Here is a 57,671-nt window from a genome sequence, read left to right on the forward strand (position 1 = left end):
CCCTGGGTGGCCGGCTCCTCGGCGGGGGCCAACACCACATCGGAGACCACGAGTTCCTCGCCGCCTTCCTGCAGGTCCAACTCCACTGCGTTGCCCGCGGCGAGCAGATCGCCCAGTCCGGCCCTGACCTGGTCCAGGATCACTGCGGGGCCGCGGACGACCCCTGAAAGCACCTGGGTGCGCTGTTTGACCTTGGCCTCGGATTTGGACTTGCGGATCCCGCCCAAGGCGTCACCGACCGTGGGCAGCACGGCGGTGTCCGCGCCTTCCACCGCGCCGGTCAGGTGGGTGTTCGTCGGCCAGGCCGACTGGTGGACCGAGCCGGTCCGCCACCAGCTCCAGACCTCTTCGGTAGCGAAGGGCAGGAACGGTGCGAACAGGCGCAACACGGCATCCAAGGTGGTGGCCAGGGCCGCCAGCACCGAGGCCTGTTCGGCCTCGCCGCGGGCCCCGTAGGCCCGGTCCTTGATCAGTTCGACGTAGTCGTCGGTGAACGACCAGAAGAACGTCTCCACGATGTCCAGGGCCCGGGCGTAGTCGTAGATCCCGAAGGCGCGTTCGGCCTCCTCGATGACCTCCGAGAGGCGGGCCAGCAGCGACCGGTCCAGACCATTGATGATCAGGTGGGCATCACCGTCCAGGACGTTGGCCTGGGTGGCCCCGAGATTCAACACGAACTTGGAGGCGTTGAGGATCTTGATCGACAGCCTGCGGCCGATCTTCATCTGCGCGACCTCGTAGGCGGTATCGGCGCCCAGCTTCGCCGATGCGGCCCAATAGCGCACGGCGTCGGCCCCGAAGTCGTTCAGGACATCGGTGGGGACCACGACGTTGCCCTTGGACTTGGACATCTTCTTGCGGTCCGGGTCCAGGATCCACCCGGAGATCGCCGCATGCTTCCACGGGGCGCAATCGTGCAGGGCATCGCCGCGCACCGCGGTGGAGAAGAGCCAGGTACGGATGATGTCGTGGGCCTGGGGACGCAGGTCGAAGGGGAAGACCTTGGCGAAGAATTCATCGTCGCGGCTCCACCGGCCCACGATCTGCGGGGTCAGCGAAGAGGTCGCCCAGGTGTCGAGGACATCCGCATCCCCGGTGAAGCCGCCGGGGACGTCCCGCTGGTCCGCCGTATAGCCCGGAGCCGTTTCGGCCACCGGGTCCACCGGCAACTGGGCATCGTCGGGGACGAGCGGATGCTCGTAGTCCGGGTTGCCCTGGGCATCCAACGGGTACCAGACGGGGATCGGCACACCGAAGAAGCGCTGCCGGGAGACCAGCCAGTCGCCGTTGAGCCCATTGACCCAGTTCGTGTAGCGCGAGCGCATGAATTCCGGGTGGAACTCGATCTCCTGGCCGCGGGCGATCATGCGTTCGCGACGCTCCGCATCCCGTCCGCCATTGCGGATGTACCACTGGCGCGAGCTGACGACCTCGAGGGGCTTATCGCCCTTTTCGAAGAAGTTCACCGGATGGGTGATCTTGCGGGGTTCGCCGTCGAGCAGATCTGCATCGACCAGCATCGACGCCACGGCTTCCTTCGCGGAGAACACGGTCTTGCCGGCCAGCAGGGAGAAGGCCTCGCGCCCGGCCTCGGAGGTGATCCACTCGGGGGCCTGGCCCTGGATGCGGCCATCCCGGCCGATGATGGCGCGGGTGGGCAACTGCAGTTCGCGCCACCAGGTGACGTCGGTCAGGTCGCCGAAGGTGCAGACCATGGCAATGCCCGAGCCCTTGTCGGCCTTGGCCAAATGGTGCGGATGCACCTCGACTTCGACGCCGAAGAGCGGGGAGGTGACCTTCTTGCCGAACAGTGGCTGGTAGCGCTCGTCATCGGGGTTGGCCACTAGCGCGGCACAGGCGGCCAGCAATTCGGGACGGGTCGTCTCGATGTGGATCTCGGTGCCGTCCTCGGCGAAGAACGGGAACCGGTAGTAGGCTCCGTCGACTTCGCGGTCCTCGAGTTCGGCCTGGGCCACGGCGGTGCGGAAGGTGACGTCCCATAGCGTCGGTGCCTCGGCCATGTAGGCGTCGCCATCGGTCAGGTTGCGCAGGAAGGCCCGCTGGGACACGGCACGCGAGGTGTCGTCGATGGTGCGGTAGGTCAGGTTCCAGTCCACCGACAGGCCGAGGGTGCTGAAGAGGTGCTCGAAGACCTTCTCGTCCTGGACGGCCAGCTCCTCGCACAGCTCGATGAACGTCCGTCGGGAGACGACGTCCCAATCACGCTGGTTCTTCGCCGGCTTTTCCGGGGGACGGTAGGCCGGGTCGTAGGCGGTCTTGGGATCGCAGCGCACCCCGTAGAAGTTCTGCACGCGGCGTTCGGTCGGCAAGCCGTTGTCGTCCCACCCCATGGGGTAGAAGACGTTCTTGCCTCGCATGCGCTGGTACCGGGCCAACACGTCGGTCTGCGTGTAGGAGAACATGTGTCCCACGTGCAGGGAGCCCGACGCCGTGGGCGGGGGAGTGTCGATGGAGTAGACCTGATCGCGGGTGGTCTCGGGGTTGAAGGCGTAGGTTCCCTCGTCACGCCAGCGCTGTCCGAGCCTGGCTTCCAGGCCCTCCAGTGCCGGTTTGTCGGGGACGCTTACGGTCGCGGGCGTGTCTGTGCCCAAGTTCTGTTCAGCCATGGGACCAGTATTCCATGTCGGCAGGTCAGCCCCGATTCCATTCCCCTGCCTCCTGGTCATCCACAAGGTCCGGAGGCGACGAGCAGCACGGAAGGATTCGGCCTACCATCGAGTCATGGGCAAGATCAGAATGCAGCGGGCCTACTCGGCCCCGGACGGCGGCTACAGGATCCTGATTGATCGGCTGTGGCCCCGAGGCATCGCCAAGGAGGACGCCGAGCTCGACGAATGGGCCAAGGAAGTCGCCCCCTCGGCGGAACTGCGGGCCTGGTTCAACCACCGCGAGCACCGGTTCGAGGAATTCCGTGAACAGTACATCGCCGAACTCGAGGACGGTCCGGCCACCGAGGAGGCCGAACGCCTGCTGGAGCTGGTCAAGGACAAGGACGACGTCGTCCTCGTCTATGCCACCAAGGACGAGGAACATAATAATGCCGTGGTCCTGTTGGAGTTCCTGGACGAAAACCTCTGAGCAGCCGCAGCCCCCAGGGGGTACTCACGCCCCGGGTGGCGGCTCATCCTCCGGGGCCCGGGCCGGGCTCCACGGCTGGTCGGGTCGGGGCATGAACGCGCTCCAGGCCATTCGGCGCCGGCGGCGCGGATCATTCTCCACGTGGTCGGTGCTTTCGATGATCAGGGTCGACCTCGTCGCCTCGTCGTAGGGCGGCCACGTCGCAGAGGTGGTGCCCGATTCGGCGAACCTGAGCCACCGCCCGCGCATCCGCTGCCCGGCGCGGGCATAGGCCTCCCGGCCTCCCAGCGAGGTGATCATCCGCGCCAAGGGCACGTCGGTGCGGTCGAAGAGGGCGAACATCTCCACCCCGTGGGTGGCGTCCAGACCGACGATCTTCAGCAGCCGCGGGGCGAAGTCGAAGCGGTAGACGTGGACCGGTGCGAAGCGCGAGTGCAGGTCGGCCACCCGGGTGGAGGGATACCAGAACCCGTAATCCCCACCGAAGTCCGCCGCCGTTCTGGATTCGGGAAGTCCGGGATAGGCGGCGTGCATCTGGGACCAGGTCTCCCGGGGGGAGCGGGAAAGGACCCCCGCGATGCGCGAGGGGGAACCGGGCAGGATATCCCAGCGGCCACGAAAGACCGATCCCTCTCGATCGTTGGTCCCGATGATCAGCGGCACCCGGGCCGCCCGGCCACTGCCGATCGCGTCGATCGGGTGTTCGGGGACGTAGCGTCCGTCGATGACCGGGGCGAAACAAAAACCTCCCGGATAGGCCTCCGGGGTGTGCACCTGCAGGATCCTGGCGGCGGCGAGCAGATCGGGGACCGAACCGTTGAGCAGCAGATCCCTCACCGGGTCCGTAGCAGGCCCCGGCCGGGAGCTGGCAGGGTGTTGGTCCCCGAGGATCGACAGGAATTCTTCCGCCCACCGTGCGGTGAGCCCCGGAGGGTAGACGGCGTCGGCCGGAGCGCTTTGGGCGATGGCGCGGGCGAACAACCCCCGGGCCTGCGGTGTGGCCATGAGGGTGGTCACCGCATTCCCTCCCGCCGATTCCCCGAACACCGTCACCCGGTCCGGGTCGCCCCCGAACGCCCTGATGTTCTGCTGGACCCATTCCAGGGCGGCCACCTGGTCGCGCAGACCCAGGTTGGACTCGATGGGACGCTCGGCGGTGGAGTACCTGCTGAAATCCAGATATCCCAAGGGGCCCAGACGGTAGTTGAAAGTGACGTAGACGGCCCGCCCCGTCCCGACGAAGCCTTCCCCCTGCCCCGAGAAGTCGCGCGAAGAGCCCTGGAAGTATCCTCCGCCGTGGATGAAGACCATGACGGGCAGGGAATCCGCATCCGCCAGGGCCGGCACCGGGGCCTGGACGTTCAGGCTCAAGCAGTCCTCGCTGGACCAGTCCGGGGCCCCGGCCCGGCTGTGATGGGCCCTGGTGGGTTGCGGAGCCGTCGGCCCGAACCGGGAGCCGTCCCTGACCCCGGTCCAGCCGGACGGCGGGGCCGGGGCCCGGAACCTCAGTGGCCCCACCGGCGGCGCCGCATACGGGATGCCGCGCCAGGAAAGCACGTTGCCTTCCCGCACGCCGCGGACCACTCCGCCGAACACCTGGACATCCAGCAGGCCGGTTGCTCCCGGGGCCGGGGAACGTCGGGCCCCGTCATGCCGGGGAATCAGATGCCGGTGGTGCCTCACGGTCGCCCGCTTTCGTCGGGGTGGCAACGCCCTCCGGCGTCGGCAGTCCTCCAACTGGAGGTTTGTCCCTCCAGAGTTGCACCGTTGACGCGGGAGGTCCACAGCTGCCGGGGCAGGGTTCCGGCCCGGGCCTCGCTAGGCTGGAGGCATGACCTCAATGACCCAGCAGTCCATGAAAAGAGCAGTTGTCACCGGTGCCAGCAGCGGGATCGGCGAGGCCACGGCCCGTCGGCTCGCGGCCGAGGGCTGGACGGTCTATGCGGTGGCCCGCCGGGCGGAACGGCTCGAGGCCCTGGCCCGGGACACGGGGATCACCCCGGTCGTCGCCGATGTCACCGACGCGGACGACGTCGCGGCCCTGCTGGCCGTGGTCGCCGGATCCGGAGGGATCGACACCCTGATCAACATCGCCGGCGGCGCCCGGGGGGTCGACCGGATCGGTACGGCTAAGAGCGCCGACTGGGACTGGATGTACCGGGTCAACGTGGTGGGCACCATGAACATGATCCGGGCGTTCCTGCCCATGCTCCGGGCCGACGGCGAGGGGACGATCCTGAACCTGACCTCCACGGCGGCTCTGGGCGGCTACGAGGGTGGGGGCGGATACAACGCCGCGAAGTTCGCCCAACAGGGGCTGACCCAGGCGCTGCGGCTCGAGGAGGCCGAAAACAACATCCGGGTGATCGAGGTCGTGCCCGGTCTGGTGCACACCGAGGAATTCGCGCTCAACCGGCTGGGAGGGGACCAGCAGGCGGCCGACCAGGTCTATGCCGGGGTGGAGAAACCGCTGACCGGAGAGGATGTCGCCGACGTCGTGCTGTATTCGGTGGCCCTGCCGCATCACATCAACCTCGACCAGATCGTTGTCCGTCCCGTGGCCCAGGCCGCCAACCACAAGATGATCCGCACCACGTGATGCGCCGCCCACTGCACGTGATCGCCTGCGCCCACGGCACCGATGATCCCCGCGGGCGCCAGCTCATCGACCAGCTCCGGGCCCAGGTCGCAGGACTGGTGGACGACCAGCACGCCGAGGATGGCTGGTCGGTGCAGGTCCATGAGGCCTACGTCGACGTCCAGGACCCGGACCTGCCCAGGGTCCTGGGACAGCTCCCCGACGGGGAGGCGGCGGTGGTGCTGCCGCTGCTGCTCTCGCTGGGAATCCACACCGGCGTCGACGTGGCCGAGGCCGTCGCCTCCAGGACGAACACCATCGCAGCGGAGCCCATCGGGGCCGATCCCCGGCTGGCCGGGGTGATGGCCCGCCGCCTGGCCGAGGCCGGATGGGGCCCCGACGACGCCGTGGTGCTCGCCTCGGCAGGGACCCGCGTGCCTTCGGGCCAACAGCAGGCCCGGGACAGCGCCGGGACCCTGGCAGCGGCCCTGGGGGCCCCGGTCCAGGCCGCGTTCTGCTCGGCGGCCGACCCCCGGGTGGAGGATGCGGTGGAGCAGGCGGGACGGCAAACCCCCGGAGTCCGGGTCGGCGTCGTGTCCTATCTGTTGGCGCCGGGATTCTTCCAGGAACGCCTCGGCGGCGCCGGGGCAAATTATGTGACCGCACCATTGCTCCCGGACGTCACGATCGCCGAATGTGTCGCCGCAAGACTTCACAGTGCCCTGTCGGAGGCTGATTTCGAGGCCGGCTGAGGTCACGAAAAGCAACGTGTCGGCTGATGACCGGCGGGCGCGACAGCGGTGAAAACCCCGCCCTAGGCTCGCAGCCATGACTCAGGCAACCGATACCCAGCCAACCCCCGGGCCCTCCAGGTCCCGCCCACCGACCAGGCCCCAGGGCCAATGGAAAGTCGACGGGACCACCCCGCTGAACCCCAACGAGGAATGGAAGCAGCACGACGACGGGCTCAACGTCCGCGAACGGATCGAGACCATCTACGCCCGGGAGGGTTTCGACTCGATCGACCCCGAGGACCTGCACGGCCGATTCCGCTGGTGGGGTCTCTACACCCAACGCAAACCCGGGATCGACGGCGGGAAGACCGCCACCCTTGAACCGCACGAACTCGAGGACCGCTACTTCATGATGCGGGTACGCATCGACGGCGGCGCCCTGAGCACCGAACAACTGCGCGTCATCGGTTCCATCTCCACCGAATTCGCCCGCGACACCGCCGATGTCACCGACCGGCAGAACATCCAACTGCACTGGGTCGATGTTCGTGACGTCCCCGAAATCTGGAGGCGACTGGAATCCGTCGGCCTGCACACCACCGAAGCCTGCGGCGACGTCCCCCGTGTCATCCTCGGCTCCCCGGTGGCCGGGATCGCCGCCGACGAGATCCTGGACCCCACCCCGGCCATCGAGGAGATCGCCGAACGCTACATCGGCAACCCGCTGTATTCGAACCTGCCACGGAAGTTCAAGACCGCGATCACCGGACACCCTTCCCTGGACGTCGTCCACGAGATCAACGACATCTCCCTGGTCGGGGTCCGCCACCCCGGACTCGGGGCCGGCTACGACCTGTGGGTCGGCGGCGGACTGTCCACCAACGGACGGCTGGCCGAACGACTCGGGGCCTTCGTCGCCCCCGACCAGGCCGCCGCCGTCTGGGAAGGCGTCGTGGGGATCTTCCGTGACTACGGATACCGCCGGCTCCGGAACAAGGCGAGGCTGAAATACCTCATGGCCGATTGGGGCCCTGCGAAGTTCCGCGAGGTGCTCGAACGCGAGTACCTCGGCCATGCGCTGCCCGACGGTCCGGCCCCCGAACCCACCAACGTGCCCGGGGACCACAGCGGGGTGCACCGGCAGAAGGACGGACTCTTCTACCTCGGGGCCACCACCAGCATGGGCCGGCTCTCCGGAACCCGGCTGACCGGGCTGGCCGGACTGCTGGAACGCCACGGATCCGCCCGTCTGCGCACCACCCCCCACCAGAAGATCGTCGTCCTGGACATCCAGGAGGACGACGTCGAAGCGGTGATCACCGGGCTGCGGGAGCTCGGACTCGAAACCCGGCCCTCCGTGGTGCGCCGGTCCGCGATCGCCTGCACCGGCATCGAATTCTGCAAGCTGGCCATCGTGGACACCAAGGACACGGCGGCGGCCGCCGTGGACAGCCTGGAGGAACGACTGGCGGATCTTGAAGGGAAGATGCCGCGCAAACTCAGCCTCCACGTCAACGGCTGCCCCAACTCCTGCGCCCGCGTCCAGACCGCCGACATCGGGCTCAAGGGCCAGCTCCTGCCCGACGGGGAGGGCGGCCAGAAGGCTGGTTTCCAGGTCCACCTGGGCGGCGGCCTGGCGGATGAGACCCGGGAGGAAGCCGGTCTGGGCCGCACCGTTCGCGGGCTCAAGGTCGCCGCCGACGACCTGCCCGGGTATGTCGAACGGCTCGTGCGCACCTATGCCGACGAATCCGCCACGGGGGAGACCTTCGCGGCCTGGGCCCATCGGGCCGACGACGGGAGCCTGCGATGAGCGGGCCGTCCACGGGCACCGCAGCGTTGCGCGAGCTGGCCAGCAGCGGAGCGGCCGAACTCGGCTTCGACGCCGCCAGCGAGGACGTCCTGGCCTGGGTGGCCCGGCACTTCTCCACCGCCGAAGCCGCCGTCGCCTGTTCCATGGCCGACGCCGTGCTGCCGCATCTGGTCTCCGGAACGCTTCCCGGGATCGACGTCCTGTTCCTGGACACCGGCTACCACTTCGCCCAGACGCTGGACACCCGGGACGAGGTCGCCCGCTCACTCGAGGTGAACGTCGTGGACGTCAGGCCCGAACAGGGCGTCGCCGACCAGGACGCCACCGAAGGACGGGACCTCTTCGCCACCGATCCGGGCCGATGCTGCGCCCTGCGCAAGGTGGACCCGTTGAACCGTGCCCTGGCCGGCTACCGGCTCTGGTTCACCGGGGTGCGGCGCGATGAGGCCCCCACCCGCACGAACACCCCGTTGGTCGACTTCGATGAAGCCCACTCGTTGGTGAAGGTGAACCCCCTGGCCGGATGGAGCGCCAAGGAACTGAACGACTACTCCACCCGAAACCGGCTCCCACGCAATGTGCTGTTGGACCAGGGGTACCCCTCGATCGGATGCCGGCCCTGCACCGGCAAGGTCGCCCCCGGCGAGGACCCGCGGGCGGGCCGCTGGTCGGGACAAACCAAAACCGAATGCGGCATCCATGTCTGACCCCGGCCCCCACCCGGCCAGCCCCCACGAACCCTTCGACTCCCCAGGGAGGAACACCCCATGACCATCACCCAGGACGTGGCCCATCCGCGGGACGCCGGCGCCTCGGTCCCCGCGGACGGCCCGGCAGGCCCCCGACAGGTCCTCGACGCCCTCGAGGCCGAATCCATCCACATCATCCGCGAGGTCGTCGCCGAATTCGACCGCCCGGCCATGCTCTTCTCCGGCGGCAAGGACTCCGTGGTCATGCTCCACCTCGCGGCGAAGGCCTTCTGGCCCGGCCGGGTGCCCTTCCCGCTGCTGCACGTGGACACCGGCCACAACTTCGCGGAGGTCCTGGCGTTCCGGGACCGCACCGTCATCCAGCGGGGACTGAGGCTGGAGGTCGCCAGCGTGCAGGAGTACATCGACTCCGGTGAGCTGGTCGAACGCGCCGACGGCACCCGCAATCCGCTGCAGACCACCCCGCTGCTGGACGCCATTGCCGGGCACCGGTTCGACGCCGTCTTCGGCGGCGGACGCCGTGACGAGGACAAGGCCCGCGCCAAGGAACGCATCCTGTCCCTGCGGGACGAGTTCGGCCAGTGGGACCCCCGCAACCAGCGGCCCGAACTGTGGAACCTGTACAACGGCCGGCACCGCCCCGGACACCATGTGCGGGCCTTCCCGATCAGCAACTGGACCGAACTGGACATCTGGCGCTACATCGAACGTGAAGGCATCGAACTGCCGGGCATCTACTACGCCCACGAACGCGAGGTGTACCACCGCGAGGGCATGTGGCGGGCCGTCGGCGAATTCTCCCCGGCCCGCCAGGGCGAGGACATCGTCCGCCGCACGGTCAGGTACCGGACGGTGGGGGACATGTCCTGCACCGGGGCGGTGCTCTCCGACGCCGCCACCGTCGCCGCGGTGGTGGCCGAAGTGGCCGCCTCCACGCTCACCGAACGCGGGGCCACCCGCGCCGACGACAGGATCTCCGAAGCGGCCATGGAAGACCGCAAGAAGGACGGGTATTTCTAATGAGCACCACCCTGATCGAAGAAGGCCCCGGCGAGTCCGCAGCGACCGGGACCCTGTTCCGTTTCGCCACCGCCGGCTCCGTCGACGACGGCAAATCAACCCTGGTGGGCCGGCTGCTCCATGACGCGAAGGCCATCCTGGCCGACCAGCTCGAGGCGGTGGCCCGCACCTCCACCGAACGCGGTTTCGGCGGCGCCGACGGCGGACTGGACCTGGCCCTGCTGACCGACGGGCTCCGTGCCGAACGCGAGCAGGGGATCACCATCGATGTCGCCTACCGCTACTTCGCCACCGACCGGCGCAGCTTCATCCTTGCCGACTGCCCCGGACACGTGCAGTACACCCGCAACACGGTCACCGGGGCCTCCACCGCGGACGCCGTCGTCGTCCTCATCGACGCCCGCAAGGGGGTGCTGGAACAAACCCGACGGCATCTGAGCGTGCTGGCGCTGCTGCGCACGGCGCACGTGATCGTGGCGGTGAACAAGATCGACCTGGTCGACTACTCCCGGGAGGTCTTCGAGGACATCGAACGCGAGGTTCTGGCCGTCTCCGAACGGCTGGGGATCACCGGGGCACGGGCCGTTCCGGTGTCTGCCCTGCTCGGCGACAACATCGCGGTGCCCTCCGAACTCACCGACTGGTACACCGGTCCGACCCTGCTCGGACTGCTGGAAACCCTCCCCACCCAGGACGAAGTCACCGAGCTCGGCCTGCCCTTCAGGTTCCCCGTGCAAACCGTGCTGCGACCGCAGGGAGCCTTGGCCCCCGGGCTCGCCGCGGAGGACTACCGCGACTACCGGGCCTATGCCGGACAAGTGAGTTCCGGCAGCATCGGCCTCGGGGACAGCGTGAGCGTCCTGTCCTCCGGCCAACCACCGCGCAACACCACGATCGAAGGCATCGACACCGCCGACGGCCCCCGTCAGGCGGCGGCCGCCCCGGCATCGGTGGCGCTGCGACTGGGTGACGACGTGGACATCAGCCGCGGGGACACCATCGTCTCCGGCCCCGTGGCCACGCCCCGCCGGGAGTTCGCGGCCCGGCTGTGCTGGCTCGGCCAGGAACCGCTTGCCCCCGGGGCCAAGGTGCTGATCAAGCACGGCACCGCCACCGTCCGCGGCCTGGTCACCAGCGTCGAGGGGCTCCTGGATCTGGAAACCTCCGCCCTCGTTCCCGCCGACACGCTCGAACTCAACGACATCGGCAGCGTGGGCCTCAGTGTCGCCGCCGAACTGCCGGTGGAGGACTACGCGGCCAATCGTCGGGCCGGGTCCCTGCTGGTCATCGATCCGCAGACCGGCAACACCGTGGCCGCCGGACTGGTGATCTCCTCGTGAACGCCGGTGGCCCCGGGCCTCGCCGTGCCCGACGGCGGATGATCGGCTCCACCGTGGCCCTGGCCCTGCTGGTCGGCGCCGCCCTGGCCACACTCTGGGTTCCCGCCCCCTTCGGTCCGGCGGCCGCCGCCGAGCCGGCCGGGGGAGGCCCGGGCGGGGAGGGAAACCCCGCCTCGCAGCTGCGGCTGGGATATTTCGGCAACGTCACCCACGCCCCGGCCTTGGTGGGCATCCAGCGCGGATTCCTGGCCCGGGAACTGGCGGCGGACGGGACCGGGCTTCGCACCCAGGTCTTCAACGCCGGCCCGGCGGCGGTGGAGGCCCTGAACGCCGGGGCCATCGACGCCGCCTACCTGGGACCCACCCCGGCCATCGGCTCCTACACCTCCAGTGCCGGACGGTCACTGAAGGTCGTGGCCGGGGCCACCTCCGGGGGCGCCCAACTGGTGGTGCGCCAGGACATCACCTCACCGGCCCGGCTGCGGGGAACGGTCCTGGCCAGCCCGCAACTCGGGGGCACACAGGACGTCGCCCTACGCAGCTGGTTGGCTGACCAGGGATATGTGGTGGCCGCCGACGGGTCGGGGGACGTGGACATCAACCCCACCGACAACAGCCGGGCCCTCGCCCTGTTCAAGGCCGGCCGGATCGACGGGGCGTGGCTGCCCGAACCATGGGCCTCGCGTCTGGTGCTCGAAGCCGGGGCCCGGGTCCTGGTCGACGAACGTGATCTGCGGGACGGGTCCCCGACCGCACGCCCTGGCCACTTCCCCAGCACGGTCCTGGTGGTCGACGCCGACTTCGCCGCCAAGCACCCGGACACGGTCACCGCACTCGTGGCAGGAAACGCCGAGGCCGTTTCCTGGCTGCAGGAGGCGGACGCGGCCGAACGGGCCGAAACGATCAACGCAGGGATCGAAGACGCCGCGGGGGCCCGGCTGCCCGATGAGGTGCTGGCCCGGGCCCTGGACACCACCGACTTCACCACCGACCCGTTCCCGGGCGCCTTCGACCGGCTCCTGGAGCAGGGGGTCGCCGCCGGAGTGACCCGGGACGGATCCTTGGACGGCCTCTTCGACCCGGACACCACCCCACCGAAAGGAACGAGACGATGACCACCAGCGTCCTGGATGAAGACCCCGGCACCGGCACCGAACCGTCGGCCCCGGCCGGCCCACCGGCGTCCGTGGTGCTCGACGGGCTCGGCACGTCCTACGCCGCGGGGCCAACGGTCCTGGACGGGATCAGCACCACGATCGCCCGCGGCGAGTTCGTCTGCCTGCTGGGCGCCTCGGGCTGCGGGAAGTCCACGCTGCTGCAGATCCTGGCCGGTCTCCAGCTCCCCACCGCAGGAACGGTCCAGGTCCCCTCCGACGGGGCGGCCTTCATGTTCCAGGACGCCTCCCTGCTGCCCTGGCTCAGTGCCCGGGCCAATGTGGAACTGGCGCTGCGGCTGCGCGGGGTTCCCCGGGCCGAACGCCGGGCACTGGCGGACGCCCTGTTGGAACTGGTCCACCTGGCAGGGGTGGGCGAACGGCGCCCCCACCAGCTCTCCGGCGGGATGCGCCAACGCACCGCGCTGGCCAGGGCCCTGGCCCAGGACCGCGAACTGCTGCTGATGGATGAGCCCTTCGGCGCGTTGGATGCCATCACCCGTGACCTGCTGCATGAGGAACTCGATCGCGTGTGGACCTCCACCGGCCGGACCATCGTCTTCGTGACCCACAACGTCCGAGAGGCCGTCCGGCTGGGCCAACGCGTCATCCTGCTCTCCTGCCGGCCAGGCCGGATCGCCCGGCAATGGCAGGTGGGACCAGAGGTACGCAGGAACCCGGCGGCGACCGCCGCACTGACCGAAGAAATCACCCGGCAGCTACGACAGGAGATCAGCGGCCATGCCCACCCCTGACACCGTGGAACGTCCCGCCACAGGGCCTGATCCCACGGAACCCGCCGGCCCGGAGGCAGGTCCGGACCGGCTGCCGATGCCAGCACCAGCCACCCGACGCGACCTCGGGACCGTTCTGCTTCCGGCGGCGGCCCTGCTCGTGCTCATCTGCCTCTGGCAGATCCTGTCCTGGAGCGGCCTCAAACGCCCCGACCTGTTCCCCGGACCGGGAGCCGTCGCTGCGGGCATGGGCGATGCCCTCCTGGATGGCACCCTCCAAAATGCGGTGGCCACCTCGCTGGGCCGGGGCGTGACGGGTTTTGCCATCAGCGTGGCCATCGCCACCCCACTGGCCCTGCTGCTCGCCCAGTCGGCCACGTTGCGTGCCGCCCTGGGGCCCCTGGTCTCCGGGCTCCAGGTCCTGCCGTCGGTCGCCTGGGTGCCGGCAGCCATCATCTGGTTCGGGCTCACCGACGCGACCGTGTACTTCGTGGTCCTCATGGGCGCGACGCCCTCGATCGTGAACGGGCTGCTCTCGGGAATCGACCAGATCCCCCCGCACTACGGATCGGTGGGCACCGTACTCGGCGCCACCCGGCGCCAACAGACCCTGCTGATCACCCTGCCCGCGGCGCTGCCTGCCTATCTGGGTGGGCTGAAACAAGGCTGGGCCTTCTCCTGGCGTTCGCTCATGGCCGCCGAGATCATCGCCGTGGGCGGGAGCATCGGCTTCGGCCTGGGCTCGATGCTCCAACAAGGCCGTGATCTGTCCAGCATGGCGCTGGTGATGGCCGCGATCCTGGTCATCCTCAGCGTGGGCATCATCGTCGAACTGCTCGTCTTCTCACCCATCCAACGCCGTCTGCTCCAACGCCGCGGCCTATTGACCTCAGGAGCGAAATGAACGACCTGTATCCCACTTCTCTGCGCCTGCTCGGACGCCGCGTCCTGCTCGTCGGTGCCGGCCCCGTGAGCGAACGACGCCTCAAGGCACTGCTCGATGCCGGGGCCCGGGTCACCGTGGTCGCCCCCGACGCGGTGGAGGGGATCCGCCGGCTTCATGCCGCCGGGCTCCTCGACTGGCACCCCCGGCCCTACCGCGCCACCGACCTGAAGGACACCTGGTTCGTCCACACCGCCACGGGAGACCCTGCGGTGGACTCCGCGGTGGCTTCCGATGCCGAGAAGGCACGCCTCTGGTGCGTCAACGCCTCGAACCATCGCACCTCGACGGTCTTCACGCCTGCGGTGGCCCGGATCGACGAGGTCGTGGTGGCCGTGAACACCGATGGTGATCCGCGGCGGGCCGGACGAATCCGCACTGCGATCCGGGTGGCCGCCCAGACAGGACTCCTGCCATGGCGACGCTTCCGCCCCCGCGCTGCACAGGAACAGGGCACGACGCCGGCCGGTCGGGTGGCGCTGGTCGGCGGCGGACCGGGGGAGAGCGGGCTGATCACCGTGCGCGGACGCCAGCTGCTGGCCGAGGCGGACGTCGTGGTCGCCGATCGGCTGGGTCCACGCGCCCTGCTCGAGGAACTGGGCCCGGACGTCCGGGTCATCGAGGTCGGCAAGGCCCCCGGCGCCCATACCGCCACCCAGGACCAGATCAACGACCTGCTGGTGGGCCAGGCCCGGGCCGGGAACCTCGTGGTCCGGCTCAAGGGCGGGGACCCCTTCGTCTTCGGGCGCGGGGGAGAGGAGGCAGAGCACTGCCGGGGCCACGGGCTCGCAGTGGAGGTCGTTCCCGGGGTGACCAGTGCCCTGTCGGTCCCGGCAGCCGCCGGGATCCCGGTGACCCATCGGGGGGTCGCCGCAGGATTCACCGTGGCCACCGGACACGATGAACTGGCTGATCTGCCGGCCCGCAGCGACCACACGCTCGTGCTGCTGATGGGGGTCCGCCGGCTCGCCGAGTCCGTAGCCACCCTGGGCCGGCGCGGGCTGGGGCCCGACACCCCGGTGGCCATCATCGAAAGCGGCTGGACCGTCGACCAACGCGTGACCATCGGCACCCTGGCCACGATCACCGACCAGGCCGCCGCACGCCGCGTGGCCAACCCGGCGGTCATCGTCATCGGAGACGTCGTGAACCTGAGTACCTACACCCCCGACACAGTTGCCGTTCCTGCCCCCGCGGCCAGCCTGGCCGTCTGAACCACCCAAGGAGAACCATGACCACTGAAGACCATCCCCGTCCCACACCGTCCCCGCCCCACCCGTTGGATGCCAGCCAGTTACGGGTCGCGATCATCGGCGCCGGCCCGGCCGGCGTCTACGCCGCCGATCTGCTGACCAAAAGCGGCCCGGTGAGCTCCGGGGCCTTGACCGTATCCATCGACCTCTTCGACCGGTACCCGGCACCCTATGGGCTGATCCGCTACGGGGTGGCCCCTGACCATCCGCGGATCAAGGGCATCGTGAAGGCACTGCATAAGGTCCTGGACCGGGGGGACATCCGTTTCTTCGGGAACGTGGAGTACGGCACCGATCTGAGCCTGACGGACCTGGAAACCCACTACGACGCGGTCATCTTCGCCACCGGGGCGATCAAGGACGCCGACCTGAACATCCCGGGCATGGACCTCGAGGGCGCCTACGGGGCCGCGGACTTCGTGTCCTGGTACGACGGGCACCCCGATGTGCCGCGGACCTGGCCCCTGGACGCGCAGCAGATCGCGGTCATCGGCAACGGCAACGTCGCCCTGGACGTCGCCCGGATGCTCTCCAAGCATCCCGAGGACCTGCTGGTCACCGAGATCCCGGACAACGTCCATGCGGGCCTGGCCGCCTCACCGGTGACCGACGTGCATATCTTCGGCCGGCGGGGCCCCGCCCAGGTGAAGTTCACCCCGTTGGAGTTGCGCGAACTCTCACATTCGAGGGATGTGGACATCGTCCTCTACCCGGAGGACTTCGAATTCGACGATGCCTCCGATGAGGCGATCAAGACGAACAACCAGGCCAAGACGATGGTCAATACACTCACCAACTGGTTGGTCGAGCAAGAGGACCGGGAGGAGGCCGAGGACGCCGGGACTCGGACCCCGGCCTCGCGGCGGTTGCATCTGCACTTCCTGCACGCCCCGGTGGAGATCACCGGGTCCAACGGGTCCGTGGAAGCCATCCGGTTCGAACGCCAGGAACTGGACGGGACCGGCAACGTGCGCGGGACCGGGGAAATCGTGGACTACGGGGTCCAGGCCGTCTACCGGGCCATCGGCTACTTCGGCTCGGCCCTGCCCGAACTGGCCTACGACGGGAGCCACGGGGTCATCCCCAATGCCGGCGGACGGGTCCTGGACGAGGCCGGAGACCACGTGGTGGGGCTATATGCCACCGGGTGGATCAAGCGCGGTCCGGTGGGCCTGATCGGCCATACCAAGGGCGATGCCCTGGAGACCATCACGCTCCTGCTCGAGGACCTGGCCAACCTTCCGGCCGCCGTCGTCCCCGACCCCGCGGCGGTGCCCCGACTGCTGGCCGCCCGAGGGGTGGAGTTCACCGGCTGGGAAGGATGGGTCGCCCTTGATCGCCATGAACGGGCCCTGGGGGAGGCCGCCGGACCAGTGGCCACCGCCGCGGGGCCGGTGGCCCGTGAACGCATCAAGGTCGTCGACCGGGAGGCCATGGTGGAGGCCTCCACCATCGACGGCGAGCGCCGCCGCGCGGAGGTGGGTGCCTTGGCCTGAAGCCGTTCAGCTAGGAGGCGGCGGGATGGAGCCGGGGCGTGGGATTGGCCAGGATGAACTCGAAGCCGATGTCTGCCGGATACCCGAAGTCGGCATTGGCCACCACGACCCGCTCCATCGACACTTCCCGGATGCTGACCTTGACCCGTTCAGGATGGTCGTCGATATCGAGCCACCAGTCCTCCGCCAGATACTGCAGCCCCGGCTCCTCGAGGCGGGCTTCGGCCGCGGTCAGTTCCATGGCCGCGTCGAGTTCGTTCCACAACAGGTCGATGGGTACGAACCCTTCCTCCGTCATCTTCAGGTAGCCCAATTTCTCGTTGTCGCCATCCCGGGTATGCGGAAACACCACGTCTTCACTCATGCAGCCACCCTATCGGGGCGTTGGGCGGGAGAAGGGGGCCGTGGTGGAAAGCCTGCCCTGCGGCGCGGCCCCACGGCAGGCATCGCGGGGGAGAAGTAGCCTCGAGGGATGACCGCCGAAAACCCGAAGCCGCCCCTCGACGAGTCACGGCCGGCAGAGATCGCCCACCGGTACGCAGGAAGCGTCGCCCCCGCCGCCGCCGGTGGATTCGTCTTTCTGGTCCTGCGGATCTTCGCGGTGTCCGGCTACGACTGGAACACGGCCTTCGCGGTCAGTACGACGCTGGGGTTGAGTGACGGCCTGGCCCTGCTGTTCGGTTCGCTGATGGCCGGACACCTGCTGGTCACCTACCTGATGATCGTGATCCTGCCACTGCTGTTGGCCACCTACGTGTGGTCCCCGTTGGGCCGACGCCCGGTGGTGCTGTTGGCCACCACGCTGGCCCTGGTGACCCTGGCCGCGCTGACGGTGTCCTTCAAGATCTGGTGGCTTCCCGTCGCGGTGGCTGCGGTCTTCGGACTCTTCGCCCTGATCCGGATACTTTCCCCGCAGAACCCGGTGCGCCGCGCGTTCGCCAAGGCCATGGCCAGCGTGGGCTGGGTGTCGGGGCTCTCCCTGCTGCTGGTCGCCGCATTCGTCCAGACCCCCTGGGTTCCGCAGGAACATATTGAAACCACCGACGGGCCGCTGACCGCCTACGTCCTCAGCGTCGATTCCGGTTACCTGAACCTGCTGACCCAGGACCATGAATTCGTCATCATCAACAGCGGGGACGTCATCTCACGTAAATAGTGCGCCCTCCGCGGCCGGGGCCGGTGCCTGCTACCGCTCCGGTTCGTCCGGGACGTGGCCCTGGATCCACTCCATATACCTGGACAGTGAGGCTTCCACCAACGGTTTGGCCCCCTGCTCGATGACGGCGAAGGCGCTGTAGAGCCGGTCATAGTCATAGACCGCGGTGGCCTCAAGGATCCGGCGGATGGAACGGGCCGGCAACGGAATGTTGTTGGGATAGCTGCGCATGGCGCTCACCGAGGCCCGGTCGGCACCGATCTGGATCGTGTCCCCGCTGAGCATGGCTCCCTTCCCACCCGCCCCGGCGTCCCAGTGCACCACCGCACTGCCCGCAAAATGGCCGCCGCACTGGATCATCGTCAATCCCGGCAACACCTCATGCACTCCGGCCCAGAGCTCGATGACCGGATCGGGGCGGCGGATCCAGGCCCGGTCGGCAGAGGCCACCCACACCGGGGCCCGGTCGAAGGCATGGCTCCATTGGATGCAGGCCCCGGTCAGATGGGGATGGCTGGCGGAGATCGCCGCCACCCCTCCCAGCGCCTCGACGGCAGCCAGGGTCTCCTCGTCGAGATATCCCGGAGGCTCCCATAAGAGGTTCCCTGCCGGGGTGCACACCAGCAGCCCCCGCTGGCCGATCGCAAACCGGGGGACCACCGACAACCCGTGCAACCCCGGTTCGAGGGGCTCGATCCGCATCCGGTGGCCGTCGGCCGAGAGTTCTCGCTGATGGGTCCACCGCTGCCCGGTGGCCGGAACATATTGCCTCTCGTCCAGGCAGATGGCGCAGGACGACGGCGGGGCCCCGGTATCGGGGTGCCCGATACCGCAGGTCGCACAGATCCAGATGGTCATGGACCCATTCTTCGGTGCTCAACCGGTGACACGTCAAGGGCTCGCCGGGCCGAAGCCGGGCGGGTCTATCATCGGGGACATGTCTGAAGCCACTGATTCGCAGGCCACCCACCAGCACGCCGACCTGTTCTTCTCCGGCGGGACGATCCTGACCATGGACGCGCAGAGGCCGCGGGCCGAAGCGGTGGCAGTGGGGCATGGGCGCATCCTGGCCGTGGGCTCCATCGAGGAACTCTCTTCGCTGATCGGGGCAGGGACCGAACAGGTCGATCTCGAGGGCAGGGCGTTGCTGCCGGGGTTGATCGACCCGCATATGCATTCCTCCATGGTCCAGTTGGCCGACTGGGCCGATGTGAGCCCCATGACCTGTCCCACCGCGGACGACGTTTTTATCGCACTGCGCGAGGCCATCCCGGCGTCGACCGGTTGGGTGTTGGCCCAGCAATTCGACCCGAGCATCACCGCCGGCCACCCGATGCTGGACCGCCATGAACTGGACCGACTCGTTCCGCATGCTCCGGCGCTGGTGTTGGAAAGCAACGGGCATATCGCCTACGCCAACTCCGCGGCCCTCGCCCGGGCCGGTATCGACCGCAACACCGCGGATCCACCGGCGGGCCGCTATACCCGCGACGCCCAGGGTGAGCCGACCGGCCGGCTGGAGGAATCCTCTGCCCTGGCCGCGTTCGGGGCAGGGCTTCCCTTTGCCACCGGCGAGGCACTGGCCGGGCGGATCCGCGATCTGCTTTGGCAGGCTGCCAGCCAAGGGGTCACCCTGCTGCACGACTGCGGTATCGGCTCCATCGACGGAACGTCGGATCTGGACGTGCTGCGTACGGTGCTCGACGACGACTCCCCGGTCAGATACCGGGGGATGTTGGTCTCGAGCTGCTATGACGACTGGATGGCGAAGGGGATCCGCCCGGGGGACGGGGACGATCTGTTCCGGGTCGACGGCATCAAGGCGTGGTCGGATGGGTCCAACCAGGCGGGTACCGGATTCCAACGCAAACCCTATCTGGGCCAGACCAGCCGCGGGGCCCTGAACCATTCGCCGGCGGAACTGGCGGCTGTGGTGTCCCGGGCCCATCGGGACGGTTGGCAGATCGGTGTCCATGCCAATGGTGATGCAGCCATCGACACGACCCTGGAGGCCTTCGAGCAGGCGTTGGCCTCCGACCCGCGCCCCGACCACCGGCACCGGATCGAACACTGCAGTCTCACCCGTCCCGAACACATCGCCCGCATGGCAGCTGCCGGGATTTCGCCGTCGTTCCTGATCGGCCACGTCAGATGGTGGGGCCGGGCGTTCCGTGAACGGTTGCTGGGCCCCGAACGCGCCGACTTCTACGACCCCTGCGCCTCGGCGCTGGCTGGTGGCCTGCGCATCTCGCTGCACAGCGACTGGAACGTCACCCCGTTGGAACCGCTGCGCTACGTCCAGGATGCGGTCACCCGCATCATGGCCGAAGGCGGGGAAGTGTTGAACCCCGGCGAGCGCATCAGCGTCGAAGCGGCCTTGCGGGCCGTGACCATCGACGCCGCCTGGCAGTGCCGGGCCGATGACGTCACCGGTTCGATCGAGGTCGGAAAATATGCGGACCTGGTGGTGCTGGATCAGGATCCGACGGCGGTGGATCCCACCCGCATCCAGGACATCGCCGTGGTCCAGACCCGTCTGGCCGGGGCGGTGCGTTTCGGCTAGTGGGTCCCGCTGCCTCTGGTTCGGGGGCGGTCTGTTCGGGATACTGTCATCATGATGAAGAAACCCGGGAGCAGCGGGACCTGGACCCGGCGCCCCGGCTTCTCGTTCGAGTCCTCCGTATATGGGCTCATCGTGGTCTCCGCGATGCTCATTGTCATGGGCAGGTACGGCGACACCTCGGCGGAGAATTTCTTCAAGGTGCTCGGCACGGTGGTCGTCTTTTGGGCGGCCCACCTCTTCGCCGTCTGCGTGGCGCACCTGAACCAGAGCGAACCGGGCCAGGCCAGCTTTCGAGGCGAACTCAGCCATGCCTGGCGCCACTCGGCGGGGTTGCTCCTGGCCGCCGTCATTCCCCTGGGCGTCCTGCTGCTGGGGGTCCTGGGGGTCATCAGCGACGAGGTGGCGCTGTGGACGGCATTGTGGGTCAACGTCGTTCTACTCGGGGTGGTGGGATATCTTTCGTCCCTGCGCTGGGCCCCGACGGTCCGGGTGCGTCTGGTGGTCTCCGGCGGCACGGCACTGTTGGGGCTGCTGATCGTGGGCTTGAAGGTCTTCCTCCATTGAAACCGACCAGCTCAGGTCAAGGAGGATCCGTGCGCCACGACCAGATTCCGATCGACGTTCCCACTGCCCAGGCCTTGATCCGCCAACAATTTCCACACCTGAGGAGCGAACCCATCAGGTTTCTTCCCAGCACGGGAACCGTCAATGCCATCTTCCGCGTCGGCGACCTGCTGGCCGCCCGCTTCCCGCTCCACGAATCCGACCCGGCCGAACTGGCCGAATCCCTGAGTACCGATGCCGATGCCATGGGCGAACTCGCGGGGCGCAGCCCCGTGCCGACACCGACCTGCGTCGGTCTGGGCCGGCCCGACAAGTCCTACCCCCTGCCGTTCACGCTCCAGACCTGGATACCCGGACACGTCGCCACCCCCACGATGGTCTCGGACTCCCCGAAGTTCGCCGCCGACCTCGTCCGGTTCATCCAGGCCCTCCGGGCGACCGACCTGGACGGCCGGAGCTTCAATGGACGTGGACGTGGGGGAGCCCTGCCTGATCACGACGAATGGATGGAGCACTGCTTCACCCGGAGTGCCGGCCTGCTTGACGTTCCCCGGCTGCGCTGGATGTGGGCCGGTTTCCGCGGACTTCCGGCCGGAGGCAACGACACGATGAGCCATGGCGACCTGACCCCGGCCAACCTCCTCGTGGACGGGGGGCGCCTGGCCGGAGTCCTGGACGGCGGAGGGTTCGCCCCCGCCGATCCGTCCCTCGATCTGGTTGCCGCCTGGCACCTGCTGGGACGGCCGGCACGGACGACCTTCAAGGAGGGCCTGGGAAGCAGCGACGTCGAATGGCAGCGCGGGGCAGCCTGGGCCTTCCAGCAGGCCATGGGGCTGGTCTGGTACTACCAACGGTCCAACCCGGCGATGGCTGGGTTGGGCCACAGCACGGTGGAACGCCTCTTGGACGATCCCGAGGTTGGGGCACGCTGAAGGCCCGCACGGATCAGGTGGCCATGATTCCGCCGTCGGCAATGAATTCGACGCCCGTCGAGTAGCTGGCCCGGTCGGAGGCGACGAAGGCCACCAGATTGGAGACCTCCTCGGAGTCGCTGATGCGCTTCATCGGGATCTTCTCCATGAAGTCCTCGATGACCTTCTTGATGTTCTCCGGTTCGATGCCGGGGGTCTTGATGGCCCCGGGATGGACCGTGTTCACGCGGATCCCGAATTCGGCATACTCCTAGGCGACGGCCTTGGTCAGCCCGGTCACGGCGAACTTGGAGGCGCTGTAGACGGCATTGCCGGCGGTGGGACGCAGGCCTTCGTCGGAGGAGATGTTCACGATCGAACCTCCCCCTGCCTTCTGCATCGAGGGGAGGATCTTCTGCATGCCATGGAACTGGCTGAAGAAATTCACCTCGAACATCTTCTGGACGTCCGCTTCGGTGAAGTCCACGAATTTCTTCATCACGTCGATCCCGGCATTATTGACCAGGATGTCCACCGGCCCGAACGTCGATTCCGTCCGGGCAATCACCTGGTCCCAGGCAGCTGCCTGGGTCACATCGAGTTCGACGAAGGCGGCGACGTCGCCGAGCTCGTCGGCCAGCGACTGGCCCTTTTCGACCAGGATGTCGGCAATGACGACCCGCGCACCTTCCTCGACGAATTTGCGCACATGCGAGGCACCCATGCCTTGTGCGCCTCCGGTGATCAACGCGACCTTGTGATCCAGCAAACCCATCTCGTGCTCCTTCGATAGAGGGGGAGGACTGATTGGGACCCGGTCGGGAAGGCCAGTGCCTTCCCTGGGGTCCTGGCCTCATTCCACTCCTGTCCCCCCGGCGACGCAAACCGGTACGGGTGCGTGGGGACGGGCGCAGGGTGGAATGAGCTGGTGGTCAGGGGTTTTGTGTCATCCCCTTCTGTTGCGTCGGCGGGTCAGGCGCCAGAGGTGGGCCCCGAGGGCGAAGGCGAGCAGGGTGATGACCAGTGGTACGACGAGCCATGCGAGTCCGCTGCTCCAGCCGATCCCCACGCCGGCTTCGGTGTCGAAGGCGGTGACCGGGACCAGGAAGAGGAACGCGGAATGGGCTTGCTGGGCTCCGGCATCATCGACTGCAGCGAGCATGCCCCAGACGTAGGAGAGGAAGAGGGCCCAGTAGACCAGGAGGGCGGCGCCTGCGGTGATGATGCCGATGGACCAGAGGGGTCGTTTCATTCCTTCGTCACCGTAGCGGGCCGCCAGGCCGGAGGCGGGGCCGAGGTCGCGCAACGCCGCGCCGGTGCTGCGTGGCTCGACCAGCAGGTCATCGCGGAGGGACCGGATCACGTTCTTGCGGCCGGCTCCGGGCAGGCCGCCTTCCAAATGCCAGTCCAGCCGCATCAGATAGAGATCGATGCGTAGCCGGTCCATCATGGAGCGACGCGCAGTGGTGTCGGTGTCGTGGAGATCGTTCATCGCAGCTCTCCTGTCGAGGTGAGCGCGTCCTGGACCGCTCGTTGGAGGTGTTTCCATTGCTGGTGGGAATCGTTGCGTTGGTGTTCTCCCGCAGCGGTCAGCCCGAAGTACTTCCGTGGAGGCCCCTGGCTGGAGGCGGCGGTGTATGCGGCCAGGAGCCCATCGCGTTCCATCCTGCTCAACGCGGGATAGACCAGTCCGGTACCTGCCTGCAGGCCCAAGGCGCTCAGACGCTCGACGAGTTCATAGCCGTAGGACTCCCGCTCGGAGAGCAAGGTGAGGATCAATAAGGGCAGAGCCCCGCGCAGGAGCTGCCCGTCTCGTTGCGCATCTGTTCTACTCATACTAGTAGTGAATCATGAATAGTGGCCTGAGGGAACGTCCGAACCAGGATGCTTCTCCTGGTGCACGGGGCGAGCGCCACCGCCGTGGTATCCGCTAGACTGGTCCCACCAGCAACGACCCGGCCATCACCGGTGAGCTTCCGGAAGAACGGTCCGCCCCGTGCGGACCCAGTAGAACCGGGCGGTTGGGCGCGTGAAAGCCCAGTGCGAGCGGTTCGCGCAGTCCTCTCTCCGGAGGGCCCGCGGACAAGCGGGGTGGTACCGCGAGAACCGGCAACCGAATGCCGGGAATCGTCCCCGCATCGAGAACACCAGGCGTTGTGACCCGACGCCGAACCGATGCCAGGACTGCCGCTGATGAGTTTGTACCCCAAGGCCTCCACCGATCCGCAGAACGTCACGCCCGCCTCGCCGCGGTTCCCCGAGATCGAGGAACGCGTACTGAAGTACTGGGACGAGGACCACACCTTCCAGGCCTCCATCGACGCCCGACCCGCCGGCACCGACGGGTCCAATGAATTCGTCTTCTATGACGGTCCCCCCTTTGCCAACGGACTTCCGCACTACGGCCACCTGCTCACCGGCTATGTGAAGGACCTCGTTGCGCGCTACCAGACCCAGCGTGGCAAACGCGTGGAGCGCCGCTTCGGCTGGGATACCCACGGACTGCCCGCCGAACTGGAGGCGATGAAGCAGCTGGGCATGACCGATAAGCAGCAGATCGAGGCCATGGGCATCGACAAGTTCAACGACGCCTGCCGTTCCTCGGTCATGAAGTATGCCGGCGAATGGCAGGAATACGTCACCCGCCAGGCCCGCTGGGTGGACTTCGACAACGACTACAAGACGCTGAACGTCGACTACATGGAATCGGTCCTCTGGGCCTTCAAGCAGCTGCACACCCAGGGCCTGACCTATAACGGCTACCGGGTGCTGCCGTATTGCTGGAAGGACGAAACCCCGCTGTCCAACCACGAGCTGCGCATGGACGAGGACGTCTACAAGGACCGCCAGGACCAGACCGTCACGGTCACCTTCGGCATCTTGGCCGGAGAGAGCGAGATCTCCCGGCAGCTGGCGGGAACCCAGGCAATCGCCTGGACCACCACCCCCTGGACCCTGCCCACCAACCAGGCCCTCGCCGTGGGACCCGAGGTCTACTACGTCGTGGTGCCCGCAGGACCTGCCGGAACCAGTGCGGCGGGGGAGTCCTTCATGCTGGCCTCGGATCTGCTCGGGGCCTACGCCAAGGACCTGGGGTACGAGGACGCGGCGTCCGCCGCCGAAGCAGTCACCGCCACCTACCGCGGCTCCGAATTGGAGGGGCTGGAATACGAGCGGCTCTGGGATTACTTCGCCGACGACGAGACCTACGGCACCGCGAAGTCCTGGCGGATCCTGGTCGCCGACTACGTCACCACCACCGACGGCACCGGCATCGTCCACCAGGCTCCCGCCTACGGCGAGGAGGACCAGAAGATCTGCGAGGCCAACGGGATCCCCGTGGTCCTCTCGGTCGATGAGGGCGCCAAGTTCCTGCCGCTCTTCGCCGGAGGCCCGTTGGCCGATATCGCCGGCGTCCAGGTCTTCGACGCGAATAAGGCCATCATCGCTGACCTGAAGTCCTCGGCCCGGCTGGTCCGCCAGGCCAGCTACGTGCACTCCTACCCGCATTGCTGGCGCTGCCGCACCCCGCTGATCTACCGGGCCATCTCCTCCTGGTACGTCGAGGTGACCCAGTTCAAGGAGCGGATGAGCGAACTGAACCAGCAGATCAACTGGATCCCCTCCAACGTGAAGGACGGACAGTTCGGCAAGTGGCTGGAAAACGCCCGTGACTGGTCCATCTCCCGCAACCGCTACTGGGGCAGCCCGATCCCCGTCTGGGTCTCGGACAACCCCGATTACCCGCGCACCGACGTCTACGGTTCGCTGGCCGAAATGGAAGAGGCCTTCGGCCGGCTGCCGGTGAACCACGAGGGCGAGGTCGATCTGCACCGTCCGTTCATCGACGAACTGACCCGGCCCAACCCGGACGACCCCACCGGCGGATCCACCATGCGCCGGGTCGAGGACGTGCTGGACGTCTGGTTCGACTCCGGATCCATGCCCTACGGGCAGGTGCACTACCCGTTCGAGAACAAGGACTGGTTCTCCACCCACAGCCCGGCGGATTTCATCGTCGAATACATCGGACAGACGCGCGGCTGGTTCTACATGCTCCACGTGTTGTCCACGGCGTTGTTCGACCGCCCGGCCTTCCGCAACGTGATCAGCCACGGGATCGTGCTGGGCTCGGACGGACAGAAGATGTCCAAGTCACTGCATAACTTCCCCGACGTCAACGAGGTCCTGGACCGTGACGGCTCCGATGCGATGCGCTGGTTCCTGATGTCCAGCCCGATCCTGCGCGGCGGGAACCTGGTGGTCACCGAACAAGGGATCCGCGACGGGGTCCGCCAGGTCATCCTGCCGTTGTGGAACGTCTACAGCTTCTTCACCCTCTACACCAACTCCGCGAACTCCGGGGCCGGCTACGAGGCGAAGCTGCGGTATGACGGGTACACCGACACGCTGGACCAGTACCTGCTGGCCAACACGGGTCAGCTGGTGGCGGAGATCGGCGCCCATATGGACGCCTACGACGTCTCCGGGGCCTGCGACGGGCTGCGGCACTACCTGGACATGCTCACCAACTGGTACGTCAGGCGCAGCCGCGACCGCTTCTTCGCCGAGGACACCGATGCCTTCGACGCCCTGTACACGGCGCTGGAAGCCCTCTGCCGGGTCGCCGCACCGCTGCTGCCGCTGATCACCGAAGAGATCTGGCGTGGTCTGACCGGCGGGCGTTCGGTCCACCTGACCGACTGGCCCGAAACCGGCACCTTCGCCGCGGATCCGGAGCTGGTGGCCCGCATGGACAGGATCCGGCAGGTCTGCTCGACGGGCTCCAGCCTGCGCAAGGCCGCCAAGCTACGGGTGCGGTTGCCGCTGCAGGAGCTCACCGTCGTCGTTCCCGCCTCCTCCGAATTGGAATCCGGAACCGAGGTCATCGCCGATGAACTGAACCTGCGCCACGTCCGGCTGGTCGACGCCGCCGACGCCTCCCCGGAGGAATTCGGGATCGAGCAGAAGCTGGTCGTCAACGCCCGGGCCGCGGGACCCCGGCTGGGCAAGAACGTCCAGGTCGCCATCAAGGGCTCCAAAACGGGCCACTGGTCACTGACCGACGGGGTCGTCACCTCGGGCGGACTGGAGCTGCAAGACGGCGAATACACCCTGGAGACGGTGGTCGCCGACGGGGACGACAACGGGTCCACCGCCGTCTCGATGCTCCCCGGGGGAGGCTTCGTGGTCCTGAACACCGAGGTCACCGCCGAACTCGAGGCCGAAGGCACCGCCCGGGACATGGTCCGGTCGATCCAGCAGGCCCGCAAGGACGCCGATCTGCACGTCAGTGATCGGATCCTCACCACCATCAATGCCCCGCAGGACATCATCGACGCCCTGCACGCCAACGCCGAGCTGGTCAAGCACGAAACCCTGACCCTCGATCTGGAACTGATCCCCGGCGATGTCGACACCACCATCTCGGTAGAACGGACGGTTGCCTGAATGAGCCCCGACCACGACGAGTTCTCGGTCCAAAGCGTCTACGCCGAACTATTGGGCCGCGCGCCCGAGAACAAGATGGAGCCGCGCATGGCCCCGATGTTCCGGGCCATGGAGGTCCTCGGCGAGCCCAACAGGGCGATGCCGATCATCCATGTGACCGGAACCAACGGCAAGACCTCCACCGCACGGATCATCGAACAACTGGTCCTGGCCCACGACCTGCGGGTCGGCCGGTACACCAGCCCGCATCTGTCCAGCGTGACCGAACGCATCAGCATCGACGGGGAACCGGTCTCCGACGAGGACTTCGTGCGCAACTGGGATGAGATCCGGCCGTTCCTGGGAATCGTCGACGCCGAACTGGAGGAGGCCGGTCAGAACCCGCTGACCTACTTCGAGGCCCTGACGATCCTGTGCTTCGCGGTCTTCGCCGACGCCCCCGTGGACGTCGCCGTCATCGAGGTCGGCCTGGGCGGGATCACCGATGCCACCAACGTGGCCGACGGGCAGGTCTCGGTCATCACCCCGATCTCCCTGGACCACACCGACCTGCTCGGGGACACCGTGCACGAGATCGCCCTGGAAAAGGCGGGCATCATCAAGGCCGGAGGATTCCTGATCTCCTCGGCCCAGGAGCCCGAAGCGGCCCAGGTCCTCCTGGAGGCCGCCCGCGACACCGGGGTCCCCTTCCGCTTCGAAGGCGTGGAGTTCGGCGTGGAGTCCCGCCAGCTGGCCGTCGGCGGGCAGTCGCTGACGATCCAGGGCATTGCCGGACGCTATGAGGATCTGGCGCTGCCGTTGCACGGGGCCCACCAGGGGCAGAACGCCGCCGTCGCCGTGGCTGCGATGGAGGCCTTCCTCGGGGGCGGGGAGAAGGCACTGGAAGAGGATCTGGTCCAGCTGGCCTTCGGGAACGTCTCCAGCCCGGGACGGCTGGAACTGGTGCGTTCGGCCCCGACCGTCCTGGTCGACGCCGGACACAACCCCGCGGGCCTGGCCGTCTCGGCGCAGGCGGTGAAGGAGGCCTTCGACTTCAGCGCCCTGGTGCTGGTGGTGGGGATCCTGGCCGAAAAGGATGCCCCGGCGATGCTCGACGAGCTGTATCTGCAATACGGGGAACTCGTCCAGGACATCTGCCTGACCCAGTCCACCTCCCCCCGGTCCATCCCGGCCGAAGAACTGGGGGAGCTGGCCCTGAAGGCCGGGTTCAGCGATGCCGGCATCCACGTCACCGATCGTCTCGACGACGCCCTGGAATGGGCGATCGGGCGCTCCGAATCCAGCGAGGAACTCACCGGTGGCGTCCTGATCACCGGATCGATTACCGTCGTTGGCGAAGCACGCACCCTGTTAGGAAAGTAAGCACCCCATGGCACGCATGACCAAAGCCCAGCGCGAGTGGCGCCCCGGGATGAAGAAGAAGCGCCGCTCCACCCGGGTGCTCTTCGCCTCCACGGTCCTGGTGCTCGAAGCCGGTGTCGCGTTGTTCGCCACCTTGGCGGTCTTCGGGCTCTACCGGGACACGATCGACCCGCTGCTGATCTTCTTGACCGGCGGATGGATCATGGCCGTGTGCATCATCGCCTGCGCCTTCCTGACCAAACCCCTGGGCTACTGGATCGGCTGGATCGTCCAGATCCTGCTGATCCTGCTCGGATTCGTGGACACCTCGATGTTCGTCATCGGGGTCCTGTTCGCCTTGTGCTGGTGGTACGCCGTCACCAAGGGCCGGACCATCGATCTGGAGAACGCCGAACGGGACCGGCGCCAGGCCGAATGGGAAGCCGCGAACCCCGAGCCCGAAACCGACCACTAGACTGGTCACCGACCCCACGCAGCATAGAAGGAGCACCACCGTGTCCACAGAACGCACCCTTGTCCTGGTCAAGCCCGATGGCGTGAAGCGCCAGCTCACCGGCACCATCCTGTCCCGCGTCGAGGCCAAGGGCTACCGCCTGGTCGAACTCAAGCAGGTCCAGGCCACCCGCGGGATACTCGAGGCGCACTACGAGGAGCACGTCGGCAAGCCGTTCTACGAGCCGCTCGTGGAATTCATGCTCTCCGGTCCGGTCGTGGCCGCCATCTTCGAAGGCGAACGCGTCATCGAAGGCTTCCGCTCCCTGGCAGGGGCCACCGAGCCGACGGCTGCCGCCCCCGGCACCATCCGCGGTGACCTCGGCCGCGACTGGGGCGTGAAGGTCCAGCAGAACCTGGTGCACGGTTCCGACTCCGTCGAGTCGGCCGAACGCGAGATCGGGATCTGGTTCTCCTAGCACCTTCCACCCTCCCACGACGTCGGCCGCCGCACCCCTGCCGGGGGAGCGGCGGCCGACGTCGTCCGGCCAGGGCGGCGGCGCTCTATCCGAAGAACACCTTGGCGAACGTGACCAGGATCGACCCGGCACACAACAAGACGATCAACGCGGCGATCACCCAGTGCCATTCGGCCAGGAACCGGCGCAGCCCGGCGGGTGCGGGAACGACCCCGTGGCTGATGTTCCTGACGGTGGTGTAGGTGAACAGGACGATCATCATGGCCCAGACGACCATGCAGTACGGGCAGAGGATCCCGATGACGTAGAGGGCCTGGAACCACAGCCACCCGATCATCGCCATGGCCAGGGTGACCCCGACCTGCAGACCCACGTAATACCAGCGGGGCAGCCGGGCCCCGGCGATGAGCGTGATGCCGATCGTGGTGACCACCGCGAAGCCGGCGACGCCGATCAGCGGGTTGGGGAAGCCGAACAGTGCCGCCTGGGCCGTCCGCATGACGCTGCCGCAGGAGACGAAGGGATTCATGTCGCAGGAGGTGACGTAGTCCGGGTCCTTGTAGATCTCCAGCCGTTCGAGCGTCAGCGCCGAGGACGCGATCCAGGACACGAAACCGGTGATGGCCAGGATCCACCCGAACACCGGTTCCCGGGCGTAACCGGGAAGGGCCCCCTCGGCCGCGGGGCTCACGGCGGGGACCGGTTCGTTCCTGTTCGGGGCATGCTGGGCCACGCGGGGCTCCTCGGGTCGATCGGGGCGGCGGCGGTTGCCGCCATCCACTTCGATTCTAGGCCCGGGGCCCGGGGCATGGACGGTAGACTTGTCTGGTTCGCCAACGTGAGAGAAGTGTAGTGTCGCAGATTCCAACCCAGGCCGCCGATCCCCGGATCATCGACCAGTCCTCCCGCCGTCGTACCTTTGCGGTGATCTCGCACCCGGATGCGGGCAAATCCACGCTCACCGAAGCGTTGGCCCTCCACGCCCGGGTGATCGGGACCGCCGGGGCCACCAACGGCAAGTCCAACCGCAAGGACACCGTCTCGGACTGGATGCAGATGGAGAAGGACCGCGGGATCTCGATCAGCTCCACCGCCCTGCAGTTCGAGTACCGAGACACGGTGATCAACCTGGTCGACACCCCCGGCCACGCGGACTTCTCGGAGGACACCTACCGGGTGCTGGCCGCCGTGGACTGCGCGGTGATGCTCATCGATGCGGCCAAGGGCCTGGAAGTGCAGACCATGAAGCTCTTCGAGGTCTGCCGGCAACGGAATCTGCCGATCATCACCGTGATCAACAAATGGGACCGCCCCGGGCTGGAATCCCTGGAGCTGATGGACGAGATCACCGAACGCACCGGATTACGGCCCATGCCGTTGACCTGGGCGGTAGGCATCGCCGGGGAATTCCACGGCGTCGCAGACCTGCGCAAGAACGAATACGTCCGCTTCACCCGTAATTCCAGCGGGGCCTCCCTGGCCCTGGAGGAACATTTCACCCCCGAACAGGCCCTGGAGGCCGAAGGGCAACTGTGGTCCGACGCCCTGGATGAGGCGTCGCTGCTCGAAAGCCCGGGAGGGTTCGACCTGGAGAGCTTCCATGCCGGGACGGCGACCCCGGTGCTCTACTCCTCGGCGGCACAGAACTTCGGGGTCCGGCAGATCCTGGACACCCTGGTGGACCTGGCCCCCTCGGCCGCCCCGCGCGCCGACGCCGACGGGGAAGTCCGACCGGTCGATGCCCCCTTCTCCGGCTTCGTCTTCAAGGTCCAGGCCGGCATGAACCAGGCCCACCGCGACCATGTGGCCTTCATCCGTGTCTGCTCGGGGATCTTCGAACGCGGCATGGTGGTCACCCACGCCAATACCGGAAAGCCGTTCGCCACCAAGTATGCCCAGCATCTGTTCGGTCGGGACCGCGAAGTGATCGACCAGGCGTGGCCCGGGGACGTCGTGGGACTGGTCAACGCCTCGGCCCTGCGGGTCGGGGACAGCCTCTATGAGGACGCGCCGGTCACCTACCCGCCCATTCCCTACTTCAGCCCGGAGCACTTCCGGGTGGCCCACGCAAAGGATCCCAGCCGGTATAAGCAGTTCCGCCGGGGGATCGACCAGCTCGAGCACGAGGGCATCATCCAGGTGCTGCGTTCGGACCGGCGGGGCGATCAGGCGCCGGTGCTGGCGGCCGTGGGACCGATGCAGTTCGAGGTCGTCGAAGACAGGATGGCCCAGGACTTCAACGCCCCCATGCGGATGGAGGCCCTGGGGTACTCGTTGGCGCGATTGACCACCAAGGAGGCGGTGACGGCGCTGGCGCCGGTCCGGGGTGTCGAGGTGATCATCCGTTCCGACGGCGAGTACCTGGCGTTGTTCAACGACGTGTGGGCGCTGCGTCGGGTGACGAAGAACCACCCGGACCTGCCCTTGACCCGGATCGGTGTCGACCAGGACGCCGCCGTCTGAGCCCTTTGGGATGATCCGCCGGCGCCGGCCACCGACTCGGGATTCGACGCGTATGAGACAATGGCAGTGGTTGGTGGCGAATCCACAGTTTGTTTCCAACCCAACTACAGGATTCCGGGCCCTCACGCGATGGATCACCGTAGGCATCGACCCTGATGCCGGCGGATGAAAACCGCGGACGGTCGCCGCAACAGAAAGCGGCTCGCCCGGGGAACTGGGTTGGTTTCCCGGGCCGCCGTACCCGCCGACGTTGGTACACCTCGGGAAATATGAAAACTGACTTCCGGGGATCGGAAGGCCGACGAGGCCGCGGTTCCCGAACCGATCGCCGGCGTCCCGGCTGTGGAGGGTACTCCGGCTAGGAGCATGGCCTTTCATGGAAGCAACGAACGAAGAGCTGAATGGGCCGGCGCAGTCGTCCCTTCCGATGAATGACGACACCGCCGCCACCACCGAGACCGCCGAGGCCCCCCAGACGCCGGCACCGGCCAAACGCGCACCGCGCAAACGGGCCACCACCCGCAAACCGGCCACCGCCGCCGCCAGCGAGCCGGAGCCCGAAGCCGCCGCCACTGCGGAAGAGCCCGCCACCGCACCGGCCAAGAAGACCACCCGGGCACCCCGGACCCGCAAACCGGCCGCCACGGCAGCCAGCGAGGACGAGGCCACCCAGACGGCCGGACCGGACGCCGACGCCGAACTGCCCAAGAAACCAGCCAGGGCCCCCCGCACCCGCAAGACCGCCGCGTCCACCACCGCGGACGCCGAGCAGACCGTGGCCACCGAAACCGGCGGCGACGCTTCCGCCGACCCCGCCGCCGAGAGCCCGGAAGCAGCGAAGACCCCGGCAAAGAGCACCGGGGCGCGCAAGGCACCGGCGCGCAAATCCCGCGCCGCCGCGGCCAGCCCGAAGACCACCACGGCAGAGGAAACCGGCACCGCCGCACCTGCCGCGGAGGCTCCCGGTGAGCCGGCCGCCGAAACCAGCGACGAAACAGCCACTCCGGCGGATCCGTTCGCCGTCCCCGACTCGGCGATCTCCGTCCTCTTCCAGGCCCCCGATCTGGCCACCGCCGCCCCCGAGGCGCGGTCCGCGGAGGAGCCCGGCTCCGAGGAGAGCCACGACAGCGGTTCGGGCAACCGGACCAGCCGCCGCAACCGCTCCCGCTCCCGCGACGACGCACAGAACCGCGACGAGGGGCCCGAGGCGGGGGACTCGACCGAGGAGGCCGGCACCAGCTCACGGCGCCGCCGGCGTCGTCGGCGCGGGGACTCGGACCTGGAACTCAGTGGCGGCAACGACGACGACCCGCCCAACACGGTCACCCGGGTGCGTGGCCCCCGGGCCGCCGCAGATCCGGCACCGTCGAACAAGGTCACCAGCGTCAAGGGTTCCACCCGGCTCGAGGCCAAACGCCAGCGCCGTCGTGATTCCCGCGACTCCGGTCGTCGACGCCATGTCATCACCGAAGCCGAGTTCCTGGCCCGCCGCGAATCGGTGGACCGGCAGATGGTGGTCCGCCAGCGTGATGAGCGCATCCAGATCGGCGTCCTGGAAGACGGGGTCCTGGCCGAGCACTTCGTTTCCAAGACGCAGCAGGATTCGCTGATCGGCAACGTCTATGTGGGCAAGGTGCAGAACGTCCTGCCCTCCATGGAGGCCGCCTTCATCGACATCGGCCGTGGCCGCAACGCCGTGCTCTATGCCGGGGAGGTCAACTGGGATGTGGCCGGGCTCGAGGGACAGCCGCGGCGCATCGAGCATGCGCTGAAGTCGGGGGACCCGGTGCTGGTGCAGGTCACCAAGGACCCGGTCGGCCATAAGGGGGCCCGGCTGACCAGCCAGATCTCCCTGCCCGGACGCTACCTGGTCTATGTGCCCAGCGGGTCGATGACCGGCATCTCACGCAAGCTGCCCGACGTGGAACGCAACCGCCTGAAGAAGATCCTCAAGGACCACCTGCCGCAGAACGCCGGGGTCATCGTGCGCACCGCCGCCGAAGGGGCCAGCGAGCAGGAGTTGATGAACGACATCAACCGGCTGCGCGCCCAGTGGGAGGAGATCGAGGCGAAGTCCACCTCGACGAAGACCACCCCGCCCGAGCTGCTGTACGCGGAACCGGATCTGACCATCAAAGTCGTCCGCGACGTCTTCAACGAGGACTTCTCCAAGCTGATCGTCTCCGGCGAACACGCCTGGGACACCATCGAGGCCTACGTGACCTACGTGGCGCCGGACCTGTTGGACCGCCTGGAGAAGTGGACGAGCGACGAGGACATCTTCGCCGCCCGCCGGCTGGAGGAACAGATCCACAAGGCCCTGGACCGCAAGGTCTTCCTGCCCTCGGGCGGCTCACTGGTCATCGACCGGACCGAAGCCATGACCGTGGTGGACGTGAACACCGGCAAGTTCACCGGCAGTGGCGGCAACCTCGAGGAAACGGTGACCAAGAATAACCTCGAAGCCGCCGAGGAGATCGTCCGTCAGCTGCGGCTGCGCGATATCGGCGGGATCATCGTCATCGACTTCATCGACATGGTCCTCGAAGCCAACCGGGATCTGGTCCTGCGCCGGCTCGTCGAGTGCCTGGGCCGGGATCGGACCAAACACCAGGTCGCCGAAGTCACCTCGCTGGGCCTGGTGCAGATGACGCGCAAGCGCATGGGCACCGGACTGCTGGAGGTCTTCAGCGAAAACTGTGAAGCCTGCAACGGCCGCGGCGTGGTCACCCATGACGAACCGGTCGAACATCGCCGGGCGTCGAACCAGCAGCAAGACCAGAACAACCAGAAGCGCAACGAGCGCAAGCCACGCGGGAACCGCCACGGCAAGGGCGGGGGAGCAGGCACCGAGCAGACCCCCGAGCAGTCGGCACCGGAGCCGAAGAAGCACGACCCGGAGGCGGAGGCCAAGGCCGAAACCACCCGGGCCGCGTTGGCTTCCATCGCCGCCGCCACCCAGGCGTCCCACGAGCAGACCGGGGAGACGAAGCAGCGGGACGGGCACGACGCCGGGACCTCCGCCGCGTCCGGCCAGGGGGGCACCGACGGGCAGGATGGCTCCGACTCCGGTTCGCGCCGTCGTGGACGCGGGCGCTCACGCGGACGTGGTCGTGCCGGCTCGGCCGAAATGTCGCCCACCAGCGGGTCGGGGGAGCAGCCTGGGGACACCGCAGGCACCTCCACCGCCGCCTCCAGCCGCGAGCAGGGCCCCGGATCAACGCAGTCCGGTCAGGGCCCAGGCCATGACGCGACGGCGGAGGCCGGGACTGATGGGGAAGGTCCCGTGGTGAGCATCGCGGGAGAGGAAGTCCGTCTGCCGGGCGCCCGTCGCAGCCGCCGGGCCACGGCGCCCACGCAGACCCCCGATCTGACGCTGGAATCCTTGAGCGCCGCCTTCGGCGGCACCCCTGAGCCGTCCCGGGAAGCCGATCACGAACCGGCTCCCGCGGCCAAGCAGGAACCGGCTGCCGTGGCCAAGCAGGAACCGGCTACAGTGGCGTCGGCACCGGCGCAGGAGCGTTCCTCCGCCGTGGCCGCAACGCCGCCGGCCACCAGCACCCCGGCACGCCGTCCACGGCGCAGCCGGGCGGCATCCAGCGCCCAGGGGAGCGCGAACACGCCGATCGAGCGGGTGGAGGCCACGGCGTCGACCCCTGCCGCAGGCACCAGCCACGTGGCCAAGCTCGAGCAGTCGGAACCGGAAGCGAAGAAGAAGGCCTCCGAGGACGCGCCGATGATGTTCGGCGTCGGGGTACCGGCCTCCGAGCTGTAACCGGATCGGACGAGGCTGCTCGTCGGCAGGAACCATGCGTGGGGCGGGACCCGGTCGATCGGGTCCCGCCCCCACGCGTTCCCGCCCCTGCCTTGCGGCGGAACCACTGCGGGGCCGGGACACAGGGGAAGGCCCGCCGTTCGCGGTCCGCGGGTCGGGAAGGTACCGTTAAAAGGTGCTTCACCCTCCCGGGGGTCTTGACGACCCGCCGTCGGAGGATGTATTTGCTCCTGCGGACCGAAATAGCGTAATCTAGATCCTCGGTGCATGCGCCGCTCATCGGATTTTCCGCTCGGCGTGACAGCACAGCGCTTATCCCCGATCGGTTGGTCCGGTGGAATGTGCGCAGTAAGAGTAATAGACGTCGAGAGAAGTGAGTTCCCAAGTGGTGTACGCGATTGTCCGCGCAGGCGGCCGGCAGGAAAAGGTTTCCGTAGGAGACTGGGTGACCCTTGACCGCGTCCCCGAGGCAGCTGGTGGAACCATTGAGCTCCCAGCACTGCTTCTGGTAGACGGCGACAAGGTCACCTCCGCTGCTGCCGACCTGGCGAAGATCACCGTGACTGCCGAGGTTCTCGAGAACCTCCGTGGCCCGAAGATCGTCATCCAGAAGTACAAGAACAAGACCGGCTACAAGAAGCGCCAGGGTTTCCGTTCCGCACTGACCAAGGTCAAGGTCACCTCCATCGCCTAAGGCGACGGAGACCAGATCACCCACGATTCAAAGGTAGGCACATTCAATGGCAAGTAAGAAGGGCGCGAGTTCCACTCGCAACGGCCGCGATTCCAACCCTCAGTTCCTGGGCGTCAAGCGCTTCGGAGGCCAGGTGGTTTCCGCCGGTGAAATCATCGTTCGCCAGCGCGGTACCCGTTTCCACCCCGGCGCGAACGTCGGCCGCGGTGGCGACGACACGCTGTTCGCACTGGCAGCCGGCTCGGTGGAGTTCGGCACCCGTCGCGGCCGTCGTGTCGTGAACATCGTGGATGCCGGCTAGTTTCGGCAGAACCGAATTTAGCTAGACTGGAGGGCGGGCCGCTTGGCCCGCCCTCCAGTTCTTTTTATCACCGGCCGTAGCACGGACCAGCAGGACCGTAACGGCCACCCAATAGAGGAGTCCCAGTAGTGGCAGCGTTCGTAGACCGCGTAGTCCTTCACGTTTCCGGCGGAAACGGAGGGCACGGTTGCGTGTCGATCCGTCGGGAGAAGTTCAAGCCTCTCGGCGGGCCCGATGGCGCCAGCGGTGGCAAGGGCGGCGACGTGATCATCCGCGTCGACCCCCAGACCACGACCCTGCTGTCCTACCACCATTCCCCCCACCGGCACGGTGGCAACGGCGAACCGGGCCGGGGAGACATGCAGCCCGGCCGCAACGGCGAGACCCTGATCCTGCCGGTGCCCGACGGCACCGTGGTCAAGGACCGTGAAGGAAACATCCTGGCCGACATGGTCGGCGCCGGCACCGAATACGTGGCCGCCGCCGGCGGCATGGGCGGACTGGGCAACGCGGGGCTTGCCTCACAGAAGCGCAAGGCCCCCGGGTTCGCCCTGCTGGGCGTCCCCGGCGGGGAACAGGACATCGTCCTGGAACTGAAGTCGGTCGCCGATATCGCGTTGGTGGGCTTTCCCTCGGCCGGCAAATCAAGCCTCATTGCCGCCATGTCCGCCGCCCGTCCCAAGGTCGCCGACTACCCGTTCACCACGTTGATCCCCAACCTGGGCGTCGTGCAAAGCGGGGACGTCAGATTCACCGTCGCCGACGTCCCCGGACTCATTCCGGGCGCCAGCCAGGGCAAGGGCCTCGGACACGAATTCCTCCGCCACGTCGAACGCTGTGCCGCGCTGGTGCACGTCCTGGACTGTGCCTCGCTGGAATCGGACCGCGATCCGCTCAGTGATCTGGAGGCCATCGAGGCGGAACTGGCCGCCTATGCGACCGACTCCAGCTATGCGGGCTCCGATGGCACCGTGATCCCGCTGAACGACCGCCCCCGCTTGATCGCCCTGAACAAGACCGACATGCCTGACGGCTCGGATATGGCCGAGTTCGTCCGCGCCGATCTGGAGTCCCGCGGCTACCGCGTCTTCGAGGTCTCCGCCCTGGCCCGGACCGGGCTGAAGGAACTGGGCTATGCCATGGCCGAGCTCGTCACCGAAGCACGCACCGCATCGGCCGAGGAGCCGGCCCAGGTGGAAGTCCCGGTGCTGCGCCCCCGGGGCGTGAACCGGGCCCCCTTCACCATCCACCGCGAAGAACGCAACCTCGAGCCGCTGTTCCGTGTCGAGGGTGAAAAGCCGGTCCGGTGGGTCAAGCAAACCGATTTCAGCAACGACGAGGCCGTGGGCTACCTGGCCGACCGACTGGCCAAGATCGGTGTGGAGGACAAGCTGTTCAAGGCCGGGGCGAAACCCGGGGACGCCGTGGTCATCGGCGACGATGACAACGGCGTGGTCTTCGATTGGGAGCCGACCATGGCCGCCGGCGCCGAACTGCTGGGATCACGTCGTGGACAAGACGACCGGTTCGACGACGGCAGCCGTCCCACCCGTGACCAGAAGCGTCAGGACCACCAGGATCGCAAGGATGCCCGGGCCGCGGCCCGCGCCGAACTGGAGAGCGAACGCAAGGCCGGCGTGTGGACCGAATCCGTGAACCCGAAGAAGCAGGGTTCACCCAAGGACAGCGGGAAGTGAACCGGCAGAACCGCCTTCCCTCCTCGATCCGCCACCGTTCGCAACTGACCGAGGCGACCCGGATCGTGGTCAAGGTCGGTTCCTCGTCACTGACCACCGTCAACGGGGGGATCTCCGAGGATGCCCTGAACCGGCTGGTCGTTGAACTCTCGGCGGTGCGCAACGGGGGGATCGAACTGATCCTGGTGTCCTCGGGCGCCATAGCCGCCGGCATCGCCCCGCTGGGACTGAGTCGCAGGCCCCGGGACCTGGCCACCCAGCAGGCGGCCGCCGGCGTCGGGCAGGGACTGCTGATGGCCAAATACACCCAGGCCTTCGGCGCGCACGGGATCACCGTCTCCCAGGTGTTGCTCACCGCCGATGACCTGATTCGCCGGCAACAGTATGCCAACGCCTTCCGGGCTCTAGGCCGGTTGCTGACCCTGGGGGTCGTCCCCGTGGTCAATGAGAACGACACCGTGGCCACCCACGAGATCCGCTTCGGGGACAATGACCGGCTCGCCGCACTGGTGGCCCACCTGGTCAAGGCCGATGCCCTGATCCTGCTCTCGGATGTCGACGCCGTCTATGACGGTCCACCGGCGAAGGGAGCCAGCCGCATCGCGGACGTCGTCAGTGCCGCGGACCTCGACGGGGTCAGCATCGGCACCACCGGGGGCTCCGGGGTGGGGACCGGCGGCATGGTCACCAAGGTCGAAGCGGCCACCATGGCCGCGGACTCCGGCATCCCCACGCTGATCACCTCGACGGATCAGGCCGGCCGCGGCCTGGCCGGCGAGGATGTCGGCACCTGGTTCTCCGCCCGGGGCGGACGCCGCCCGGCCCGGATGCTCTGGCTGGCCCAACTGGCGAACACCCAGGGCGGGCTGATGCTCGATGACGGGGCGGTCGCCGCGGTGGCCTCGGGGGCGCGCTCGCTGCTGCCGGCGGGCATCACCTCGGTCAGCGGGGATTTCGAAGCCGGAGACGCCGTGGAGATCACCGACGCGGAAGGCACGGTCGTCGCCCGCGGCCTGGTCAACTACGCCTCGGAGGAACTCCCGGACATGCTGGGACACGGCACCCGGGAACTGGCCAGGACCCTCGGGTCGCATTACGAGCGCGAAGTCGTCCACATCGATGACCTGGTGGTCCTGCGACCGCCCGTGCGCACCCGGAAAAAGCAGACCCCACCGGCCGCGGAGCCCCGGGCCTGACACTGTTGCTCAACAATCGCCACCGTCCCCCTGGAGCCGACTAGGCTTGGGTCATGAGCCAGAGCGTCACCGATTCCACCAGTACAGCCGAAGACATCGCCCATCAGGTTGGTCTACGCGCCGACCGAGCCCGCCAAGCCTCCCGCGTGTTGGCCCGGGCCACCCGTGATTGGAAGGACCGCGCCCTGCGGGCCATCGCCACCGCCCTGGATGAGCGGCGGGCCTCCGTGATCGCCGCCAACGCCGAGGACCTCGAACGCGGGCGGGCCGCCGGCACTAGCGAAGGCCTGCTCGATCGGTTGAAACTCGACGACGCCCGCGTCGACGGCCTCATCTCGGCCCTCGAGGAATTGGCCGGACTGCCGGACCCGGTGGGTACCGTCCAACGCGGGCAGACCCTGCCCAACGGGTTGCGGTTGCGGCAGGTCCACGTCCCGATGGGAGTGCTCGGGACCATCTACGAGGCGCGCCCGAACGTCACCGTCGATATTGCCGGGTTGGCACTGAAGAGCGGCAACGCGGTCCTGCTGCGCGGGGGTTCGGCCGCGGCCCGCTCCAACGAGGCGCTGCTGTACCTGATCCGTGATGCCCTCGAATCGGTGGGACTGCCCGCCGACGTGGTCCAAAGCGTGGATGACTTCGGCCGGGCCGGGGCCACGGCCCTGATGGGGGCCCGCGGCAAGGTCGACGTGCTGATCCCGCGGGGCGGACACGAACTGATCCAGACGGTGCTGCAGAACGCGCGGATCCCGGTCATCGAAACGGGGGAGGGCAACGTCCATATCTTCGTCGACGCCACGGCCACGGCCGAATCGGCCTCGGAGATCCTGCTCAACGCCAAGACGCAACGCCCCTCCGTGTGCAACACGGTGGAGACCCTGCTTCTGCACGCGCAGGCCCCTGCCGCCGGCGAAGTCCTGCGGGCCCTGTCGAAGGCAGGGGTCACCCTGCACGGCGACGAACGGGCGATGGCCCTCATGGAGGGGCTCCACGCGGTCCCGGCCACCGCAGAGGACTGGTCCCGCGAATACATGGACCTGGACCTTGCGGTGGCGGTGGTTGATGACTTGGACGGGGCCCTGGACCATATCCGCACCTGGACCACCGGGCACACCGAAGCCATCCTGACCAACGACCTGGCCAACGCCGAACGGTTCGTCGCGGAGATCGATTCGGCGGCCGTGATCGTCAACGCCTCCACCCGTTTCACCGACGGGGGACAGCTGGGACTGGGGGCCGAAGTGGGCATCTCGACCCAGAAGGTCCACGCCCGGGGCCCCATGGGTCTGCGGGAGCTGACGACCACGAAGTGGATTGTCCAAGGAGATGGCCACATCCGTTCGTAGAGTGCCTGCCGGGTAGGTAGGATGGTAAGCAGACATCAGACGATCGACGGATCGCATCGCCCGTTGGGGGCGCCGGTCGACGACGGGCACGAAGGAGAAAAATGCTCACGCAGGTCTTGGGTACGGTCATGGCAAGTGGCGCGGAGGCCGAGGTTGCCGGAAACGAGGGCATCTGGCCCTTTCTCATCGGTGGGGGAATCTTCGCGATCTTCCTCCTGATGCTCTTCGTCGTCGTCTCATTCACCAACGTCGGCAACCGCCACGAGGGACATGCCGAGATCCCCGACTCGCATAAGCAGTTCTCGAACAAGCACGGCCACGACGATCTCTAGGCGGGCTGGGGCGATCGGGTCCCGGCGCCCGGTCCGCCTCGGTGTCATGGGCGGGACGTTCGATCCCATCCACCACGGGCACCTGGTGGTCGCCAGCGAGGTGGCCGCGGAGTTCGACTTGGACGAGGTCGTGTTCGTTCCCACGGGTCAACCGTGGCAGAAGTCGGGAAAAGACGTCGCCGATTCCGAACACCGCTACCTGATGACGGTGGTGGCCACGGCCTCGAACCCACGCTTCACGGTCAGCCGGGTGGATATCGACCGGCCGGGACCCACCTACACCATCGACACCTTGCGCGATCTGCGTCGGCTTCGACCCAACGCCGAGTTGTTCTTCATCACCGGGGCCGATGCGCTGGAGCGGATCATGTCCTGGAAGGACATCGACGAGCTGTGGAGCCTGGCGCATTTCGTCGGGGTCACCCGCCCCGGGCACGAACTACCGGACCTGGGGCGTACGGACATCAGCCTGTTGGAGGTCCCGGCCATGGCGATCTCCTCGACGGCCTGCCGGGACCGGGTCAAGGCAAATAAGCCGGTCTGGTATCTGGTGCCCGATGGGGTGGTTCAGTACATTGCGAAATATGAGTTGTATCACTACGACGGCGACACCTGAGGGGGATTGCCTGGAATGGACAACATGAGCGACGATTTGGGGCTCCCGCCGACGCGGCGGTCCCTGCGTGAACAACGCCGTGCCAGCGAGACCGCTGACGGCCACCACGAGGGTGGGCACCTGTCGGGCGAAGACCCGGCTGAGCAGCCCGAGCCGCGCTCATCCGAGGACACCAACCAGCTCGACCGCATCGCTCAGGCCAACCGCAGCCGACGTGCCGCCGACGTCCCCTTCGACATGGTGCCCGACCGTGAGGAACACAGCGAAGCAGGCGAACGCAGCTCGTTGCAACGGGCCCGCGACCGGGAGGCACTGAAGAGCCGCCGGGAAGCCGAAGCGGCCCAGAAGCCCGCGCCGGCAGAGGTCCGCCCCGCTGGCGATGAGCCGGCCCCGCTGACCCGTCGGCAGCTCCGTCTCCAGGCCCTGGCTGCGGCCAGGGCTGCCGCCTCGACCGCGGAACCCGAGGCCGAGGTGGACTCCGGGTCCCCGTCGACCGAGAAGCCCGCGGCCGAGCGCACCGCACAGGGGCAGGAATCACTCAGCGTCGCGGAGGCCCTGGAAGCCCGCCGGCAAACCATCCCTGACCAGCCCGGGGACCCCGAGGCCGAAGCCGCTGCTGCCGAGGACCACGATGACCTGGAGGTCCTGGCCAAACAGCGCGAACTGGCCGCCCGTGCGGCCATCATCAGCCGACGGGTCGCAGAGCGGGAGCGCCTGAAACGGGCCCACTCCACCCGCAGTGCCGAAGACCAGGCAGGGGACCCGTTCACGGGGGCCATGGACCGGTTGCGCAGGGAAAAGGCCGAGAGGGATCTGGCCAACACCGGAATCAACGCTCCCGAAACCAGCGGCTTCCATCTCCAGATGCCCGCGACCGGCAAGGGGCCAGCCGTCGCTGCGCCGACGCCGGGAACGGGCCACGAGGACCCCGTGGGTGAACCCGCGGCCGCGGAACCTTCGGACCCGGCCTCCGAGGAGCCGGGCCGCGGGGCTGCCCGGCAACCGGTCAGCGCCAGTTCGGCCCAGGGCCTGGATCCCTTGGACTACCGCAGCAGCGGGGTCCGGCGGGCCAACGTCTGGGCGTGGGCGGTGCTCGGGGTACTCCTGGTGGGTGCCGCCGCCCTGACGGTCGGCATCATCATGATCACCACCAACGGCTAGTCGTCGACCGATGACCAGCACCACCACCCGAGGAGCCACATGGCTGCAACAGAATACTCACTGAGCGTCATCAACACCGCAGCATTGGCCGCGGCCGAGAAGTTCGCGGAGAACCAGATCGCCCTGGACGTCAGCGAACGCCTGGGCATCACCGATGCCTTCCTGATCGCTTCGGCAGAAAGCGAGCGGCAGGTCAACGCCATCGTCGACGGGATCGAAGAGGCGCTGATCGAAAAGCATGATCTGCGTCCCGTCCGTCGAGAGGGCAGGGGACTGGGCCGCTGGGTCCTACTGGACTACATCGACGTCGTCATCCACATCCAGCACCAGGAAGACCGCGTCTTCTATGCCCTGGACCGCCTGTGGAGCGACTGCGCCGCGATCGAACTGCCGGCTGCCGCCCGGAGCGTGGCCGTGGTTGAGGACCCGGAGACCTCCGCCTAGTAGGGGGAGGCGATTTGCGCGGGCTAAATTCCGTGCCCTATGATGGATGAGTTGTCCGGTCGGAAACGAAACCGGCGACTCCCTTTCGGGGGTATGGCGCAGTTGGTAGCGCGTCTGCATGGCATGCAGAAGGTCAGGGGTTCGAATCCCCTTACCTCCACCGAATTCAGGATCCATGAGAAGAAGCCCCGTCCACGGACGGGGCTTCTTCTGTGTCCGGGGCCGAAGTGCCGGCCCGCGGTCAGGGGACTACTGTTCGTCCTCTTCGAGAGGTTCGACGTCGTCCGCCGAATCGGGGATCCGGGGGATGGTTCCCGTCGTGGTCGGCATGACCGGGGTCAGGACCGAAGCGTAGTCATGTTCGGTGGAGTAGTGCAGGAACCCCAGGTGCGCTTCGTAGCGGTCGAGCACGTCGTTGATGATCTGCTGTTCGGTCAGGCCCATCAGGTCATAGCCCTCCGTTCCCGTTTGGGTGAAGACCTCCAGACGGTAGTAGATGTCGATCTGTCGCGACATGCTGCGTCCGCCGAACATCGGGGCCGGCGCCTCGACCGCCGCGACCTGGTAGTGGAAGTTCCGGTGGTCCTCCATGTTCACCAGCAGGGTGTGCTCGCTGATCCCGGTGTCGGCGTTGGGGGAGGAGGTCAGTTCGGCGTCGTAGCCCAGGCCGTTGAACTCCGTGACCACCTCCTGCAACGCCGGTTCCACCACCCTGTCCGCGAACTGGGCGACCGCCTTCTTCGAGGGGTAGGAGCGCAACTGAGCCAGACGCTGACGCCAGGTCTTTTCGGGGGTCTGACCGCCATGGACGGCCATGGAGCGGCGGCGCCGCACCTGCCCCTCGCGTTCGGCCCGCTCCATCCGCAGCACCTTGGAGAAGGAGGCCATGACCAGATAACTGATGATGGTCACCGGCAGCGCGAAGATCAGCGTCGCATGTTCCATGGTCGCCACCCCTCCGGCGACGATCATCGAAACCGTCAGGACCGCGGTGAGCACGGCCCAGAAGATCCGTAGCCATTTGGCCCCGTCCACCGAGGGATCGGGGATCGACGAGGAGAAGTTGGCCATCACCATGGCCCCGGAGTTGGCGCTGGTGAGATAGAACAGCATGCCCGACAGGGTGGCCAGACCGATCAGGAAGGGGGCGCCGGGGAACATCTCCAATAATGCATACCAGCCGTGCTCGGGACTATCCATGGCCAGTTCGGCGAAGTCCCTGTTGCCCTCCAACACCTGGCGCAGGGCACTGTTGCCGAAGATCGTGACGATGAAGAAATCGCACAGCACCGGGGCGGTGATCGCGGCGATCACGAATTCGCGCAACGTGCGCCCCCGGGAGATCCGGGCCAGGAACAGCCCGACGAAGGGACCCCACGCGAGCCAGAAGGCCCAGAAGAACAGGGTCCAACTTCCCATCCACTCACTGCCGCCATCGGTATAGGCGAAGGTCTTCAACGTGCGTTCGGGCAGCGTCAGGACGAATCTGCCGATGTTCTCCACCATCGCATTGAGCAGGAAGGCGGTCTTACCGGTGATCAGGATGTAGAGCATCATGGCCCCCGCGGCCCAGAGGTTGAGCTCCGAGATCAGCCTGATCCCCTTGTCCACCCCCGAGGCGCAGGCGGCCACCGTCATGATCACGGCCACCAGCACCAGGGCGATCTGCAGGGCCAGCCCCTCTTCGATTCCCAGCAGCCAGGCGAAACCGACGTTGAGCAGGACCACCCCGATGCCCATCGAGGTGGCCACGCCGAAGACGGTGCCCACGAGGGCGAAGATGTCGATCACGTCGCCGGTGGCCCCACGGACCCGTTTGCCCAGGAGCGGATACAGGACCGCCCGGATCGACAGGGGCATTCCCCAGCGGTAGGCGAAGTAGCCCATGGCCATGCCCAACAGGGCGTACATCGACCATCCGGCGATCCCGTAGTGGAACATGGTCCAGATGACCGAGTCATGGAGGGCCTCGGCGGATTCGGGGGTGGCCGAGGGCGGGGTGATGAATTGGGTGATCGGGCCGGTGACCGAATAGAAGAGCATGTCGATGCCGACCCCGGCGGCGAACAGCATGGCCACCCAGGTGAAGAGATTGTACTGCGGACGGGCATGATCCGGTCCCAACCTGACCCCGCCCTCCTTGGAGAGCGCCACCCAGAGGACGAAGAGGATGACCAGGGTGATCGTGAGGACGTAGAACCAGCCGAGATTGGTCGAAATCCAGGTCACGGCGGCCTGCATCGTCGCCGAGGCCTGATCCGGCAAGGCCATCGCCCAGCAGGAGAATCCCAGGATGATCGCCGAGGAGATGATGAAGACGCGCTAGTTCACCCGTGGGCCGCGGTGCTCGGAGAGTTCGACGGGCCCCTTGCTCATCTCGCTGCTGGAGATCGGGGGACGCATCGGGTCGGTATCGGGTCCCCTGCGGCGGCCGGTTATGCCGAAACGACTGCGATCAATCCGGGGGCGGGGTGCGTCGGTCGAACCCTTCGGGGGTTCTTCTGCGTCAGACAATCAGTACTCCTTCGCCTCGGGACCATGACTAGGTTCGTCCCTCGATGCAATGGATGTGTTCTCCCACGACGAGGAGACAGCGTGGTTACGGCCGGGTATCGACACACGGCGTCCCCATGCTAGCGCGATGCCAGCCGCCCCCGGTACTTGAACCGGCGAACGTGAGTAGGGCATGTTTTGCTGCAGGCCGGTCCCACAACGGTCTTCGAGCAGGTCGGGGCGGTGGCGTCCTAGGCCCTTCCGAGAGCGGAAGCGAGTTGGGCCGACCAGACGGCAACCACGTGGCCTCGACGATGCGAGTCATTGCGCGGCGTATCTGCCAGCCCCAAGCCTCGTGCCATGTCAAGGGTGCCCTGGATGAGCCCGCGGATGGCGGGATCGCTGTCGTCGACGTCTAGCAGCCGTACGGCCATCCGGTGCATGTCGCGCCCGAGTTTCCGTTCCAAGGGGAAGATCCGCACGAACGCGGTCAAGACCCATATTCGGTGAAGCAGCCGGTGGATGGGGCGCCCTGCTGCCGGAAGCCGTGGCGGACGGCATGACGAAAGGCCCGGAGCAGCAATGAACTGCTCCAGGCCTTCCATGGGATGGGCCTAGAAGAGCTGGCGCCAGTTCGTGGCAGCCAGGTCCAGCAGTTCGTCGCCCCGGCCGGACATGACCGTGCGCACGGCGTAGAGGGCGAATCCCTTGGCCTGCTCGGCCGTGACATTCGGTGGCATGGTCAGTTCCTGGCGCGCCGTGACGATATCGACGAGTGCTGGTCCGTCATGGGCGAGGGCCTTCTTCAGCGCCGCATCCAGATCCGCCGAGCTTTCGACCCGGATCCCCAGGATCCCGACGGCGTTGGCCACGTCGGCGAAGTTCGGGTTCTCCAGATCCGTGGCGTAATTCACGAATCCGGCTGCCTTCATCTCCAGCTCCACGAAGTTCAACGAGGAGTTGTTGAAGACCACCATCTTCACCGGCAACCTGGACTGCACCACCGTGAGCAGCTCGCCCATGAGCATCGACAACCCGCCGTCACCACACATGGCAACGATCTGCCGGTCCGGGGCTGCGGCCTGGGCTCCGATGGCCTGGGGGAGCGCGTTGGCCATGGACCCGTGGGCGAAGGAGCCGAACAGGCGCCGACGCCCGTTCATCGTCAGGTAGCGGGAGGCCCACATGACCGGGGAGCCGACATCGGGGATGAACACGGCGTCGTCGGAGGCGTGCCGATCCAGGGAGCGGGCCACGAACTGCGGGTGCAGCGGTTTGCCTTTACGCGTCTTCGTGGCCAGGTCGTCGAGCTTCTCGCGGGTCTTGCGGTAATGCTTCTGCGCGTCCTTGAGGTGGGACCTGCGGGACTTGCGTTTGAGCATCGGCAGCAGGGCCGTAGCGGTATCGGCCACCGACCCCACCAATCCGAGGTCCACCGGGGTGCGGCGACCGAGCTGCTCGCCCCGGATATCGACCTGGATGATGCGGGCCTTGGAGGGGAAGAACTGCTGGTAGGGGAAATCGGTGCCCAGCATCAGCAGGGTGTCGGCGTCCTCCATGGCCCGGTAGCCCGAGGCGAAACCGAGCAGCCCGGTCATGCCGACGTCGAATTCATTGTCGTATTCGATGTGTTCCTTGCCACCCAGGGCGTGGACGATGGGCGCGCCCAGGGTGTCCGCCAGGCCCACCACCGCGTCGTGGGCTCCTGCCACGCCCGCGCCGGCGAGGATGGTGACCTTGGACCCGGCGTTGAGGATCCCTGCGGCCTCGTCGAGTTCCTCCCTCGAGGGCACCACCACGGGGTTGGCGCGGCGAATGTGGGTGATGCGTTCGTTGGTCGCCGGCGCCAGGGCCACGTCACCGGGAATGACCAGCACGGCCACACCACGCTTTTCGATCGCCGTCCGCATGGCGATTTCCATCAAACGGGGCATCTGGTCGGGGGTGGAGACCATTTCGGTGAAGACCGAGCACTCGCTGAACAGGTCCTGGGGGTGGGTTTCCTGGAAGTAGTTGCTGCCGATCTCCGCGCTGGGGATGTGGGCGGCGATGGCGAGCACCGGCACGCGGGACCTGTTGGCCTCGTAGAGCCCGTTGATCAGGTGCAGGTTGCCCGGCCCGCAGCTGCCGGCGCAGACGCCCAGGCGCCCGGTCATGGTTGCCTCGGCCCCGGCGGCAAAGGCAGCGGCCTCTTCGTGGCGGACGGTGGACCAGATAATGTTCCCGTCCTTGCGCAGGGCATCGGTGATCCCGTTGAGCGAATCTCCCGGGACGCCGTGGATTCGTTGGACGCCGTTGGCCCGGAGGGTGGCGATCATGTGTTCTGAGACCGTGGTCATGTCAGGTGGGTTCCTTCCGCTGAGGTTGAATCCAGCCTACCGCCGAGCCTTCGACCGCGGCCTTCCAGAATGGGTGGCGACACGCCGTCGCCGAACGACACACCAGCTGTTTGGTTGTGGGCATCTTCCATGCACAGGCTGTGGACGGATGGGCCCGAACCCCGGATTCGTGCGGCAATTAGGGATGCGTTTCTCCACACCCGCTGTGGACTAAGGGAGTGGGGAATGACATACTTGTAAGACAACATATAGGGGTTGCTTGCTGTTCCTTGTACTACATGTAGTATTGAAATCTCAGGAAGCGCCCCACGGGGCGGGAACGGTTTCCACTCCCGCCAACGCTCGGATGGCCCGCTTTCGGACCCCCGGGAATCCGGGACAGACAACGAAGATGACCACATATTTTGTACGAGGGGATCAATGCCATGACCGTCACGGTTTATACCAAGCCAGCATGCGTGCAGTGCAACGCCACCTACCGGGCGCTGGACAAGAAGGGCATTGCCTACCAGAAGGTCGATATCTCCCAGGACGCGGAGGCCCTCGAACGTGTTCGGGCCCTCGGCTACATGCAGGCCCCCGTGGTCATGACCGAAGCCGACCACTGGTCAGGCTTCCGCCCGGACAAGATCGAGGAACTGGCCGTGGCCGCCTCGAGCGTTGCCTGAGGCGACACCACCCATCACCAGCAGTTGGAGGCCGGTCTCATGTCTGGCGACATCGCGGTGGATGAGCGGACCACGAGTCCGGCCACCGCAAACACCACGAACAGTTCCCTGATCTACTTCTCCTCCGTTTCCGGATACACGAAACGGTTCATGGAGAAACTGGGACTCGATGCGGCGAAGATTCCCCTCTATGCCAGCGAACCAGAGCTGCTGGCCACCGAACCGTATGTCCTGGTTCTGCCCACCTACGGTGGGGAGAAGGGAGAGCGGTCGATTCTGCCGCAGGTGATCCGGTTCCTGAACAACGAGGGGAACCGGCAGCTGCTACGCGGCGTCATCGGCGCCGGCAACACAAACTTTGGAACCACCTACTGCTTGGCGGCGGACAAGATCTCCGCCAAGTGCTCGGTTCCCGTGCTATATCGTTTCGAACTCATGGGGACGTCGGAGGACGTCACCCGTGTACGCCAAGGATTGGAAGAGTTTTGGACACCACAGTCGCAGAGCCAACCGTGAAGACAGATACCAAGGAGGTCCCCGAGGCCTTCCAGGGGTTGGGCTACCACGAGCTCAACGCCATGCTGAACCTCTATGACAAGGACGGGAAGATCCAGTTCGCCGCGGATCGTGCGGCGGCGCGGCAGTACTTCCTGCAGCACGTGAACAACAACACGGTCTTCTTCCACGACCTGGACGAGAAGCTCGAGTACCTCGTGAAGCACGAGTACTACGAGCGCGAGACCATCGACCAGTACACGATGAACTTCGTGCGTGGTCTCTACGCGCATGCCTATAAGAAGAAGTTCCGCTTCGAGACCTTCCTGGGCGCCTTCAAGTTCTATACCTCCTACACGCTGAAGACGTTCGACGGGAACCGTTTCCTGGAGCGTTACGAGGACCGCGTGTGCATGGTCGCCCTGCACCTGGCCCGCGGCAACGAACAGCTCGCCACCCAGCTGGTCGACGAGATCATGGATGGCCGCTTCCAGCCGGCCACCCCCACCTTCCTGAACGCCGGCAAGGCCCAGCGCGGCGAGCTGGTTTCCTGCTTCCTGCTGCGCGTCGAAGACAACATGGAGTCCATTGCCCGTGGCATCAACTCCTCGCTCCAGCTCTCCAAGCGCGGGGGCGGGGTGGCCCTGTCGCTGACGAACATCCGCGAGCACGGTGCCCCGATCAAGCAGATCGAGAACCAGTCCTCCGGCGTCATTCCGGTGATGAAGCTCCTTGAAGACAGCTTCTCCTACGCGAACCAGCTCGGGGCCCGCCAGGGGGCAGGCGCCGTCTACCTGCACGCCCACCACCCGGACATCTACCGCTTCCTCGACACCAAGCGGGAGAACGCCGATGAGAAGGTCCGCATCAAGACCCTCTCGCTAGGCGTGGTCGTCCCGGACATCACCTTCCAGCTGGCCCAGACGAACGAGGACATGTACCTCTTCTCGCCCTACGACGTCGAGCGCGTCTACGGCATCCCCTTCTCCGACGTCTCCGTCACGGAGAAGTACTACGAGATGGTCGACGATTCCCGGATCAAGAAGACCAAGATCAACGCCCGCGAGTTCTTCCAGACCCTCGCGGAGATCCAGTTCGAATCGGGCTACCCGTACGTGATGTTCGAAGACACGGTGAACCGGGCCAACCCGATCAAGGGCAAGGTCATCATGAGCAACCTCTGCTCGGAGATCCTGCAGGTTTCCTCGCCGTCGGTGTACAAGGAGGACCTTGGCTACGAGGAGATCGGCAAGGACATCTCCTGCAACCTGGGCTCGTTGAACATCGCCAAGGCGATGGATTCCCCCGACCTGGGTGCCACGGTGGAGACCGCCATCCGCGCGTTGTCCGCCGTATCGGATATGTCCTACATCGGTTCGGTTCCTTCGATCGCCGAGGGGAACAAGGCCTCGCACGCCATCGGCCTGGGTCAGATGAACCTGCACGGCTATCTGGCACGGGAGCACGTCCACTACGGCTCCGAAGAGGGCCTGGACTTCACCAACATCTACTTCTACACGGTGCTCTTCCACGCGTTGAGCTCCTCGAATAAGTTGGCCATGGAAACGGGTGAGACCTTCGGTGGGTTCGAGGATTCGAAGTACGCCTCGGGCGAGTTCTTCGATAAGTACACCCAGGCCGAATGGGTTCCGCAGACCGAAAAGGTCCGCGAGCTCTTCGCCAACGTGCACATCCCGACCCAGCAGGACTGGGAGCAGCTGAAGGCCTCGGTCATGGAGCACGGTATCTACAACCAGAACCTGCAGGCCGTCCCGCCGACGGGCTCGATCTCCTACATCAACAACTCGACCTCCTCGATCCACCCGGTGGCCGCGAAGATCGAGATCCGCAAGGAAGGCAAGCTGGGCCGTGTCTACTACCCGGCTCCGTACCTGACCAACGAGAACCTGGATTACTACCAGGATGCCTACGAAATCGGTTACGAAAAGATCGTCGACACGTACGCGGCCGCGACCCAGCACGTCGACCAGGGCTTGTCGCTGACGCTGTTCTTCAAGGACACCGCCACGACCCGCGACATCAACCGGGCGCAGATCTACGCCTGGCGCAAGGGCATCAAGACGCTCTACTACATCCGTCTTCGCCAGCTCGCGCTGGAAGGCACGGAGGTTGAGGGCTGCGTGTCCTGCGCCCTGTAGCAGCAGGCGCTGAATCACCCTCGTCCCACCATCGGGATGCCGGAGGCCGGCATCCGGGACACACCGGACCGGGACGACGGCGGGGAAACCCAGCCGTCGTCCCGGCCACCGATCACATAGGCAACCCGCATCAGAAAGTCAGGGGATGAAATGACCGACCAGGTCAAGCTGCAGCATCACGTCGAGGCCATCAACTGGAACCGCATCCAGGACGAGAAGGACGTCGAGGTGTGGAACCGCCTCGTGAACAACTTCTGGCTGCCGGAGAAGATCCCGCTGTCCAACGACGTCCAGTCCTGGAACACGCTCACCGAGGACGAGAAGCTGCTCACCATGCGCGTCTTCACGGGGCTGACCCTGCTGGACACGCTGCAGGGCACGGTCGGGGCCGTCTCGCTGATCCCGGATGCGCTCACGCCGCACGAGGAAGCCGTCTACACGAACATCGCGTTCATGGAGTCGGTCCACGCCAAGAGCTACTCCTCGATCTTCTCCACACTGGCCTCGACCAAGGAGATCGACGAGGCGTTCCGCTGGTCCCTCGAGAACGTGAACCTGCAGAAGAAGGCCTCAATCATCGAGGCCTACTACTACGGTGAGGATCCGCTTAAGCGCAAGATCGCCTCGACGCTCTTGGAGTCCTTCCTGTTCTACTCGGGCTTCTACCTGCCGATGTACTGGTCCTCACGGGCCAAGCTGACCAACACGGCCGACCTGATCCGTCTGATCATCCGTGACGAAGCCGTCCACGGCTACTACATCGGCTATAAGTTCCAGAAGAACCTGGAAGGCCTGAGTGAAGAGCGCAAGACCGAGTTGAAGGACTACACCTTCGAGCTGCTCTACGAACTGTATGAAAACGAGGTGCAGTACACCCACGATCTGTACGACAGCGTGGGCCTGAGCGAGGACGTCAAGAAGTTCCTGCACTACAACGCCAACAAGGCGCTGATGAACCTGGGTTACGAAGCGATGTTCCCGTCCTCGGTGACGGACGTGAACCCGGCCATCCTCTCGGCCTTGAGCCCCAACGCGGACGAGAACCACGACTTCTTCTCCGGCTCGGGATCCTCCTACGTGATCGGCAAGGCCGTGAACACCGAAGACGAGGACTGGGACTTCTAACCACATCGGCAGATGCTGCACGAACTGTTCGAAGGGCTCCGGCGCCACTGCGCCGGAGCCCTTCGACGTTACCGATCCGATCCGGGCGGGGCTCATCGGCTCCGGGCGGGGATATCGTGCCGGGATGGCCGAGGGTGCCGCGTCCCACACCGTAGGAGGCAATCCACGGCAAGGGCCAGCAGCGCACCCACCACATAGGCGGGTGGATCGGTCAGTGAGAAGGTCGTCCCCAACACCAGACGCATCGGTGGGACGATGGCGGAGAGGGCCCCGGGAAGCCCGGTCAACTGGAGCAGCTCGACGGCGCAGCTGATGGCTAAGGCGATGGCCGCCAGGCGGACAGGACGCCAGCCGGGCCGCAGGAGGCCCACCAACAGGTAGACCAGGACCGTGTACAAGACGCCGCCGGCGGCGTCGGCGAATCCCCCGTGGAGCAGGAAACGGGCCGCCAGACCGGCCGCGATGACGCAGGCCGCGGCCACGCCCAGGGTCAGGCGGCGTGGCCCGAAGGTCGGAGCAGGACCGGGCAAAGACATGGAGGAAGTCTATCTCCGGGCCTGCGACGGTAGGCTCGAAGCATGAGTACAGCACTGCAGCGATCCGTTGTTCTCGAGAACGGGTTCGCCCGGAATTTCCCCGAGCTCTCCATCCCCTGGAAAGCCGAAGAACCCCCGGCGCCGGAACTACTGGTCCTGAATGAACGCCTGGCCCGGGAGCTCGGGCTGGACCCCGAATACCTACGCAGCGCCGAGGGGATCTCCGTGTTGACCGGGGCCCATCCACCCGAGGGGGCGACACCTGTCGCCCAGGGATACGCAGGACACCAGTTCGGTTCCTACTCCCCGCGCCTTGGAGACGGCCGGGCCCTGTTGCTGGGCGAATTGCGTGACGCCGAGGGGAACCTCCGTGATCTGCACCTGAAGGGCTCGGGCCGGACCCCCTTCTCCCGGGGTGGTGACGGCTTCGGGGCCGTGGGGCCCATGCTGCGCGAATACATCCTCAGCGAGTCCCTGCACGCGTTGGGGATCCCCACCACGCTCTCACTCGCGGTCACCGCCACCGGTCATGACGTGCTGCGCGAGAGCCGGCTGCCCGGCGCCGTGCTGACCCGCGTCGCCTCCAGCCATCTGAGGGTCGGCTCCTTCCAATATGCCAGGGCCTTGGGGGACCCGGATCTGCTGCACCGGCTGGCCGAAGTTGCCATGGCCCGCCACCATCCGGAGGCGGCCGACGCCGAGCGGCCCCATCTGGCCTTGTTCGACGCGGTCGTTGCCGACCAGGCCGCGTTGATCGCGCAATGGATGCTGGTGGGCTTCGTCCACGGGGTGATGAACAGCGACAACATGACCATCTCGGGGGAAACCATCGACTATGGCCCCTGCGCGTTCATCGATGCCTTCGATCCCGCCGCGGTCTTCAGCTCCATCGACGGGCAGGGGCGCTATGCGTACCGCAACCAACCGGTCATGGCCGAATGGAACCTGGCGCGCCTGGCCGAGGCCATGCTGCCGCTCTTCGATGACGACGAGGACCAGGCCGTTGAACTGGCCATGGAATCGTTGCGCACCTTCAGGACCCGCTACAGCGAGGCCTGGTCGGCGGGCATGTTCGAAAAGCTCGGCCTGCCCCCGGCCACCGGGGTGGAGCGCGAGGACCAACCGGCCCACGAAGTCGTCCACGCCACGACCGAACTACTCACGACCAGCGGAGCCGACTACACCTTGTTCTTTCGCGCGTTGGCGGGGGTGGCCCGAGGCGACCGGGAACCCGCTCGGGCCTTGTTCACCGACCCGGCACCCTTTGATGCCTGGGCCGAGACCTGGCTGGCCTTGGGGCCCGATGCGACGGGAATGGACCTGATCAACCCCGCCTACATCCCGCGCAACCATCTGGTGGAAGAAGCGCTCGACGCCGCCACCGACGGGGACCTGGGGCCGCTGAACAGGCTTCTGGAAGCCGTATCGGCCCCTTATGAGGTGCGTCCGGGCCTGGAACGTCTTGCCGTCGGTGCCCCCACGGACTCCGGGCCGTACGTCACCTTCTGCGGTACCTGAGACCCACGGCTGAGGGGCCGCCGTAGCCGGTACGGCGTCGCGAGGGTCGACCGATAGGGTGGAACGGTGAGCGCTGACCTCCGAGGCGCTGAAAGGATCCCTTCATGACTGCTTCGACCATCGGCCACCAGGACCGCCCGGATGCTTCCGGAACCCATCTGCTCGAAATGCCGGACGGTTCCCGGCCTTCCAGCTTCTATGTTCCGCTGGGCCAGGGCCGCTACCGTTCCACCATCCACACCCAGGGTGCCTGGAACGAACATGAGCAGCATATGGCCCCGGCCACCGGCCTCCTGGTGCGTGAACTCGAACTATTCCAGCCCCGCGAGGACATGCGCATGGCCCGCGTCAGCCTGGATATCCTAGGGATCATCCATGGTGGAGACGTGGAGATCACCACCACCATGATCAGGCCCGGCAAGACCATCGAACTGGTCGAGGCGCAAATGGTCTGCCAAGGCAGGACCGCCATCGTGGCCCGGGGCTGGAGGCTGAAGACCCACGATTCGACTCAGGTCGCCGGCGTGGAGGATCCCGAGGTCTCCCATCCCGAGGAACTGCCCGTCTGGGACGGAATGGCCATGTGGCCCGGCGGCTACATCGAGCAGTTGGAGCTGCGGGTCGAACCCGGACACCGGTTGGGCAAGGGGGTCGTCTGGCTGCGGAACCCGCAACAGATGGTCGACGGCTTCGAGACCCCCGATATGGTGCGGTTGCTGGGCATGGTCGATACGGCCAACGGGGTCGCACCGAGGGTGGCCCCGGGACCGGAATCGTGGATGTTCCCCAACGTGGACCTGCAGATCCACATGTATCGCCGTCCGGTGGGTCAATGGCTGGGCATCCAGTCGCAGCAGACCTACGGTGCCGACGGCATCGGCCTGACGTCGGCGGTGCTGCACGATGTCGAGGGGCCCTTCGGCCGCAGCGAGCAGATCCTGACCGTACGCCCGATGCCCAGCCGCTGATCCGGGGGGCAGCTCAGGCGGCAGCAAGCATCGAACGGATCCTGGGTTTGGGGGTCGGAATGAATCCGGCCTCCAGATAGCGACGGCGTATCCAGCCCTCGGCCCGGTACAACGCCCAGCCCCGACGCAGCAGGAACGGCAGTGGCTTACGACGTTCCCGGACATCGCGCACCAACCGGCGTACCGCCGTCGTGATCGGGGAGACGTCGATGTAGTAGGCCCGGACGTCCACCCCGTGGTCGATCAGCGGGGCACGGATCTCATCGACGAAGATCCCTTCGGCCACGACGGGACCGCCGGCCATGGTCACGGTGGAATAGCCGGAGTAGCTGGATGTGGAAATCGAATAATGCGGGACTTCCATGCTGCCGGTGCGTAGCAGACGCAGGACGGAATCGACCGCGGCGTCGCAGTTCCAGGTTCCGGGATGGTCCCAGTCGACCTCGCCGTAGGCGGTGTGGGGCAGCGGGCTGTGCGGGGAATCCTCGGCCAGCTCACGGTAGAAGTTATCCAACTCGATATGCGGGCGGCCATAGCGCTCGGCGAGGTAGGACTTCCCGGATCCGGAGGAGCCGCCCAGGAGGATCAATGTCAGGGTTGGTTCAGGCACGACCCCCATTATTCATGCGGACCGCCCACAACTAGAATCGACACCATGACTTCCTGGAATCCCACCGCGCATCAGCCCCTGACCGTGTGGCGTTCCGAGGCGGTCGGGGACCCCGAATCCGACCTGCTCGAAGGAATCCGGCTTCTTGAACGGGTCCGTGACGGGGAGAGCGGGCCGACCCTGCGTCTCTACCGACCCGAACCCACCGTGGCCTTCGGCCAACGGGACATCAGGCTTCCCGGATATGGGCAGGCCACCGCTTCGGCTCGTCGTCTGGGCTTCGCCCCCGTGGTACGCAAGGCGGGCGGCCGGGCCGCGGCCTACCACCAGGGCACGTTGATCGTCGATCATGTGGAACCCGCGGGGGAAGCGATGCTCGGTCATCAGGACCGTTTCAGGATCCTGGGGGAGCTCTACGCCCGGGCACTGGGGGACCTGGGCATCGAGGCCGAGGTGGGGGAGATCCCCGGGGAATACTGTCCCGGGGAATTCAGCGTCCATGGCCGGCCGGGCCCCGGCTCCCGGACGACCTCCCCGGTCAAACTCGTGGGCACCGCCCAACGCGTGGTCTCCGGTGCCTGGTTGTTCGCCAGTGTGTTCGTCGTCGAGGACTCCGCCCCGCTGCGCGCCGTCCTGGAGTCCGTCTACGCGGATATGGGATTGGATTTCGACCCGACGACGGCTGGAGCCGCTGAGGACCTGGTTCCTGGAACCACGGTGGAAGCCGTTGAACAGGCGCTGCTGCAGGCCTACGCCCGGCACACCACCGTGGTTGATCCGCAGCAGCCACTGGTCGGTTAGGCCTTCCCCCCGACTCGGCCCCCACAAGCGCGCCCCGGCCTCCGTTGTACACAACAGGGCACGACGCTTCCGCGGACCGGGACCGCTCCTTCGATGCTGGTGTCCAGGCACCGGTGCTCCGACGGGGAGACCGGTGTCGCAA

Annotated in this window: 51 protein-coding genes, 1 tRNA gene and 1 pseudogene; 39 read left to right on the plus strand and 14 right to left on the minus strand. The window is 67.0% G+C overall.

The window, feature by feature from the left end:
- Window positions 1–2,627 (minus strand): valine--tRNA ligase (gene valS / locus ACT3S2_RS10430; RefSeq protein WP_444561669.1); only part of this gene is annotated, 2,627 nt, incomplete at its 3' end.
- 115 nt (window positions 2,628–2,742) lie between these two features.
- Between valS and ACT3S2_RS10435 the strand changes: the two genes are divergently transcribed.
- Window positions 2,743–3,099, plus strand: a complete 357-nt coding sequence (locus ACT3S2_RS10435; protein WP_444553680.1) for a DUF488 domain-containing protein — start codon at window positions 2,743–2,745, stop codon at window positions 3,097–3,099.
- Window positions 3,100–3,123: 24 nt separating this feature from the next.
- Here ACT3S2_RS10435 and ACT3S2_RS10440 read toward each other — a convergent pair whose 3' ends face one another.
- On the minus strand, window positions 3,124–4,782 hold the full coding sequence (locus ACT3S2_RS10440) for a carboxylesterase/lipase family protein (RefSeq protein ID WP_444561670.1): 1,659 nt from the start codon (window positions 4,780–4,782) through the stop codon (window positions 3,124–3,126).
- Between the two features lie 148 nt (window positions 4,783–4,930).
- Between ACT3S2_RS10440 and ACT3S2_RS10445 the strand changes: the two genes are divergently transcribed.
- The 11 genes from ACT3S2_RS10445 to ACT3S2_RS10495 all read left to right on the plus strand — a co-directional run bounded on the left by ACT3S2_RS10445 (window position 4,931) and on the right by ACT3S2_RS10495 (window position 16,874).
- On the plus strand, window positions 4,931–5,698 hold the full coding sequence (locus tag ACT3S2_RS10445) for an SDR family oxidoreductase (RefSeq protein WP_444553678.1): 768 nt from the start codon (window positions 4,931–4,933) through the stop codon (window positions 5,696–5,698).
- Entirely contained in the window at window positions 5,698–6,429 is a 732-nt protein-coding gene (locus tag ACT3S2_RS10450; protein WP_444553765.1) for a sirohydrochlorin chelatase, read from the plus strand. Before ACT3S2_RS10445 ends, ACT3S2_RS10450 begins: the two co-directional genes overlap by 1 nt.
- A gap of 76 nt (window positions 6,430–6,505) precedes the next feature.
- On the plus strand, window positions 6,506–8,224 hold the full coding sequence (locus ACT3S2_RS10455) for a nitrite/sulfite reductase (protein WP_444561671.1): 1,719 nt from the start codon (window positions 6,506–6,508) through the stop codon (window positions 8,222–8,224).
- A complete protein-coding gene (locus ACT3S2_RS10460; RefSeq protein ID WP_444553676.1) occupies window positions 8,221–8,931 on the plus strand; it encodes a phosphoadenylyl-sulfate reductase in 711 nt (236 codons plus the stop codon). The genes ACT3S2_RS10455 and ACT3S2_RS10460 overlap by 4 nt, the downstream gene beginning before the upstream one ends.
- Before the next feature lie 60 nt (window positions 8,932–8,991).
- Window positions 8,992–9,954, plus strand: coding sequence for a sulfate adenylyltransferase subunit CysD (gene cysD, locus ACT3S2_RS10465; protein WP_444561672.1), 963 nt, complete (start codon window positions 8,992–8,994; stop codon window positions 9,952–9,954).
- Complete coding sequence (locus ACT3S2_RS10470) at window positions 9,954–11,294, plus strand: sulfate adenylyltransferase subunit 1 (protein WP_444561673.1); 1,341 nt, start codon at window positions 9,954–9,956, stop codon at window positions 11,292–11,294. The genes cysD and ACT3S2_RS10470 overlap by 1 nt, the downstream gene beginning before the upstream one ends.
- A gap of 38 nt (window positions 11,295–11,332) precedes the next feature.
- Window positions 11,333–12,409, plus strand: a complete 1,077-nt coding sequence (locus ACT3S2_RS10475) for an ABC transporter substrate-binding protein (protein ID WP_444553673.1) — start codon at window positions 11,333–11,335, stop codon at window positions 12,407–12,409.
- On the plus strand, window positions 12,406–13,203 hold the full coding sequence (locus tag ACT3S2_RS10480) for an ABC transporter ATP-binding protein (RefSeq protein WP_444561674.1): 798 nt from the start codon (window positions 12,406–12,408) through the stop codon (window positions 13,201–13,203). Before ACT3S2_RS10475 ends, ACT3S2_RS10480 begins: the two co-directional genes overlap by 4 nt.
- The gene (locus ACT3S2_RS10485; protein WP_444553671.1) at window positions 13,190–14,086 is read left to right on the plus strand and encodes an ABC transporter permease; all 897 of its coding nucleotides are present in this window, start codon (window positions 13,190–13,192) and stop codon (window positions 14,084–14,086) included. Before ACT3S2_RS10480 ends, ACT3S2_RS10485 begins: the two co-directional genes overlap by 14 nt.
- Window positions 14,083–15,339: a uroporphyrinogen-III C-methyltransferase gene (cobA, locus tag ACT3S2_RS10490; RefSeq protein ID WP_444553670.1), complete on the plus strand. Its 1,257-nt coding sequence runs from the start codon at window positions 14,083–14,085 to the stop codon at window positions 15,337–15,339. The genes ACT3S2_RS10485 and cobA overlap by 4 nt, the downstream gene beginning before the upstream one ends.
- Before the next feature lie 17 nt (window positions 15,340–15,356).
- Window positions 15,357–16,874, plus strand: coding sequence for an FAD-dependent oxidoreductase (locus ACT3S2_RS10495; RefSeq protein WP_444553669.1), 1,518 nt, complete (start codon window positions 15,357–15,359; stop codon window positions 16,872–16,874).
- A gap of 10 nt (window positions 16,875–16,884) precedes the next feature.
- Here ACT3S2_RS10495 and ACT3S2_RS10500 read toward each other — a convergent pair whose 3' ends face one another.
- Complete coding sequence (locus tag ACT3S2_RS10500; protein ID WP_444553668.1) at window positions 16,885–17,238, minus strand: serine/threonine protein phosphatase; 354 nt, start codon at window positions 17,236–17,238, stop codon at window positions 16,885–16,887.
- A 108-nt stretch (window positions 17,239–17,346) separates the two neighbouring features.
- Here ACT3S2_RS10500 and ACT3S2_RS10505 point away from each other — a divergent pair, with 108 nt between their 5' ends.
- Entirely contained in the window at window positions 17,347–18,030 is a 684-nt protein-coding gene (locus ACT3S2_RS10505; RefSeq protein WP_444561675.1) for a hypothetical protein, read from the plus strand.
- Between the two features lie 30 nt (window positions 18,031–18,060).
- On the opposite strand, the gene ACT3S2_RS10510 is transcribed toward ACT3S2_RS10505, so the two are convergent.
- Window positions 18,061–18,888, minus strand: coding sequence for a hydrolase (locus ACT3S2_RS10510; RefSeq protein ID WP_444553666.1), 828 nt, complete (start codon window positions 18,886–18,888; stop codon window positions 18,061–18,063).
- A 79-nt stretch (window positions 18,889–18,967) separates the two neighbouring features.
- On the opposite strand from ACT3S2_RS10510, the gene ACT3S2_RS10515 reads away from it, so the two are divergent.
- The 3 genes from ACT3S2_RS10515 to ACT3S2_RS10525 are packed head-to-tail and all read left to right on the plus strand — an operon-like array spanning window position 18,968 to window position 22,089.
- Window positions 18,968–20,593, plus strand: a complete 1,626-nt coding sequence (locus tag ACT3S2_RS10515; protein WP_444561676.1) for an amidohydrolase — start codon at window positions 18,968–18,970, stop codon at window positions 20,591–20,593.
- 51 nt (window positions 20,594–20,644) lie between these two features.
- Window positions 20,645–21,157: a hypothetical protein gene (locus ACT3S2_RS10520; protein WP_444553664.1), complete on the plus strand. Its 513-nt coding sequence runs from the start codon at window positions 20,645–20,647 to the stop codon at window positions 21,155–21,157.
- Between the two features lie 29 nt (window positions 21,158–21,186).
- On the plus strand, window positions 21,187–22,089 hold the full coding sequence (locus ACT3S2_RS10525; RefSeq protein ID WP_444553663.1) for an aminoglycoside phosphotransferase family protein: 903 nt from the start codon (window positions 21,187–21,189) through the stop codon (window positions 22,087–22,089).
- A gap of 13 nt (window positions 22,090–22,102) precedes the next feature.
- Here the strand turns inward: ACT3S2_RS10525 and ACT3S2_RS10530 are convergent.
- The 3 genes and pseudogenes from ACT3S2_RS10530 to ACT3S2_RS10540 form a co-directional block, all read right to left on the minus strand.
- A pseudogene (locus tag ACT3S2_RS10530) lies at window positions 22,103–22,843 on the minus strand (SDR family NAD(P)-dependent oxidoreductase).
- Window positions 22,844–23,014: 171 nt separating this feature from the next.
- Window positions 23,015–23,560: a hypothetical protein gene (locus tag ACT3S2_RS10535; protein ID WP_444553662.1), complete on the minus strand. Its 546-nt coding sequence runs from the start codon at window positions 23,558–23,560 to the stop codon at window positions 23,015–23,017.
- Window positions 23,557–23,904, minus strand: a complete 348-nt coding sequence (locus tag ACT3S2_RS10540; protein ID WP_444553661.1) for a PadR family transcriptional regulator — start codon at window positions 23,902–23,904, stop codon at window positions 23,557–23,559. The genes ACT3S2_RS10535 and ACT3S2_RS10540 overlap by 4 nt, the downstream gene beginning before the upstream one ends.
- Before the next feature lie 357 nt (window positions 23,905–24,261).
- On the opposite strand from ACT3S2_RS10540, the gene ileS reads away from it, so the two are divergent.
- The 4 genes from ileS to ndk are packed head-to-tail and all read left to right on the plus strand — an operon-like array spanning window position 24,262 to window position 29,792.
- Window positions 24,262–27,519 (plus strand): isoleucine--tRNA ligase, encoded by a 3,258-nt coding sequence (gene ileS / locus ACT3S2_RS10545; RefSeq protein ID WP_444553660.1) that lies wholly within the window; start codon window positions 24,262–24,264, stop codon window positions 27,517–27,519.
- Entirely contained in the window at window positions 27,520–28,881 is a 1,362-nt protein-coding gene (locus tag ACT3S2_RS10550; protein ID WP_444553659.1) for a bifunctional folylpolyglutamate synthase/dihydrofolate synthase, read from the plus strand.
- Between the two features lie 7 nt (window positions 28,882–28,888).
- Window positions 28,889–29,335: a DUF4233 domain-containing protein gene (locus ACT3S2_RS10555; protein WP_444553658.1), complete on the plus strand. Its 447-nt coding sequence runs from the start codon at window positions 28,889–28,891 to the stop codon at window positions 29,333–29,335.
- A gap of 40 nt (window positions 29,336–29,375) precedes the next feature.
- Window positions 29,376–29,792 carry a nucleoside-diphosphate kinase gene (gene ndk / locus ACT3S2_RS10560; RefSeq protein WP_444553657.1) on the plus strand — a complete coding sequence of 139 codons (417 nt, stop codon included), beginning with the start codon at window positions 29,376–29,378 and terminating at the stop codon, window positions 29,790–29,792.
- An 85-nt stretch (window positions 29,793–29,877) separates the two neighbouring features.
- Here ndk and ACT3S2_RS10565 read toward each other — a convergent pair whose 3' ends face one another.
- A complete protein-coding gene (locus tag ACT3S2_RS10565; protein ID WP_444553656.1) occupies window positions 29,878–30,525 on the minus strand; it encodes a vitamin K epoxide reductase family protein in 648 nt (215 codons plus the stop codon).
- 119 nt (window positions 30,526–30,644) lie between these two features.
- Between ACT3S2_RS10565 and ACT3S2_RS10570 the strand changes: the two genes are divergently transcribed.
- The 12 genes from ACT3S2_RS10570 to ACT3S2_RS10625 all read left to right on the plus strand — a co-directional run bounded on the left by ACT3S2_RS10570 (window position 30,645) and on the right by ACT3S2_RS10625 (window position 43,977).
- On the plus strand, window positions 30,645–32,255 hold the full coding sequence (locus ACT3S2_RS10570; protein ID WP_444553655.1) for a peptide chain release factor 3: 1,611 nt from the start codon (window positions 30,645–30,647) through the stop codon (window positions 32,253–32,255).
- 376 nt (window positions 32,256–32,631) lie between these two features.
- On the plus strand, window positions 32,632–36,030 hold the full coding sequence (locus tag ACT3S2_RS10575; protein ID WP_444561677.1) for an Rne/Rng family ribonuclease: 3,399 nt from the start codon (window positions 32,632–32,634) through the stop codon (window positions 36,028–36,030).
- 385 nt (window positions 36,031–36,415) lie between these two features.
- Window positions 36,416–36,724 (plus strand): 50S ribosomal protein L21, encoded by a 309-nt coding sequence (gene rplU, locus ACT3S2_RS10580; protein ID WP_444553653.1) that lies wholly within the window; start codon window positions 36,416–36,418, stop codon window positions 36,722–36,724.
- A 46-nt stretch (window positions 36,725–36,770) separates the two neighbouring features.
- Window positions 36,771–37,025 (plus strand): 50S ribosomal protein L27, encoded by a 255-nt coding sequence (gene rpmA, locus ACT3S2_RS10585; protein WP_086996933.1) that lies wholly within the window; start codon window positions 36,771–36,773, stop codon window positions 37,023–37,025.
- Window positions 37,026–37,153: 128 nt separating this feature from the next.
- Window positions 37,154–38,722 (plus strand): GTPase ObgE, encoded by a 1,569-nt coding sequence (gene obgE, locus ACT3S2_RS10590; protein WP_444553652.1) that lies wholly within the window; start codon window positions 37,154–37,156, stop codon window positions 38,720–38,722.
- Window positions 38,719–39,918: a glutamate 5-kinase gene (gene proB, locus ACT3S2_RS10595; protein WP_444553651.1), complete on the plus strand. Its 1,200-nt coding sequence runs from the start codon at window positions 38,719–38,721 to the stop codon at window positions 39,916–39,918. The genes obgE and proB overlap by 4 nt, the downstream gene beginning before the upstream one ends.
- A gap of 53 nt (window positions 39,919–39,971) precedes the next feature.
- The gene (locus tag ACT3S2_RS10600) at window positions 39,972–41,264 is read left to right on the plus strand and encodes a glutamate-5-semialdehyde dehydrogenase (protein ID WP_444553650.1); all 1,293 of its coding nucleotides are present in this window, start codon (window positions 39,972–39,974) and stop codon (window positions 41,262–41,264) included.
- A gap of 101 nt (window positions 41,265–41,365) precedes the next feature.
- Window positions 41,366–41,596: a hypothetical protein gene (locus ACT3S2_RS10605; RefSeq protein ID WP_444553649.1), complete on the plus strand. Its 231-nt coding sequence runs from the start codon at window positions 41,366–41,368 to the stop codon at window positions 41,594–41,596.
- Window positions 41,535–42,212 carry a nicotinate-nucleotide adenylyltransferase gene (nadD, locus tag ACT3S2_RS10610; protein WP_444553648.1) on the plus strand — a complete coding sequence of 226 codons (678 nt, stop codon included), beginning with the start codon at window positions 41,535–41,537 and terminating at the stop codon, window positions 42,210–42,212. The genes ACT3S2_RS10605 and nadD overlap by 62 nt, the downstream gene beginning before the upstream one ends.
- A gap of 24 nt (window positions 42,213–42,236) precedes the next feature.
- A complete protein-coding gene (locus ACT3S2_RS10615; protein ID WP_444553647.1) occupies window positions 42,237–43,373 on the plus strand; it encodes a hypothetical protein in 1,137 nt (378 codons plus the stop codon).
- A gap of 39 nt (window positions 43,374–43,412) precedes the next feature.
- Complete coding sequence (gene rsfS, locus ACT3S2_RS10620) at window positions 43,413–43,817, plus strand: ribosome silencing factor (RefSeq protein WP_301443556.1); 405 nt, start codon at window positions 43,413–43,415, stop codon at window positions 43,815–43,817.
- 87 nt (window positions 43,818–43,904) lie between these two features.
- Window positions 43,905–43,977 (plus strand) — tRNA-Ala (locus ACT3S2_RS10625).
- 89 nt (window positions 43,978–44,066) lie between these two features.
- Here ACT3S2_RS10625 and betT read toward each other — a convergent pair.
- From betT to poxB, 4 genes are all read right to left on the minus strand, one after another.
- Entirely contained in the window at window positions 44,067–46,130 is a 2,064-nt protein-coding gene (betT, locus tag ACT3S2_RS10630) for a choline BCCT transporter BetT (protein WP_444561693.1), read from the minus strand.
- A gap of 9 nt (window positions 46,131–46,139) precedes the next feature.
- Window positions 46,140–46,331 carry a hypothetical protein gene (locus ACT3S2_RS10635; protein ID WP_444561678.1) on the minus strand — a complete coding sequence of 64 codons (192 nt, stop codon included), beginning with the start codon at window positions 46,329–46,331 and terminating at the stop codon, window positions 46,140–46,142.
- A 230-nt stretch (window positions 46,332–46,561) separates the two neighbouring features.
- Entirely contained in the window at window positions 46,562–46,804 is a 243-nt protein-coding gene (locus ACT3S2_RS10640; RefSeq protein WP_444561679.1) for a hypothetical protein, read from the minus strand.
- Window positions 46,805–46,924: 120 nt separating this feature from the next.
- Window positions 46,925–48,649: a ubiquinone-dependent pyruvate dehydrogenase gene (gene poxB, locus ACT3S2_RS10645; RefSeq protein WP_444561680.1), complete on the minus strand. Its 1,725-nt coding sequence runs from the start codon at window positions 48,647–48,649 to the stop codon at window positions 46,925–46,927.
- Window positions 48,650–49,074: 425 nt separating this feature from the next.
- Between poxB and nrdH the strand changes: the two genes are divergently transcribed.
- The 4 genes from nrdH (at window position 49,075) to nrdF (ending at window position 53,096) form a co-directional block, all read left to right on the plus strand.
- The gene (gene nrdH, locus ACT3S2_RS10650) at window positions 49,075–49,317 is read left to right on the plus strand and encodes a glutaredoxin-like protein NrdH (protein WP_444553644.1); all 243 of its coding nucleotides are present in this window, start codon (window positions 49,075–49,077) and stop codon (window positions 49,315–49,317) included.
- 39 nt (window positions 49,318–49,356) lie between these two features.
- A complete protein-coding gene (gene nrdI / locus ACT3S2_RS10655) occupies window positions 49,357–49,833 on the plus strand; it encodes a class Ib ribonucleoside-diphosphate reductase assembly flavoprotein NrdI (protein WP_444553643.1) in 477 nt (158 codons plus the stop codon).
- Window positions 49,830–51,971 carry a class 1b ribonucleoside-diphosphate reductase subunit alpha gene (gene nrdE / locus ACT3S2_RS10660; protein ID WP_444553642.1) on the plus strand — a complete coding sequence of 714 codons (2,142 nt, stop codon included), beginning with the start codon at window positions 49,830–49,832 and terminating at the stop codon, window positions 51,969–51,971. The genes nrdI and nrdE overlap by 4 nt, the downstream gene beginning before the upstream one ends.
- A 150-nt stretch (window positions 51,972–52,121) precedes the next feature.
- Window positions 52,122–53,096 (plus strand): class 1b ribonucleoside-diphosphate reductase subunit beta, encoded by a 975-nt coding sequence (nrdF, locus tag ACT3S2_RS10665; protein ID WP_444553641.1) that lies wholly within the window; start codon window positions 52,122–52,124, stop codon window positions 53,094–53,096.
- Window positions 53,097–53,188: 92 nt separating this feature from the next.
- Here nrdF and ACT3S2_RS10670 read toward each other — a convergent pair whose 3' ends face one another.
- Entirely contained in the window at window positions 53,189–53,632 is a 444-nt protein-coding gene (locus ACT3S2_RS10670) for a ribosomal maturation YjgA family protein (RefSeq protein WP_444561681.1), read from the minus strand.
- 42 nt (window positions 53,633–53,674) lie between these two features.
- On the opposite strand from ACT3S2_RS10670, the gene ACT3S2_RS10675 reads away from it, so the two are divergent.
- Both ACT3S2_RS10675 and ACT3S2_RS10680 read left to right on the plus strand, forming a co-directional pair.
- Window positions 53,675–55,150 (plus strand): protein adenylyltransferase SelO, encoded by a 1,476-nt coding sequence (locus ACT3S2_RS10675; protein WP_444561682.1) that lies wholly within the window; start codon window positions 53,675–53,677, stop codon window positions 55,148–55,150.
- 167 nt (window positions 55,151–55,317) lie between these two features.
- Entirely contained in the window at window positions 55,318–56,118 is an 801-nt protein-coding gene (locus tag ACT3S2_RS10680) for a thioesterase family protein (RefSeq protein WP_444553763.1), read from the plus strand.
- A 13-nt stretch (window positions 56,119–56,131) separates the two neighbouring features.
- Here the strand turns inward: ACT3S2_RS10680 and ACT3S2_RS10685 are convergent, their stop codons facing one another.
- A complete protein-coding gene (locus tag ACT3S2_RS10685; protein ID WP_444561683.1) occupies window positions 56,132–56,737 on the minus strand; it encodes a uridine kinase in 606 nt (201 codons plus the stop codon).
- Window positions 56,738–56,773: 36 nt separating this feature from the next.
- On the opposite strand from ACT3S2_RS10685, the gene ACT3S2_RS10690 reads away from it, so the two are divergent.
- Entirely contained in the window at window positions 56,774–57,529 is a 756-nt protein-coding gene (locus tag ACT3S2_RS10690; RefSeq protein ID WP_444553637.1) for a lipoate--protein ligase family protein, read from the plus strand.
- The last annotated feature ends 142 nt before the right edge of the window (window positions 57,530–57,671 follow it).

Source organism: Arthrobacter sp. AOP36-A1-22 (genome assembly GCF_052377615.1).
In the GTDB taxonomy this organism is placed as follows: domain Bacteria; phylum Actinomycetota; class Actinomycetes; order Actinomycetales; family Micrococcaceae; genus Arthrobacter_H.

Bases quoted from the DNA above. Each gene is read 5' to 3' on its own strand.
- ACT3S2_RS10515 (WP_444561676.1), top strand. From the start codon at position 18,968: ATGTCTGAAGCCACTGATTCGCAGGCCACCCACCAGCACGCCGACCTG.
- ACT3S2_RS10485 (WP_444553671.1), top strand. From the start codon at position 13,190: ATGCCCACCCCTGACACCGTGGAACGTCCCGCCACAGGGCCTGATCCC.
- cobA (WP_444553670.1), top strand. From the start codon at position 14,083: ATGAACGACCTGTATCCCACTTCTCTGCGCCTGCTCGGACGCCGCGTC.
- ACT3S2_RS10540 (WP_444553661.1), bottom strand. From the start codon at position 23,904: ATGAGTAGAACAGATGCGCAACGAGACGGGCAGCTCCTGCGCGGGGCT.
- ACT3S2_RS10685 (WP_444561683.1), bottom strand. From the start codon at position 56,737: ATGGGGGTCGTGCCTGAACCAACCCTGACATTGATCCTCCTGGGCGGC.
- rpmA (WP_086996933.1), top strand. From the start codon at position 36,771: ATGGCAAGTAAGAAGGGCGCGAGTTCCACTCGCAACGGCCGCGATTCC.
- ACT3S2_RS10520 (WP_444553664.1), top strand. From the start codon at position 20,645: ATGATGAAGAAACCCGGGAGCAGCGGGACCTGGACCCGGCGCCCCGGC.
- ACT3S2_RS10475 (WP_444553673.1), top strand. From the start codon at position 11,333: ATGATCGGCTCCACCGTGGCCCTGGCCCTGCTGGTCGGCGCCGCCCTG.
- ACT3S2_RS10460 (WP_444553676.1), top strand. From the start codon at position 8,221: ATGAGCGGGCCGTCCACGGGCACCGCAGCGTTGCGCGAGCTGGCCAGC.
- ACT3S2_RS10575 (WP_444561677.1), top strand. From the start codon at position 32,632: ATGGAAGCAACGAACGAAGAGCTGAATGGGCCGGCGCAGTCGTCCCTT.
- cysD (WP_444561672.1), top strand. From the start codon at position 8,992: ATGACCATCACCCAGGACGTGGCCCATCCGCGGGACGCCGGCGCCTCG.
- ACT3S2_RS10500 (WP_444553668.1), bottom strand. From the start codon at position 17,238: ATGAGTGAAGACGTGGTGTTTCCGCATACCCGGGATGGCGACAACGAG.
- nrdF (WP_444553641.1), top strand. From the start codon at position 52,122: ATGACCGACCAGGTCAAGCTGCAGCATCACGTCGAGGCCATCAACTGG.
- ACT3S2_RS10505 (WP_444561675.1), top strand. From the start codon at position 17,347: ATGACCGCCGAAAACCCGAAGCCGCCCCTCGACGAGTCACGGCCGGCA.
- nrdH (WP_444553644.1), top strand. From the start codon at position 49,075: ATGACCGTCACGGTTTATACCAAGCCAGCATGCGTGCAGTGCAACGCC.
- ACT3S2_RS10535 (WP_444553662.1), bottom strand. From the start codon at position 23,560: ATGAACGATCTCCACGACACCGACACCACTGCGCGTCGCTCCATGATG.
- ACT3S2_RS10480 (WP_444561674.1), top strand. From the start codon at position 12,406: ATGACCACCAGCGTCCTGGATGAAGACCCCGGCACCGGCACCGAACCG.
- poxB (WP_444561680.1), bottom strand. From the start codon at position 48,649: ATGACCACGGTCTCAGAACACATGATCGCCACCCTCCGGGCCAACGGC.
- rsfS (WP_301443556.1), top strand. From the start codon at position 43,413: ATGGCTGCAACAGAATACTCACTGAGCGTCATCAACACCGCAGCATTG.
- ACT3S2_RS10495 (WP_444553669.1), top strand. From the start codon at position 15,357: ATGACCACTGAAGACCATCCCCGTCCCACACCGTCCCCGCCCCACCCG.
- ACT3S2_RS10510 (WP_444553666.1), bottom strand. From the start codon at position 18,888: ATGACCATCTGGATCTGTGCGACCTGCGGTATCGGGCACCCCGATACC.
- ACT3S2_RS10675 (WP_444561682.1), top strand. From the start codon at position 53,675: ATGAGTACAGCACTGCAGCGATCCGTTGTTCTCGAGAACGGGTTCGCC.
- nrdI (WP_444553643.1), top strand. From the start codon at position 49,357: ATGTCTGGCGACATCGCGGTGGATGAGCGGACCACGAGTCCGGCCACC.
- ACT3S2_RS10670 (WP_444561681.1), bottom strand. From the start codon at position 53,632: ATGTCTTTGCCCGGTCCTGCTCCGACCTTCGGGCCACGCCGCCTGACC.
- ACT3S2_RS10455 (WP_444561671.1), top strand. From the start codon at position 6,506: ATGACTCAGGCAACCGATACCCAGCCAACCCCCGGGCCCTCCAGGTCC.
- ACT3S2_RS10605 (WP_444553649.1), top strand. From the start codon at position 41,366: ATGCTCACGCAGGTCTTGGGTACGGTCATGGCAAGTGGCGCGGAGGCC.
- ACT3S2_RS10450 (WP_444553765.1), top strand. From the start codon at position 5,698: ATGCGCCGCCCACTGCACGTGATCGCCTGCGCCCACGGCACCGATGAT.
- ACT3S2_RS10435 (WP_444553680.1), top strand. From the start codon at position 2,743: ATGGGCAAGATCAGAATGCAGCGGGCCTACTCGGCCCCGGACGGCGGC.
- ACT3S2_RS10555 (WP_444553658.1), top strand. From the start codon at position 28,889: ATGGCACGCATGACCAAAGCCCAGCGCGAGTGGCGCCCCGGGATGAAG.
- nadD (WP_444553648.1), top strand. From the start codon at position 41,535: ATGCCGAGATCCCCGACTCGCATAAGCAGTTCTCGAACAAGCACGGCC.
- ACT3S2_RS10690 (WP_444553637.1), top strand. From the start codon at position 56,774: ATGACTTCCTGGAATCCCACCGCGCATCAGCCCCTGACCGTGTGGCGT.
- ACT3S2_RS10615 (WP_444553647.1), top strand. From the start codon at position 42,237: ATGAGCGACGATTTGGGGCTCCCGCCGACGCGGCGGTCCCTGCGTGAA.
- ACT3S2_RS10470 (WP_444561673.1), top strand. From the start codon at position 9,954: ATGAGCACCACCCTGATCGAAGAAGGCCCCGGCGAGTCCGCAGCGACC.
- ACT3S2_RS10550 (WP_444553659.1), top strand. From the start codon at position 27,520: ATGAGCCCCGACCACGACGAGTTCTCGGTCCAAAGCGTCTACGCCGAA.
- ACT3S2_RS10680 (WP_444553763.1), top strand. From the start codon at position 55,318: ATGCCGGACGGTTCCCGGCCTTCCAGCTTCTATGTTCCGCTGGGCCAG.
- ACT3S2_RS10445 (WP_444553678.1), top strand. From the start codon at position 4,931: ATGACCTCAATGACCCAGCAGTCCATGAAAAGAGCAGTTGTCACCGGT.
- ileS (WP_444553660.1), top strand. From the start codon at position 24,262: ATGAGTTTGTACCCCAAGGCCTCCACCGATCCGCAGAACGTCACGCCC.
- ACT3S2_RS10600 (WP_444553650.1), top strand. From the start codon at position 39,972: ATGAGCCAGAGCGTCACCGATTCCACCAGTACAGCCGAAGACATCGCC.